At 69.3% G+C, this 57,671-nt stretch carries 45 protein-coding genes and 5 pseudogenes (1 of these 50 running past the window's edge); 28 read left to right on the forward strand and 22 right to left on the reverse strand.

Going from position 1 to position 57,671, the window contains the following annotated elements; translation table 11 throughout:
• Together ACYVLQ_RS29480 and ACYVLQ_RS29485 are read right to left on the reverse strand one after the other, a co-directional pair.
• Positions 1-559: pseudogene (locus ACYVLQ_RS29480) on the reverse strand (PucR family transcriptional regulator); the annotation flags it as partial.
• A gap of 146 nt (positions 560-705) precedes the next feature.
• The gene (locus tag ACYVLQ_RS29485; RefSeq protein WP_460700806.1) at positions 706-2,778 is read right to left on the reverse strand and encodes an AMP-binding protein; all 2,073 of its coding nucleotides are present in this window, start codon (positions 2,776-2,778) and stop codon (positions 706-708) included.
• A gap of 435 nt (positions 2,779-3,213) precedes the next feature.
• Here ACYVLQ_RS29485 and ACYVLQ_RS29490 point away from each other — a divergent pair, with 435 nt between their 5' ends.
• Together ACYVLQ_RS29490 and ACYVLQ_RS29495 are read left to right on the forward strand one after the other, a co-directional pair.
• Positions 3,214-3,552, forward strand: a complete 339-nt coding sequence (locus tag ACYVLQ_RS29490) for a histone-like nucleoid-structuring protein Lsr2 (RefSeq protein ID WP_460700807.1) — start codon at positions 3,214-3,216, stop codon at positions 3,550-3,552.
• Positions 3,553-4,341: 789 nt separating this feature from the next.
• Positions 4,342-5,210 (forward strand): annotated as a pseudogene (locus tag ACYVLQ_RS29495) (alkyl sulfatase dimerization domain-containing protein); the annotation flags it as partial.
• Between the two features lie 159 nt (positions 5,211-5,369).
• Here the strand turns inward: ACYVLQ_RS29495 and ACYVLQ_RS29500 are convergent.
• A complete protein-coding gene (locus tag ACYVLQ_RS29500; RefSeq protein WP_460700808.1) occupies positions 5,370-5,705 on the reverse strand; it encodes a histone-like nucleoid-structuring protein Lsr2 in 336 nt (111 codons plus the stop codon).
• A 726-nt stretch (positions 5,706-6,431) separates the two neighbouring features.
• Between ACYVLQ_RS29500 and ACYVLQ_RS29505 the strand changes: the two genes are divergently transcribed.
• The 3 genes from ACYVLQ_RS29505 (at position 6,432) to ACYVLQ_RS29515 (ending at position 8,358) form a co-directional block, all read left to right on the forward strand.
• Entirely contained in the window at positions 6,432-6,965 is a 534-nt protein-coding gene (locus ACYVLQ_RS29505; RefSeq protein ID WP_460700809.1) for a nuclear transport factor 2 family protein, read from the forward strand.
• On the forward strand, positions 6,889-7,887 hold the full coding sequence (locus ACYVLQ_RS29510; RefSeq protein WP_460700810.1) for a cation diffusion facilitator family transporter: 999 nt from the start codon (positions 6,889-6,891) through the stop codon (positions 7,885-7,887). Before ACYVLQ_RS29505 ends, ACYVLQ_RS29510 begins: the two co-directional genes overlap by 77 nt.
• A gap of 120 nt (positions 7,888-8,007) precedes the next feature.
• On the forward strand, positions 8,008-8,358 hold the full coding sequence (locus ACYVLQ_RS29515) for a hypothetical protein (RefSeq protein WP_460700811.1): 351 nt from the start codon (positions 8,008-8,010) through the stop codon (positions 8,356-8,358).
• 6 nt (positions 8,359-8,364) lie between these two features.
• Here ACYVLQ_RS29515 and lexA read toward each other — a convergent pair whose 3' ends face one another.
• A complete protein-coding gene (lexA, locus tag ACYVLQ_RS29520) occupies positions 8,365-9,075 on the reverse strand; it encodes a transcriptional repressor LexA (protein ID WP_460700853.1) in 711 nt (236 codons plus the stop codon).
• Between the two features lie 412 nt (positions 9,076-9,487).
• Between lexA and ACYVLQ_RS29525 the strand changes: the two genes are divergently transcribed.
• The 3 genes from ACYVLQ_RS29525 (at position 9,488) to nrdR (ending at position 11,983) form a co-directional block, all read left to right on the forward strand.
• Complete coding sequence (locus ACYVLQ_RS29525) at positions 9,488-9,985, forward strand: LysM peptidoglycan-binding domain-containing protein (RefSeq protein WP_460700812.1); 498 nt, start codon at positions 9,488-9,490, stop codon at positions 9,983-9,985.
• Positions 9,986-10,097: 112 nt separating this feature from the next.
• Entirely contained in the window at positions 10,098-11,354 is a 1,257-nt protein-coding gene (locus tag ACYVLQ_RS29530) for a hypothetical protein (protein WP_460700813.1), read from the forward strand.
• 152 nt (positions 11,355-11,506) lie between these two features.
• The gene (gene nrdR, locus ACYVLQ_RS29535; RefSeq protein WP_460700814.1) at positions 11,507-11,983 is read left to right on the forward strand and encodes a transcriptional regulator NrdR; all 477 of its coding nucleotides are present in this window, start codon (positions 11,507-11,509) and stop codon (positions 11,981-11,983) included.
• A 12-nt stretch (positions 11,984-11,995) separates the two neighbouring features.
• On the opposite strand, the gene hrpA is transcribed toward nrdR, so the two are convergent.
• Positions 11,996-16,042 carry an ATP-dependent RNA helicase HrpA gene (gene hrpA, locus ACYVLQ_RS29540; protein ID WP_460700815.1) on the reverse strand — a complete coding sequence of 1,349 codons (4,047 nt, stop codon included), beginning with the start codon at positions 16,040-16,042 and terminating at the stop codon, positions 11,996-11,998.
• A 127-nt stretch (positions 16,043-16,169) separates the two neighbouring features.
• Between hrpA and ACYVLQ_RS29545 the strand changes: the two genes are divergently transcribed.
• From ACYVLQ_RS29545 to ACYVLQ_RS29555, 3 genes and pseudogenes are all read left to right on the forward strand, one after another.
• Positions 16,170-16,358 carry a hypothetical protein gene (locus ACYVLQ_RS29545; RefSeq protein WP_460700816.1) on the forward strand — a complete coding sequence of 63 codons (189 nt, stop codon included), beginning with the start codon at positions 16,170-16,172 and terminating at the stop codon, positions 16,356-16,358.
• A 133-nt stretch (positions 16,359-16,491) separates the two neighbouring features.
• The gene (locus ACYVLQ_RS29550; RefSeq protein ID WP_460700817.1) at positions 16,492-17,172 is read left to right on the forward strand and encodes a Pr6Pr family membrane protein; all 681 of its coding nucleotides are present in this window, start codon (positions 16,492-16,494) and stop codon (positions 17,170-17,172) included.
• Positions 17,173-17,329: 157 nt separating this feature from the next.
• Positions 17,330-18,263: pseudogene (locus ACYVLQ_RS29555) on the forward strand (aminotransferase class III-fold pyridoxal phosphate-dependent enzyme).
• Between the two features lie 138 nt (positions 18,264-18,401).
• On the opposite strand, the pseudogene ACYVLQ_RS29560 reads toward ACYVLQ_RS29555, so the two are convergent.
• Both ACYVLQ_RS29560 and ACYVLQ_RS29565 read right to left on the reverse strand, forming a co-directional pair.
• Positions 18,402-18,545 (reverse strand): annotated as a pseudogene (locus ACYVLQ_RS29560) (DUF6186 family protein); the annotation flags it as partial.
• A gap of 22 nt (positions 18,546-18,567) precedes the next feature.
• Positions 18,568-19,023, reverse strand: coding sequence for a GNAT family N-acetyltransferase (locus ACYVLQ_RS29565; protein ID WP_460700818.1), 456 nt, complete (start codon positions 19,021-19,023; stop codon positions 18,568-18,570).
• A 489-nt stretch (positions 19,024-19,512) separates the two neighbouring features.
• On the opposite strand from ACYVLQ_RS29565, the gene ACYVLQ_RS29570 reads away from it, so the two are divergent.
• The gene (locus ACYVLQ_RS29570) at positions 19,513-20,127 is read left to right on the forward strand and encodes a DUF5134 domain-containing protein (protein WP_460700819.1); all 615 of its coding nucleotides are present in this window, start codon (positions 19,513-19,515) and stop codon (positions 20,125-20,127) included.
• A 34-nt stretch (positions 20,128-20,161) separates the two neighbouring features.
• Here ACYVLQ_RS29570 and ACYVLQ_RS29575 read toward each other — a convergent pair whose 3' ends face one another.
• The 3 genes from ACYVLQ_RS29575 to ACYVLQ_RS29585 all read right to left on the reverse strand — a co-directional run bounded on the left by ACYVLQ_RS29575 (position 20,162) and on the right by ACYVLQ_RS29585 (position 22,118).
• Positions 20,162-20,854 carry a PhzF family phenazine biosynthesis protein gene (locus tag ACYVLQ_RS29575; protein WP_460700820.1) on the reverse strand — a complete coding sequence of 231 codons (693 nt, stop codon included), beginning with the start codon at positions 20,852-20,854 and terminating at the stop codon, positions 20,162-20,164.
• A gap of 125 nt (positions 20,855-20,979) precedes the next feature.
• Complete coding sequence (locus ACYVLQ_RS29580; protein ID WP_460700821.1) at positions 20,980-21,519, reverse strand: carboxymuconolactone decarboxylase family protein; 540 nt, start codon at positions 21,517-21,519, stop codon at positions 20,980-20,982.
• An 11-nt stretch (positions 21,520-21,530) separates the two neighbouring features.
• Positions 21,531-22,118, reverse strand: a complete 588-nt coding sequence (locus ACYVLQ_RS29585; RefSeq protein WP_460700822.1) for a peroxiredoxin — start codon at positions 22,116-22,118, stop codon at positions 21,531-21,533.
• 149 nt (positions 22,119-22,267) lie between these two features.
• Between ACYVLQ_RS29585 and ACYVLQ_RS29590 the strand changes: the two genes are divergently transcribed.
• From ACYVLQ_RS29590 to ACYVLQ_RS29605, 4 genes and pseudogenes are all read left to right on the forward strand, one after another.
• A complete protein-coding gene (locus ACYVLQ_RS29590) occupies positions 22,268-23,176 on the forward strand; it encodes a hydrogen peroxide-inducible genes activator (protein ID WP_460700823.1) in 909 nt (302 codons plus the stop codon).
• A gap of 226 nt (positions 23,177-23,402) precedes the next feature.
• Positions 23,403-24,155 (forward strand): MBL fold metallo-hydrolase, encoded by a 753-nt coding sequence (locus ACYVLQ_RS29595; protein WP_460700824.1) that lies wholly within the window; start codon positions 23,403-23,405, stop codon positions 24,153-24,155.
• Positions 24,156-24,159: 4 nt separating this feature from the next.
• A pseudogene (locus ACYVLQ_RS29600) lies at positions 24,160-24,261 on the forward strand (MBL fold metallo-hydrolase); the annotation flags it as partial.
• 313 nt (positions 24,262-24,574) lie between these two features.
• A complete protein-coding gene (locus ACYVLQ_RS29605; protein ID WP_460700825.1) occupies positions 24,575-25,051 on the forward strand; it encodes a gamma-glutamylcyclotransferase family protein in 477 nt (158 codons plus the stop codon).
• A gap of 249 nt (positions 25,052-25,300) precedes the next feature.
• On the opposite strand, the gene ACYVLQ_RS29610 is transcribed toward ACYVLQ_RS29605, so the two are convergent.
• Positions 25,301-26,260: an AraC family transcriptional regulator gene (locus ACYVLQ_RS29610; RefSeq protein ID WP_460700826.1), complete on the reverse strand. Its 960-nt coding sequence runs from the start codon at positions 26,258-26,260 to the stop codon at positions 25,301-25,303.
• A 114-nt stretch (positions 26,261-26,374) separates the two neighbouring features.
• On the opposite strand from ACYVLQ_RS29610, the gene ACYVLQ_RS29615 reads away from it, so the two are divergent.
• The gene (locus ACYVLQ_RS29615; RefSeq protein ID WP_460700827.1) at positions 26,375-27,052 is read left to right on the forward strand and encodes an NAD(P)H oxidoreductase; all 678 of its coding nucleotides are present in this window, start codon (positions 26,375-26,377) and stop codon (positions 27,050-27,052) included.
• Between the two features lie 19 nt (positions 27,053-27,071).
• Here the strand turns inward: ACYVLQ_RS29615 and ACYVLQ_RS29620 are convergent, their stop codons facing one another.
• A complete protein-coding gene (locus ACYVLQ_RS29620; protein WP_460700828.1) occupies positions 27,072-27,374 on the reverse strand; it encodes a phytanoyl-CoA dioxygenase family protein in 303 nt (100 codons plus the stop codon).
• Between the two features lie 90 nt (positions 27,375-27,464).
• Positions 27,465-28,112 carry a dihydrofolate reductase family protein gene (locus tag ACYVLQ_RS29625; protein WP_460700829.1) on the reverse strand — a complete coding sequence of 216 codons (648 nt, stop codon included), beginning with the start codon at positions 28,110-28,112 and terminating at the stop codon, positions 27,465-27,467.
• Between the two features lie 270 nt (positions 28,113-28,382).
• On the opposite strand from ACYVLQ_RS29625, the gene ACYVLQ_RS29630 reads away from it, so the two are divergent.
• Together ACYVLQ_RS29630 and ACYVLQ_RS29635 are read left to right on the forward strand one after the other, a co-directional pair.
• A complete protein-coding gene (locus tag ACYVLQ_RS29630; RefSeq protein WP_460700830.1) occupies positions 28,383-31,853 on the forward strand; it encodes an indolepyruvate ferredoxin oxidoreductase family protein in 3,471 nt (1,156 codons plus the stop codon).
• Between the two features lie 640 nt (positions 31,854-32,493).
• A complete protein-coding gene (locus tag ACYVLQ_RS29635) occupies positions 32,494-32,688 on the forward strand; it encodes a hypothetical protein (RefSeq protein WP_460700831.1) in 195 nt (64 codons plus the stop codon).
• A gap of 363 nt (positions 32,689-33,051) precedes the next feature.
• Here the strand turns inward: ACYVLQ_RS29635 and speD are convergent, their stop codons facing one another.
• The 4 genes from speD to ACYVLQ_RS29655 form a co-directional block, all read right to left on the reverse strand.
• Positions 33,052-34,269 (reverse strand): adenosylmethionine decarboxylase, encoded by a 1,218-nt coding sequence (speD, locus tag ACYVLQ_RS29640; protein ID WP_460700832.1) that lies wholly within the window; start codon positions 34,267-34,269, stop codon positions 33,052-33,054.
• Between the two features lie 8 nt (positions 34,270-34,277).
• Positions 34,278-35,567 carry a type III PLP-dependent enzyme gene (locus tag ACYVLQ_RS29645; protein ID WP_460700833.1) on the reverse strand — a complete coding sequence of 430 codons (1,290 nt, stop codon included), beginning with the start codon at positions 35,565-35,567 and terminating at the stop codon, positions 34,278-34,280.
• A gap of 39 nt (positions 35,568-35,606) precedes the next feature.
• A complete protein-coding gene (locus ACYVLQ_RS29650; protein WP_460700834.1) occupies positions 35,607-38,114 on the reverse strand; it encodes a DEAD/DEAH box helicase in 2,508 nt (835 codons plus the stop codon).
• A gap of 110 nt (positions 38,115-38,224) precedes the next feature.
• Positions 38,225-39,175, reverse strand: a complete 951-nt coding sequence (locus ACYVLQ_RS29655) for a PAC2 family protein (protein ID WP_460700835.1) — start codon at positions 39,173-39,175, stop codon at positions 38,225-38,227.
• Between the two features lie 288 nt (positions 39,176-39,463).
• On the opposite strand from ACYVLQ_RS29655, the gene ACYVLQ_RS29660 reads away from it, so the two are divergent.
• The 3 genes from ACYVLQ_RS29660 to ACYVLQ_RS29670 all read left to right on the forward strand — a co-directional run bounded on the left by ACYVLQ_RS29660 (position 39,464) and on the right by ACYVLQ_RS29670 (position 42,925).
• Entirely contained in the window at positions 39,464-40,192 is a 729-nt protein-coding gene (locus ACYVLQ_RS29660; RefSeq protein ID WP_460700836.1) for a sensor domain-containing protein, read from the forward strand.
• Between the two features lie 45 nt (positions 40,193-40,237).
• Positions 40,238-41,170 (forward strand): aldo/keto reductase, encoded by a 933-nt coding sequence (locus tag ACYVLQ_RS29665; protein ID WP_460700837.1) that lies wholly within the window; start codon positions 40,238-40,240, stop codon positions 41,168-41,170.
• Positions 41,171-41,812: 642 nt separating this feature from the next.
• Complete coding sequence (locus ACYVLQ_RS29670; RefSeq protein ID WP_460700838.1) at positions 41,813-42,925, forward strand: DUF4192 domain-containing protein; 1,113 nt, start codon at positions 41,813-41,815, stop codon at positions 42,923-42,925.
• A 20-nt stretch (positions 42,926-42,945) separates the two neighbouring features.
• Here the strand turns inward: ACYVLQ_RS29670 and galE are convergent, their stop codons facing one another.
• Together galE and ACYVLQ_RS29680 are read right to left on the reverse strand one after the other, a co-directional pair.
• Positions 42,946-43,926: a UDP-glucose 4-epimerase GalE gene (galE, locus tag ACYVLQ_RS29675; RefSeq protein ID WP_460700839.1), complete on the reverse strand. Its 981-nt coding sequence runs from the start codon at positions 43,924-43,926 to the stop codon at positions 42,946-42,948.
• A gap of 3 nt (positions 43,927-43,929) precedes the next feature.
• Entirely contained in the window at positions 43,930-44,616 is a 687-nt protein-coding gene (locus ACYVLQ_RS29680) for a metal-dependent transcriptional regulator (RefSeq protein WP_460700840.1), read from the reverse strand.
• Between the two features lie 252 nt (positions 44,617-44,868).
• Here ACYVLQ_RS29680 and ACYVLQ_RS29685 point away from each other — a divergent pair, with 252 nt between their 5' ends.
• Positions 44,869-46,101, forward strand: a complete 1,233-nt coding sequence (locus tag ACYVLQ_RS29685; protein ID WP_460700841.1) for an acetoin utilization protein AcuC — start codon at positions 44,869-44,871, stop codon at positions 46,099-46,101.
• On the forward strand, positions 46,094-48,769 hold the full coding sequence (locus ACYVLQ_RS29690) for a bifunctional acetate--CoA ligase family protein/GNAT family N-acetyltransferase (RefSeq protein WP_460700842.1): 2,676 nt from the start codon (positions 46,094-46,096) through the stop codon (positions 48,767-48,769). Before ACYVLQ_RS29685 ends, ACYVLQ_RS29690 begins: the two co-directional genes overlap by 8 nt.
• Positions 48,770-48,808: 39 nt before the next feature.
• Here ACYVLQ_RS29690 and ACYVLQ_RS29695 read toward each other — a convergent pair whose 3' ends face one another.
• A complete protein-coding gene (locus ACYVLQ_RS29695) occupies positions 48,809-49,372 on the reverse strand; it encodes an RBBP9/YdeN family alpha/beta hydrolase (protein WP_460700843.1) in 564 nt (187 codons plus the stop codon).
• Between the two features lie 112 nt (positions 49,373-49,484).
• On the opposite strand from ACYVLQ_RS29695, the gene ppc reads away from it, so the two are divergent.
• Both ppc and ACYVLQ_RS29705 read left to right on the forward strand, forming a co-directional pair.
• Positions 49,485-52,397 (forward strand): phosphoenolpyruvate carboxylase, encoded by a 2,913-nt coding sequence (gene ppc, locus ACYVLQ_RS29700; RefSeq protein ID WP_460700844.1) that lies wholly within the window; start codon positions 49,485-49,487, stop codon positions 52,395-52,397.
• 3 nt (positions 52,398-52,400) lie between these two features.
• Positions 52,401-52,988 carry an ASCH domain-containing protein gene (locus ACYVLQ_RS29705; protein ID WP_460700845.1) on the forward strand — a complete coding sequence of 196 codons (588 nt, stop codon included), beginning with the start codon at positions 52,401-52,403 and terminating at the stop codon, positions 52,986-52,988.
• A gap of 440 nt (positions 52,989-53,428) precedes the next feature.
• Here ACYVLQ_RS29705 and ACYVLQ_RS29710 read toward each other — a convergent pair whose 3' ends face one another.
• Entirely contained in the window at positions 53,429-54,400 is a 972-nt protein-coding gene (locus ACYVLQ_RS29710; protein ID WP_068030927.1) for a sigma-70 family RNA polymerase sigma factor, read from the reverse strand.
• A gap of 210 nt (positions 54,401-54,610) precedes the next feature.
• Positions 54,611-56,125 (reverse strand): DUF7782 domain-containing protein, encoded by a 1,515-nt coding sequence (locus ACYVLQ_RS29715; protein ID WP_460700846.1) that lies wholly within the window; start codon positions 56,123-56,125, stop codon positions 54,611-54,613.
• Positions 56,126-56,304: 179 nt separating this feature from the next.
• Between ACYVLQ_RS29715 and ACYVLQ_RS29720 the strand changes: the two genes are divergently transcribed.
• Positions 56,305-56,643, forward strand: coding sequence for a DUF485 domain-containing protein (locus ACYVLQ_RS29720; RefSeq protein ID WP_460700847.1), 339 nt, complete (start codon positions 56,305-56,307; stop codon positions 56,641-56,643).
• Positions 56,640-57,671 carry the 5' portion of a solute symporter family protein gene (locus tag ACYVLQ_RS29725; RefSeq protein WP_460700848.1) on the forward strand. 582 nt of this gene lie beyond the right edge of the window, so 1,032 of the gene's 1,614 nt are visible here — the first part of the coding sequence; the start codon lies at positions 56,640-56,642; the stop codon falls past the right edge of the window. Before ACYVLQ_RS29720 ends, ACYVLQ_RS29725 begins: the two co-directional genes overlap by 4 nt.

Here is a 57,671-nt window from a genome sequence, read left to right on the forward strand (position 1 = left end):
CGGAGGTGAGGGTGTGGACGGCGGTGTGGTGTTCGGAGACGACGGCTCTGAGTTCGCGGACGTACGCCGTGGAGACGGCGGTGGTCATGGTGTCGAGCATTTCCACCACGAGCTTCGCCCCGCCGATCAACGCCTCGTAATCGGCCAGGCTCAACGTCATCACGGTGTCGTCGTCATCGGAATCGGTGACGCGGTGCTTCGTCGCGGCGCTCGTGACGACGAGATCGAAACCGATCTTGAAGCCTTCGTGGATGGAGTGGTGGATGGTATCGATCGGCACGCCCTCGCGGGCCCATTGCGCCGCAGCCTCTTTCAGCCGTTCGATCTTGTCGGGGATGTTCTTGCCGTCGAGTACCGACACGGCCAGTTCGAGGCAGGTGCGGGTGATGGTGGTGACATCGCCGTAGATGGCGTCGCCGGGGAGCGTGCCGCAGGGCGCGACGTTCTCGACAAAGTGACCGACCATCTGGCGCGACAGTGCCCAGACGTCCTTGAGCGGGGACGACATCGGCCGCCCGGAAACGGTGAGACTCGGTCTATCCGGAGTGGCAACGGACATCGGGAACTCCCTTCCACCCCCGTGAACTGCACTGCGGTAATACCGTAACCGTTTCGAGATCCGCCAGGGCAATTTTCACAATCGATCGTGATACTTCGGGATACCTCTACCGCTGTGCTTGGTGAGTGATCACAGTGCACGCGCGTTCACGACGGCGACTGATTGGCGGGCGTTCCCGTGAGCAGGCGTTTGAGCACCTTGCCGGTTTCCCCGCGCGGCAGCGCGGACAGGAAGGTGACGTCGCGCGGCACCGAGAAGCGGCTGAGCCGGTGCCGGACATAGGTGCGGATCATGTCCTGATCGAGACCCGACCCCTCCCGCTTGACGATGAAAGCCGCCAGCCGCTGCCCGAATTCGCGGTCCGGCACGCCCACAACGGCGACGTCGGTGATCTGCGGCAGGTGCGCCAGGGCCTCCTCCACGGGGCGCGGGAAGACATTCTCGCCGCCGGAGATGATCATCTCGTCGTCGCGGCCATCGATGAACAATCGCCCGGCGGCATCGAGATAGCCGAGATCGCCGGTGTCGAGCATGCCCTCCGCCTCGGCGGGCGGCGCCGCGTTGACGTAGCCGTCGAACAGCATGTGGTTGCCGACGTAGATGCGGCCGGTGGCGCCCACGGGCACCGGGCGGTGATCCTCGCCCAGCACCGCGATCCGGGTGCCCAGGGGCGGTCGCCCGGCCGTCGTGGGGGAGGTGCGCAGATCCTCGGGAGTGGCGATGGTGGCCCAGGAGACCTCGGTGGATCCGTAGATGTTGTAGAGCACGTCGCCGTAGGTATCCATGAAACGCAGCACGGTGGCCCCGGCCAGCGGGGCGCCGCAGCTGGCCACGATGCGCAGGCTGGAGGTGTTGAAACGGGCCCGCACGTGGGTGGGCAGGTCGAGGATCCGCTGCACCATGGTCGGCACGAGAACCAGTGTGGTGACCTCGTTTTCGGCGATCAACCGCAACGTGTCGCGGGCGTCGAAGTGTTCCGGGAGCACCACCGTGGCCCGCAGCGGCGTGCTCAGCTGCAGGGCCGCCATGCCCCAGGTGTGAAACAGCGGGGCGGGGATGAGCATCGTCTCGTGCATCCGGAACGGGATGCGCGACAACAGCGCCGCGACGGTGCCGAACCCCTTCGGGTGGGGGCGGCGGGCGCCCTTGGGGGTGCCGCTGGTGCCCGAGGTCAGCACGATCAAGCGGCCGCCCCGCGCGGGCTTGCGGAAGCTGGTGTGCCCCAGGGCGATCAGATCCTCGATCGTGGCGCCTCCGGCGGGCCCGCGGTCGAGGAACACCCGCTGGATATCGGAATGCAGGTAGTGCACCAGCGATTCCAGCGCGGTGTCGACGAACAGGTGCTCGAGCCGGTGCCGCTGCACGATCTCCTCGATCCGCCGCGCCGACAGCCCGGCGTTGAGCAGCACCACGTCGACACCGAGTTTCCCGGCGGCGACCATGGTTTCGACCATTCCGGCGTGATTGTGGGCCAGCAGGCCGATGGCGTCCCCGACGCCGAGCCCGAGCCCGCTCATCGCGGCGGCCAGCGCGTGGCTGCGGTCATGGATCTCGGCGAACGTGCGGACGCCGTGATCGTCGACGACCGCGGGGCGATGCGGGGAGTGCGCGGCCGCGGCCGCGTAGCCGCCGGCCAGCGTGAATCCCCACTTGGCGAGCCGCCCGAACTGCCGCACCCCGATATCGGGCCGGTAGGTACGCACCACGCCGGTCGACACCATCTGGCGGGCCACGTCGGCGCGCCGCCGCAGCGGGGTGTCCTCGCCGTTCACCGCCACCGAAGTCGGTGCCCCCGTGAGCAATTCGGCCAGGCGCGCCAGACCGGCCTCCGCCCAGGCGATGATCTCGGAGTTCGGCAGCGTCGCGACCACCGGGTGAATCCGCCCGGGCGCGAAGAAGGTGACGGTGACCCGGGTGCCGTCGCCGGACGCGGTCTCGCGCAGGCGGACCGCGGCGAAGCTGCCGGTCGCCCCACATTCCAGTTCGAAGGTCGCGCCGGCGCGCCCGACCATGAAGGTTGCCGAAAATGTGCTGATGCCGGACTCGCCGGTGCCGACCCGGAACTGCCACAGCGGATGTCCGGCGATTGTCTCGAGACGATCGCACGCGCCGATACCGGTGAAAATTCGTGAATAGCTCTGTGGATCCGTGAGTAGTTTCCACACTGATGTGATGGCGACCGGCAATTCTACGGTCGCATCGATGACGTCGGTAGCCAACTTCGTACACTTCTCGCGGGCCGGTCCGAAGGAGCTGGACCGGCGGGAACTCATTTGTAACCGGTAAAGCCGACGCTGGTCAAGAACGGGTTCTTCCGCTGAATTCCGAGGACGTCCAGGGGCGCTGCCACCCCTAGTGTGCGGTGCACTATACGCGTTTCGCGGCGGGCCCGAATTACGTCGTCGAATTGTTGTGACAATTCCCTGGGCGCGGGCTAGGGCGTTGTGACAATGCGCATGCCCGAATGTTGCGGGGGTCGAGCGGGGGCGTGCGGGCGGGGCCGTTCGCCACCGGGGTGCGGAGCTTTGTCCCCGGTCACGATTTCTGCCGGTCATACTGGTGAAGTTTCCCAGTGGTGCCACGAATCATTCCGCGGCTCAGTAAGTTACGACTACGAGGGGAAGTGCAGGGGATGGGGTGCGAAGGAGCACGCAGTGGCACATCGAGTACTGGTTACGCGCGTAGACGACCTCGATGGCGAATCGACGGCCGATGAGACGGTGAGCTTCGGGCTGGACGGGGCGACCTACGAAATCGATCTGTCGGCGGCCAATGCGGCTCGACTGCGGGAGCAGGTGCAACAGTGGGCCGATCGGGCCCGCAAGGTTCGCCGCACCGCGACCGGCGTCCGGCAACCGACGACGATGACCGCGGTCCAGTCGACGGCGGCGCGGCAGTGGGCGCGGGAGAACGGCGTCACGGTCTCCGCGCGCGGCCGTGTGCCCGGCGAGGTGCTGCGGGCCTACCTCGACGCCGGGCGCGCCGCCGACTGAGCCCGCCGGGACGACCTTCGCATACCACCCAGCAACCGATCAGCGCCCATCCACACCGTGCATCGCGTCGAATACCGAACAGTACCTGCAACTCCTTTGTGAATTGCCAGGACTGGAGTATCGGTAACCGCAACTTGAACGGAAGGACCAGGCTGTGATCCCCATTTTCATCGGCCAGCTCATCGGTACGATCTCCGATTTCCTCGGTAAGCTCCTCATTCCCTGAGGTGGTCGTGCCGGGGCGGCCTTACCGCCGCTCCGGCACGAATGTCCCGGCGGTGCGGCCAGGCAGGCACAGGCCCGCCGTCGGCGCGGGCGAGTTCGGGGGCGGACATTCGGGCCAAGTGGTCGCGAACGCGCCTGTCGGTCAGGCGCATTCGATCGTCGGCCCCCGGATTGGTCTGCGATTCCAGCAAACCCATGATCCGGGGCGGCGCTGCAGTGCGTACACCGTCTCGCTCCGACATGCCGCGGCGGCGATGCGCTCATCGAGCGGTGGCCGCGAATCCACCTGGGCGAGCAGGGTTTCCACACGGCTCGACTGCTGGTCGACCGCTGCCTGCAGCAGGTCCTCGCGGGTGGGGGGAGTGTACGAAGATGCTGCGCTCGGACACGCCCACCCCCGGTGGCGATGGTCTTGGTGGGGCGAAGTCGCCGTCCTCGACCGCCTCCGGCAAGGCGTCGGTGGTCGCGCGGCGGGTCTGCTCGGGCATGACGAAGATCGTGACAGTGGCCCACCGCACGAGCACGGCGTCTCTCGCCGCGGCGTCTTCGGATTCGGCGCGGCCGGAGACGAACTTCTCCTTCCCCGACCGGCGCATTCTCTGCACGGCGGAGAACGCCGCCCACACCCTGCACAATCTGCTCACGCTGCGCGGTGTGCTGGTGCGCGATCCGCACGTGTGGTCCGCCTATCCCACCGAATCCATCGAACTTTATGCGCGGCAATCGGATCTGGTGTTTCCTCGCATCGCTGGCCGGTGTGGGATGCCGACCGGATCCGTGGAATATCCGAAAAGTGGTTCACACACGGCTATTACGGCTCGGCGAGTCACAACGTGAAGGCCATCTACCGGCGTTACATGGGGTGGTTCGACGGCAATCCGGCGCACCTGTGGGTACACCCGCCGGTGGAGTCGGCCGAACGTCACGTAGCCGCCATGGGCGGCGCCGATTCGGCCTTACGGCAGGCCCAGAAGGCTTACGACGCAAGCGATTACCGATGGGCCGCACAGGTGCTGAACTACGCCGTGTTCGCCGACCCCGGGAACCGGAAAACGCGGTTGCTGCGGGCGGCAACCTTCGAACAACTCGGATATGGCAGCGAGAACGCCACGTGGCGCAACTTTTCTCTGTCCGGCGCCTATGAACTACGCAACGGATCGTTCGGAACCCCGACCCAGTCGGATCCCAGTTCGATGCACGCCGGGCTATCGATCGATCAAATCTTCGGCGCGGCCTCGCCGCGCACCAATGGGCCCCGGGCCTGGGGCGTTCGAGTGACCACGGACTGGCGGATTCCGGACGATCACGGCCGGGTGCATCGCGTTGAACTCCGCAATGGCGTGCTCATTCACCACGACCGCCGTCGGGACGATGGACTGCCCGTGCCCGATGCCACCGTCACCACGACCCGTGCGGCATTGCTGGGCACCCTGCGGATCCGAACTTCGCGATCGTCACGCCCTGGCCCCCGCGCGGGGGCGGTCCCGCGCCATGGTGCGCCGGGAACGCGGCCGGGCCGGCCCCCGCGCCTGTGACGCGGTGGGCCGGGCCCGGCTCGGAACCCCTTTTACCAGGACAAAGCCCGATCGGAGTTACTTGTTGGCTTTGTGATAGGCGGCAACGATCTCGGAGGAAATTCGCCCCCGAGCCGACACGTTGTAGCCGTGTTTCTTCGCCCATTCTCGGATGGCCACGGTTTGCTCGCGGTCGGCCGCGGACTTCGGCTTGGCCACCGCGCCCGACTTCACCCGGCCCACCTTCCGGGCCTTATCGGCCCAGGGTTCCAGGGAACCCCGGAGCTTACCGGCATTCAACGTGGAGAGATCGATTTCGTAGGCCACACCATCGATCGAGAACTGCACGGTCTCGTCCGCTTTGGACTTCCCGTCGTAATCGTCGATGAGCGTGACGGTGACCTTCTTGGCCATGAGCCAGCCCTTTCGCACGGACACGGATCTACTCGGATTGTGTATACCGTACCGCAGCGGCGACTCGCATAGCGAATCCGGCACTATTCGGCGTTTCCCGCGGGGAATGTCCGAAAGGGTTAAAACAATCGGCGAGCGACGGAATTACCGGTCCTCGAGGGATTCGGGCGGACGGGCCATCCCCGCGTGTCCGGATCCCGTGACCCGCCGCCCAGCCGACGCTGGGCTCGCCGTATCGGGCGTCGGCGCAGTTGTAGAGCACTTCCGGCCAGCGCGTTCAACATCTCGAACATGGCATCGACGGCTGCGTTTTCCCGGGCTCGGCGGACCGGGCGGAAGGGAGTTCACGGCATGCCTTTCGCGAGAGGATGGACGGTGCGCCGTTGATATGCGCCGCCGGGCGCGCAACACCGCTGCCCCGAAATACCGGCCGCTGATCGACATCGACAGCGAGTGCCCACAGAAGACAGACCAATCGGTACGGCGAGGCTGTGATTTCCGAGCGGATTCCAATTGGGGTGTGCAGTGAGGTGAGTGGCTCTCAGCGGCCGCAGCGGACCGAGGTCGGGCAGCGGCGGCGCCCCACATCCCGGCGGCGTCGGATCCTTCGCCATCAACTCGCCTCCCGGCCGCCGCCCGTCGGGGTGTGCGAAGCGCGCTGGCGGGAGGTTCTCTGACTATCATAAGGTATAGTTAGAATGAGTGGTCGAATGTCTTGGAGGAGTTGTGGATTCGATTCGGCGGGCCTATCGCGCGCTGCAGCGGGCGTGGAGTGGGCAGGACTGGGAGGCGTGGGCGGGGACCTGTGCCGAGGGGTACCGGTTCGATACCGGGACCGGGCTGCGGCTGGATGTCGCGGGCACGCTGGCTTGGAGCCGGGCGTGGTTCGCGGCGTTCCCGGACTACGCCGAGGAGATCGGGGCGTTGCATATCGGCGCGGACTCGGCCGTCGCGGAACTGGTCGGCGAGGCGACGTCGACCGCCGACTTCGTGCTGGGCGGCGCGACGCTGCTGCCCGCTACCGGCAGCTGGGCGTGCGGATGCCGACCGATCCCGGCCGCTGAGGGTGCTTTCCGGGTCACCGCTCCAGTGGTCGGCTCGGTGTTCGGTGGGCACCGGCTTGCTTACATAGCGATGTGTGCATATGATCGCGGACGGCCCGAACGAGCGAGAGGGGAACACGATGGGCGCAGGAGACGCACACGACCATGCGCGGTCGGGGAGCGCGCATTCGCACGCGCACGCCTCGCCCGACAGTGATAAGCGCTGGCTGGCCGGGGCGTTGGCGGCGATCGTGTTGTTCATGCTGGGCGAGGTCGTGGTGGGTGTCATGGCCGGATCGCTGGCGCTGCTGTCCGACGCAGCGCATATGCTCACCGACGCCGCCTCGATCGCCTTGGCGCTGTGGGCCATCCGGCTGGCCGCGCGCCCCGCCGCTGGTCGGATGACGTTCGGCTGGAAGCGGGTGGAGATCCTGTCCGCGCAGGCCAACGGGTTGACGCTGTTGCTGCTGGCGGCCTGGCTCACCTACGAGGCGATTCGACGGATGGCGGAGCCGCCGGAGGTCGCGGGCGGTCTGGTCCTGGGCACCGCTCTGGTCGGCATCGTGGTCAATCTGGCCGCGACCTGGATGATCTCGCGGGCGAACCGCAGCAGCCTGAATGTCGAGGGCGCCTTTCAGCACATCCTCACCGACCTGTTCGCCTTCATCGCCACCGCCGTCGCGGGCGTGGTCATCGTGCTGACGGGTTTCGCCCGCGCCGATGTCATCGCCACGCTGGTGGTGGTCGCGCTGATGGTGCGGGCCGGAATCGGTTTGGTGCGCGCGTCGAGCCGCATCTTCCTAGAGGCCGCGCCCGCCGACCTCGATCCGACCGCGATCGGCCAGGACATGGCCGCCCGCGACGGCGTGGTCGAGGTGCACGACCTGCACATCTGGGAAATCACGTCCGGTTCCCCCGCGCTGTCGGCACACGTCCTGGTCGAGCCCGGCCGCGACTGCCACGCCGTGCGAGAGGAGCTGGCCCACCGGCTGGCCCACGACCATCACATCGAGCACGCCACGCTCCAGGTCGACCACGCCCAGCCGGAACTGATCGAACTCGGCGCACAGCCATCCGCGCACTGCGAAGTCGCCCACGGCCCGGCCCACGTGCGGCCCAGCGCCGTCTCGGCCAGGTAACTCGAGAGCACCCTGGGACGGTTCCCGAAGGGTGCGCCGGGACGGCGGGCGCTCGAACGCTGCCGGCGACACCCGGGCAGGTTGACGGGATTCTCATGGGTATGGGTGGACGATGAGGCAATGCAGCGACCTTGCCCGCTCGCCTTCCGCGCGGTGCTGTGCGCGGTCTCGGCCGCCGGATTGGTGACGGCCGGCGCCGACCCCGCGTCCACGGCGCCGACCGTCGACTATCGTGGCGGCGCAACCATTTCCGCCCGGGTCACGAGGGAGCGGCCCGGCTACGCGTGCCAGATCGCGGCTCGCGATATCGACGGACCGTGGCGCACGGTGAATGCCGCGGGCGGCGTCGACCTCGAATCCGGCCCGGTGCCCGCCGGGCGGCACGTGGTGCGGGTCCTGTGCGAGAACCGCGCCGACGGGGACTTCACCACGCATACCGTCGGCCGCGCCACCGCGGTGGTCACCCGCTGACCCGGTTCAGATCTTGCGGATGACCGTGACCACTTTGCCGAGGATCTGGGCGTCGTTCCCCGGAATCGGTTCGAACAGCGGGTTGTGCGGCATCAGCCAGACCTGCTTGCCGGCGCGCTTGAACGTCTTCACCGTCGCCTCGCCCTCGATCATCGCCGCCACGATGTCGCCGTTGTCGGCGACGTTCTGCTGACGCACGACCACCCAGTCGCCGTCGCAGATGGCGGCGTCCACCATCGACTCGCCGACGACCTTCAGCAGGAACAGCGAGCCCTCGCCGACCAGTTCGCGCGGCAGCGGGAACACGTCCTCCACCGCCTGTTCGGCCAGGATCGGCCCACCGGCGGCGATGCGGCCCAGCACCGGAACATAGGTGGGGGCGGGCTGGTCGCCCGGCTCGGTCTCCATCGGGCGCAGGTTGGTCACCGTGCCGACCGCGCGCACCGCGGTCTCGTCCAGGCCGCGGACGTCCACCGCGCGCGGGCGATTCGGATCCCGGCGCAGGAAGCCCTTGCGCTCCAGGGCACGCAGCTGATGGGCGACCGAGGAGGTCGAGGTGAGGCCGACCGCGTCGCCGATCTCGCGGATGCTCGGCGGATAGCCGCGCTCGCTGACCGAGGTGCGGATGACCTCGAGCACCTTGCGCTGGCGGACGGTGAGATCCGCCGCGGTGCCGGATGATTCGGCGCTGTCGGCCTCGGTGGCAGGGTCGTCCACGTCGTGGTGACCCTCCGTGCGTTCGCTCACGACTGCACCTCGCTGACGCTCGGCCCCGTCGTGCGCGAGGCGCGCTGGGTCGTCGGTTCGCTCGCAAGCTCGCTCACGGTCGCCGTCCTCCGTTCATGGATGTACTTGGTCCTCCGCGCCCCGTGAACCGGCCTGTGGGCGCTCGTCTTGGGTCTCACCGGATTTCGTGAGTTCGAATGTAGTCCGCTCGCCACCAGGTTTCAAACATCTGTTCGACGCATGTCGCGAAAAGTGGTGACTTTGTCGGTGCCCCGTGGTAAGAATCGAACATCAGTTCTTCGAACACATGATCGAAAACAGGGTCTCCCCGACCGACCGAACCGAATACCGAGTCTCCTCACGCACAGGGTTCCCGTCCCGCACCCACCTGGAGGTCTGTCCGATGCGCACCGCCGTCAGCGAATTCGATACCGCCGAAACCGATCTGGGCTTCGACACAGTGCCGCGCCCGCAGCGGCTGCCCGCGCGTTCGGGTACCGGGCTCGTACGCGATACCCGTCGTCCGCGCGGTACTCGGCCCGGGTCGGCGCTGGTGCGCTACGAGCGGCCGCGGGTGGAGCTGTCGCACGGCCCGCACGCGGCCGACCGGGTGGAGCGGGCGCAGATGGGCTTCGCGACACTGGCGGTCGCCGCGCTGGTGAGTGCCGCGGTGGTATGCGGCCTACTGGGCCTGGCCCACCTGCGTGCGGGCGCTCCGGCCGCGGCGTCGACAGCGGTGGTGCGGGTTCAGGAGGGGGAGTCGCTGTCGGAGCTGGCCGCGCGCGTGGCGCCCGCGGATCCGGTGCGCGATACCGTGCGAAAGATCGTGGAACTCAACGGGTTGCCCAGTGCCGAGGTGGCGTCGGGGCGGACGTTGATCGTCCCGGCCGACCGGGAGTGAGCGCGGAGACGTGTGGCCGAATTTGTTGATCGACTACTGAAACTGGTTGCTACTGTGCTCGAAATGTGACCTGGGCGACACTCGCTGACGATCGATTTCGAGGGCATGCACGATGACGCGACCCACCTCCCTCACCCGCGGGCTGCGCCCGCTCGCCCGGACGGCCGCACTGCTCGTGTGCCTGCTGTTCGGATTGGTGACTGCTCCCGCCGTGACGGCCGAGCCCGGTTATGCGGCGTATCTGGACCTACCGTCGATCAACGGTGACGGTGCGGGTGGCGGCGGGCTCAATCCCGCACTGCCGCTGGACGTTCCCACGCTCCGCGCGGCCGTGGAGCAGGCGCGGGAGGCGGGTGTGGCCCCGCGCCGCTACGCCACGCTCCTGCATCAGTACTGGTTGGTGACCGCGGCCACGAACGCCGATATCGACCTGGCGGGCTGGGAACCCGCCCGGGGCGTAGCGGCCAACTCCCGCACCTTCACCCAGGTGTACGTGAACTATCTGCGGCTGACGAATCAGCATCCGGAGTTCTACTGGGCGGGGCTGGCCGGGTTGGCGGGCGGATCGTTCGCCTCCGGATTCTTCGATATGAGCGATGTCGGCGGCGTCGTCAGTGTGCCGGGCATCCACGAGTTGGGCAGGGTGGTCGCCGATCTGCTGCGGCACACCCCGCCCGAGTTGGTGCGCCTGGCCCCCGCGGATCTGCGCCTGCTGGCCACCGAGGGTTCGCGGCTGACCGCCGCCGACCTGGTCTGGTACCAGGGCCGCCTGATGGTGATGCAGAAGCACATCTTCATCGACCAGGTGCCCATGCACGAGGCCTATGTGGCCGAGGGCCTGCCCGCCGTCGAGGAGTTGTACCAGGCCGGGGTGCTCGACGAGAACGCCGTCGCCGCATGGCGTTCCATCGACTCGGGCACCGCGGCCGGATACGACGACGCGCTGCTGCGCATGACCGACCGGGAGCAGAACCAGATCATCGCCGACCAGTGGGACGCCACCTCGCAGGGCCGCGGCGAGATGGGCCGCGTCCTGACCTACGTCAGCACGGTGGCCGGAAAGGCGGCGGTTCCGGGCGTGCGGGCCCCGGGCGTCTACGCGCCGACCACGCTGAGCGCCGATGTCGGCGGCCGCCGGATGTCGCTGCGCACGCCGATGCCCGATTTCAACTGGGCCGATCGCGATACCCGGTGGGCCTATATCGTCGCCGATCTGGTGCCGCGCTATGCGGAGATGCAGGCCGCTCCCGCCCTTGCCCGGCCCGTGCTGGCCGAGCCGTTCCCGGAGAAACTGGCTGCCGGTCGGCTGCTGCGGCGCCTGCCCGACCTGATCGCCGACCTCACCAGTCAGTGGCAGGTTACGGTCTGAGCGGGGGTTATCCGGGGGTGCACCCCGCCTTGTTCCAGGTCCTGGGAGTATCCTCGGTGTTGCTGTATATGAAACAGCATTGCGCTGGACCCATTCGGCGACGAGCGACCGCGTCGCTGTAGACCGATGCAGGCATCGACGAAGGATCTCGGATGCATTGCCCGTACTGCCGACACCCGGATTCCCGGGTCGTCGACTCGCGCGAAGCCGAGGAAGGCTCCGCCATCAGGCGCCGTCGTGCCTGCCCGCAATGCGGGCGGCGGTTCACCACCGTCGAGACCGCGCTCCTATCGGTGGTGAAGCGCAGCGGGGTCACCGAGCCGTTCAGCCGCGAGAAGGTGATTCGCGGGGTGCGCCGCGCCTGCCAAGGCCGCGAAGTCGACGACGATGCCCTGAACCTGCTGGCACAGCAGGTGGAGGACGCGGTCCGGGCCACGGGATCTCCGGAGGTGCCCAGCCACCAGGTCGGCCTGGCCATCCTGGGCCCGCTGCGCGATCTGGACGAGGTGGCCTATCTGCGTTTCGCGTCGGTCTACCGATCCTTCAGCTCCGCCGAGGATTTCGAGCGCGAGATCGCCGATCTGCGCCGCCACCGCACCGAGCACGCGGTCGCCGCCGGCGCGGAGTGAGCGCCGGTCCGGTCAGCGCCGCGGCGGCTGCCGGACGGGAGTCGCGCGCACCGCGGCGATCGCCTTCTCGATCCGCTTGGCCGACACCGGATACGGCGTACCGAGTTGCTGGGCGAACAGGCTGACCCGCAATTCCTCTGTCATCCACCAGATTTCGGTGACATCGGGCGCGGTGCGGCGGGCCTCCGGCAGCGCGTCGAGCAATCGCTGATAGGCGGCGTGCACGCGGTCCAGTTCGGCCATGCCGCGGCGGTCGCGATCGGCGGAGGCGGGCAGCGCCTCCAGACGCAGCGTCGCCGCCTGCAGATAGCGGGGTAGTTCGCGCAGCCGGGTGCTGCCGAACTCGCGGACGAACCCGGGAAAGACGAGTTCGTCGAGCTGGTGGGCGACATCGTCGCCGATCTCGCGGTCCGCGATGCCCGACAGCGCGGCTCGCACCCGGTGCGCCTCGGCGAGCACGGGCACCACCAGTCGCACGATCCGCGCGACGGCATTCGAGAACTGCGGACGCACGGCGTCCACCAGCGCCCGGAACCGGTCGGGACTGCGGACCGGCCCGCCGTGCGCGGCGATCAGTTCGTCGGCGGCACACGCGCGGCAGTCCTCGACCAGCGCGTCCAGCGAGCCGTACGGATTCTGGCTGAGCGCGAGCCGGTCGGTGGGGGACAGTCCGGCGGTGACCGCCCGCGTGGAGGACGGCAGCTCGCGCAGCACGAGGGCGCGGGTTCCGGCACGCATGGCCGCGGCCTGCTGGGCGGGCGAGGACAGCACTCGCACCGCGACCCCCTCGCCCTCGGGCACCAGCGCCGGATAGCCGATGACGGTCTGCCCGCCCGCCTCGCGGCGCACCGTGGGCTCGAGGGTGCCCAGCGATTCCGAGGTCCAGACCGTGGCCGGTGCGCGCTCGGCGGCCGCCGTGGCACGCGCCACAGATTTCGAAACCTGTTCGGCGAGTGTGTTTTTCAGCGAGGCCAGGCTCTTGCTGCGGTCGACGACCGTGCCGTCGGCGGCGGTGGCGGCGAAGGTCATGCGCAGGTGGTCGGGCAGGGCCGCGGGGTCCAGGTCGGCGGGGCCGATCGTCACCGAGCCCAGTTGCGACAGCTCCCGGGCCAGGCCGCTCCGCAGCGGTTCCGCGCGCGGAGTGAGTCGCGCGAGCGCCGCCCTGGCGAAGTCCGGGGCCGGAACAACGCTGCGCCGCAGGTGTTTCGGCAGCGTCTTGATCAACGCGGCCACCAGCTCCTCGCGCATGCCGGGCACCAGCCAGTCGAATCCGACCGCGCGCACGTGCGCCAACTGCGCGACCGGAATGTGCACGGTGACACCGTCATCGGCCTGGCCGGGCTCGAATTGATAAGTGAGCCCGAGGGTCAGCTCGCCCTGGCGCCAGCTGTCGGGGAACGCGGCCGGATCCAGCCGCGCCGCGTCCTCGTTCACCACCGTCGACTTCGAGAAATCGAGGAGATCCGGATTCTCGTGCCGGGCCTTGCGCCACCAGCTGTCGAAATGCCGCACCGACACCACGTCGGCCGGGATACGCCGGTCGTAGAAGTCGAACAGCACCTGGTCGTCGACGAGAATGTCGCGCCGCCGCGCCCGGTTCTCCAGATCGGCGACGTCGTCCAGCAATTCGCGGTTGCGGTGGAAGAACTCGTGCCGGGTCTGCCACTCGCCCTGCACCAGGGCGTGGCGGATGAACAGCTCCCGCGACAGCTGCGGATCGATGCGGCCGAAGTCGACGCGGCGCTGGGCAGCCAGCGGGATGCCGTACAGGGTGACCCGTTCGTATGCCATCGCCGCACCGCGCCTGGAGGACCAATGCGGTTCGGAATAGCTGCGTTTCGCCAGATCCCCGGCCAGCCGCTCGGCCCACTCCGGCTCGATGCGACCGGCCATCCGGCCCCACAGCCGCGACGTCTCGACCAGTTCGGCGGCCATCACCCAGCGCGGCGGCTTCTTGGCCAGCGCGGATCCGGGAAAGATCATGAACTTGGCGTTGCGCGCGCCCAGGAATTCGCGGGTCTCCGCCTCGCGGACGCCGATGTGGGAGAGCATGCCCGCCAGCAGCGACTGGTGGATCGCGGTGGAATCCCAGGGCAGGCCGTCGGCCTCGGGGTCCATCGGGGCGATCGCGCCGTCGCTGTTCCAGCCCAGGCCCTTGGTGATGGTGCGGAGCTGGCCGTGCAGGTCCTGCCACTCCCGCATCCGCAGGTAGTGCAGGAACTCCTCGCGGCACATCCGCCGGAACTGGTTGGACGACAACGACTTCCGCCGCTCGCGCAGATAGTCCCACAGGCGCAGGTAGGCCAGGAAGTCCGAACCCGCCACGGTGAACCGCGCGTGCTTGGCGTCGGCGGCCTGCTGGAACTCCGCGGGCCGCTCGCGCACATCCTGAATCGACAGGGCCGCCACGATCACCAGCACCTCGGCCAGGCACCCGTTCCGGTTGGCCTGCACCAGCATTCGGCCCATGCGCGGGTCGACCGGAATTTGCGCCATCTCCCGGCCGACCGGCGTGAGCATCAGGTCACCGACCATGACCTCCTGGCGACGGCGACTGCGCCTGCCCGATCGTGGGGAGACATCTTCGTCGTGCCCGGCCTCGGGCTTGCGCGCCAGCGCGCCCAGTTCCTCCAGCAGTGCGATGCCGTCGCGGATCGCGCGGCGGTCGGGCGGCTCGACGAACGGGAAGCTCTCGATATCGCCGAGGCCGAGCGCGGCCATCTGCAGAATGACCGCCGCCAGGTTGGTGCGAAGGATCTCCGGCTCGGTGAACTGCGGTCGGGAGTCGAAGTCCTCCTCGGAGTACAGCCGGATGCAGATGCCGTCGGCGACCCGGCCGCAGCGGCCGGAGCGCTGGCGCGCCGAGGCCTGCGAGATCGGTTCGATCGGCAGCCGCTGCACCTTGGTGCGCATCGAATATCGGGAGATGCGCGCGGTTCCCGGGTCGACGACGTAGCGGATGCCGGGGACGGTCAGCGAGGTCTCGGCCACGTTGGTGGCGAGCACCACGCGACGTCCGGTGTGCGACTGGAACACTCGGTGCTGCTCGGCCGCCGACAGTCGCGCGTACAGCGGCAGGATCTCGGTGCGGGGAAGCTTCAGGTCGCGCAGCGCGTCTGCGGTATCGCGGATTTCGCGCTCACCGGACAGGAAGACCAGAACGTCCCCGTCGCCCTCGGCGAGCAATTCGGTGACCGCATCGCCGATGGCGTCCACCGGATCTCGATCGACGATGCGCGGATCGTCGTCCTCGTCGTCCTCCGAGGGCGCCGAAACCTCCAGTGCCAGTGGGCGATAGCGGAGCTCCACCGGATACGACCGACCCGACACCTCGACGATCGGCGCGGGCTCGCCCGGCTCCCCGAAGTGCCGCGCGAACAATTCCGGATCGATGGTCGCCGAGGTGATGATCACCTTGAGGTCCGGCCGCTTGGGCAGCAACTGCTTCAGGTACCCGAGCAGGAAGTCGATATTGAGACTGCGCTCGTGCGCCTCGTCGATGATGATCGTGTCGTAGCGGCGCAGCATCCGGTCGCGCTGGATCTCCGCGAGCAGGATGCCGTCGGTCATCAACTTGACCAAGGTGCGCTCGGAGGCCTGGTCGGTGAAGCGCACGGTGTAGCCGACCACGTCGCCCAGTTCGGTGCCGAGCTCCTCGGCGATGCGCTCGGCGACCGTGCGCGCGGCCAGCCGGCGCGGCTGGGTGTGTCCGATGGTGCCGCGGATGCCGCGCCCCAGCTCCAGGCAGATCTTCGGGATCTGCGTGGTCTTGCCCGAGCCGGTCTCCCCGGCGACCACCACGACCTGATTCTCGGCGATCGCCTTCGCGATGTCCTCGCGCCGGGCGGAGACCGGCAGTTGCTCGGGATAGGCGATGTGGGGGACGGCGGCACGCCGGGCCGCGACGCGCTGTTCGGCGGCCGTGATTTCGGCCTCGACGCGGCCGAGGTCGTCGCCGCGGGCCTTGTCGAGGCGGCGACGCAGCCGGTGTTCGTCGCGGATCGAGAGATCGGACAGGCGGGTGCGGAGCTCGCGGGGAAGGGCGGCGGTCCTGGTCATTGCGGTAACCAGCGTAGCGAAGTCGGGGCCGTGACCTGCAGTCCCGGTCGCCGCGGGAAGGTTACCGATTGATTGCTATCGCCCGTCGCCGCTGGTTGAAGACCGATCGGTATGCGACCATCGGGTCATGGTCGCCGGTTCGGGAACGCCGATGTGGGTCCGTGCCCTGCGCCTCGTCTCGCTGCTGCTGGGGACCGCGGCGTTCCTCCGGGCGCGGGTGCGCGCCTTCAGCGCCGCTACCGTCGCTGCGCTGCGCCGACCGGCCGATCGAGGGCGGAGTGGCGGGCGACGGGAGCCGCTCGCGGGCCCGTCCTGATCCCGAACGGTAGGGCTGATCTGCGCGCTGCCCGCGTGCTCCGGAAGCTGTCGCGATTCGCGCTGGTGTCGGGTGTTGCCGCGAGTCTGCCGAGATTCCGCGATGGCGCGAATCGCCGTGCGAAGATCGGATCATGATCACCGGGGCAAGGACGCCGCCGTGGGTGCGGGGGCTGCGCATCGCGTTCGGCGTGCTGGGAGTTGTCGCGCTGGTCTGGATCCCCGTGCGCAATATCGGCGTAGCGGACTTCTCGCTGGGCAACTACCTCAGCTATTTCACCGTCGAGTCCAACATTCTGGGCGCGGTGGTGCTGCTGATCGGCGGCCTGCGGGATCCGGGCGGTCGGCGCTGGCAACGGGTGCGCGGCGCGAGCGCGTTGTATCTGCTGATCACCGGCGTCGTGTACGCGGTGCTGTTGGCGAATATCGACGTGATGCTGTCGGACCAGTGGATCAACGACGTCATGCATCGGGTGCTGCCGATCGTGCTGGTAACCGATTGGCTGCTGGTGCCCGCGCGGCTGGGCGTCACCGGGCGGCTGATCGGCGGCTGGCTGATCTATCCGGCGGTGTACGGGGTGTACAGCCTCATCCGCGGCGCGATCGTCGACTGGTATCCGTACCCGTTCCTCGATCCGCGGGGTCAGGGATATATCTCGCTGCTGATCGGGCTGGTGGTGCTCGCGGTGGTCTTCGCCCTGCTGGCGACCGCGGTCGCCGGTTTGGGGGTGTTGTTCGCGCGCAAGGAGCCGCCTGCCGCGGCCGCGCCGGGAGCGGCGGCCTCCGAGCGCGATGGGGGTCGTCGGCGCAGGTAGGCTGGCGGGCGCGGTGCCGGCGGAGCCTCGGTCGTCTGGCCACGGATCGGCTCGCGATTTCGTCGGCGGCTTGGGGATACGCCTCCACCCAGACGGGTATCGCGATCGGGCACGGACAACCACACCGTGGCCGGACTGTGTGAGAGAGGAGCCCGAGATGGGTGCGCTGTGGCATGGGTTCGCCGATATGGGGGCCGTCGAGCGCGACGGTGCGTTCGTGGTCGCCCGCGGTGAGGGCGCCTACGTCTGGGACCGGGCCGGGGCCCGCTATCTCGACGCGACCGCCGGGCTCTGGTTCACCAATGTCGGCCACGGACGCCGCGAGATCGCCGAGGCGGTGGCCGCCCAGCTGTCCGATCTCGCCCACTACTCGAACTTCGGCGACCTCACCGCGCCGGTGACCCAAGAGCTCGCGGAGCGACTGGCGGAGCTGGCACCGGTGCCGGGCAGCAAGATCATGTTCACGTCGGGCGGGTCCGACTCCGTCGATACCGCCGCCAAGCTGGCCCGCCGCTATTGGCACGAACGGGGCCGACCGGAGAAGACGCTGATCGTCGGCAGGCGCCTGGCCTATCACGGCATGATCCTGGTTCGCCTCCTCGCGATTCGGCCTGGAGCCGGACATGATGACCACCGCGAAGGGACTCACCTCCGGCTATCTGCCGATGGGCGCGGTATTCGTGGCGCCGCGGGTGGCCGGGCCGTTCTATTCCGGCGGCGTATGGTTCCGGCACGGCTACACCTACGGCGGGCACGCGGGGGCGGCCGCCGCGGCGATGGCGAACCTCGACATCATCGAGCGCGAGAATCTGCTGGACGCCAGCAAGAACCTGGAATCGCTGCTGCACGAGCACTTGTCGCCGCTGGCCGCCCATCCGCGCGTCGCCGAGGTGCGCAGCGGTCTCGGCGCGGTGGCCGCGGTGCAGCTGGCCGACCCGTCCGAGGGTCCGGCCATGGTGAAGGCCCTGCGCGCGCAAGGCGTTTCGGGCCGCGCGGCCGGGCAGGGCGCGCTGCAGATCTCGCCGTCGTTCGTGATCACCGAGTCCCAGGTCGCCGAGCTGGCGGCGGCGTTCGCCCGCGCTCTGGGCTGACGCCGACCGCGAAACCCGCATCGCCCGACCGTGATCCGCGCACCGTTCCGGAGCCCGACCTCCCGACGGAGGCTTTTGGTTGCTCGTGGCACGCCCGGACCACCGGCAACCCGTCCGGACAAGGCGCTGGCGGGCCAGGAAATGCCAACCGAGCCATGCCCAGAGCGCGACTACGGCGAGTCGGGTCAGGCGGGTCCGGAGGAAGGGCGGATCGTCGTAGCCATGGTCGCGGGATACGACTATCGGGGCGGATGAGGTCGGCTCGCGCGATTCCGGGTCCATCGGATGCGGAACATCCCCCGGGTCAGAGTTCCCGGGTCATGAAGATGCTGTTGGGGTCTTCGAGGTATTCGGCGAACGGGCCGCAGCGGCGGAATCCGTGCCGCTCGTAGAGCCGGCGGGCGGGTGAGAAGAATTGCTGCGCACCGGTTTCCAGGCTCAGGCGTCGATAGTTCCGCGCGCGGGCGGTATCGACGAGGTGCCGCAGCAACAGCGAACCGACGCCTCGGCCCCGGTGGTCGGCGGCGGTGCGCATCGACTTGATCTCGCCGTGCGTCGGATCGAGTTCCTTCAGCGCCCCGCATCCGGCCAGCCGGTCACCGTCCCACACCGACCAGAAGGTGACCTCCGGTTTGCGCAGCTCGTCCAGATCCAGCGCATGCATGCTCTCCTCGGGCGAGTGCGCCAGCATCTCGCCGAGGTGCTCGGAGAGCAGCGCGATCACCGCCGCCGAGGTCAGGTCGTCCGGCACGATTCGCATACCGGCACGGTAGCGGGCGGCCCGTGTCGGTGGTGCGCGTTCTGCTGCGGTGCGCAATGCGCCGAAATAGGCCGCAGCATCCCGAAGACGTGCGGGCGGTGTGCGCGAGGTCGGTCCGCACCGATGGATGCGTTGCCGACACCGGCTGCCGAGTTCGGTAGTTCGATCGATCGGTTGGCGGCGCGGCCATCGTCCGAACGCCGTGGTCGCCGACCAAGGTGTGGGCTGATCCGATGTTCGGCTTGCAATACCGCGATCCGGTCGCACATCGGAGTCGTCCGGTGCGGTTCGCGCCGATCGCCGCCGGGGGATTGTCGCCGATGTCGGGTGATGAGTTTCGCGGGTTGGGGCGGTCTCTATTGGCAACGGCGCGAACAGGCAGCGCTGAGGCAGGTTCGGGGCGGTGGTGGCCGCGGTGAAACGGTGGCTACCCCGCGACGGCGGGTGCGAGCATGGACAGACCGGCTCGTCGGTGAGAGGTGGTGGGGTGTGGGCGGTTTCGTGATGGAGTACGACGCACTGCGCTGGGGCGTGGTGGCGGCGTTCGTGGTGGCCGCCGTGATCGTGGCGGCGAGGTTGCTGGCCGCGGGTGCGGAGTGCGTGGATGACGCTGGGGGAGTGAACGTTTCGGACGGCGTCCTGGACCGCGAGTCGGACGCGGCGCACCTGCTGATGTGCCTGGTCATGCTGGCCATGCTGGTATTCCCCGCGGGGGCGACGCCCGCGGCGGTCCAGGGCGTGCTGACCGCGTTGGTGGTCGTCTACGCGGGCCTGCTGGCGGGCCGGATCCTGCGGCGCCGGACCGACACTCGAACAGCGGCGACCGAACACGTCTTACCGCTCGTCTACCACGTGATCGCCGCCGCGGCCATGCTGTGGGCGATGTCGGGTCACCAGCACGGCAGCCACCACGCCGCACCACCGGTCCCGATGCTCCTCCTAGCCGCCCTGTTCACCCTCGACGCCGTCCTGATGCTGACCCCCGGCCCGAAAAACCCACTGCGCCACGCCCTCCCGCACGCCCCGGGCCGCACCGCCCTCATCCCCCACATCGTCATGGACCTCGGCACCACCTACATGCTCATCGCCGCAGCGGCAGGCTGAACCCCAACGCCGCTGAGCCGCCCGACACGCTGATCTAGCGGATGACCGGGTGGTCGGCGATGGTGCGGCCGCCGAGGCGGACCCAGCCGTCGGAATCCCATTCGGTGAAGAGTTGGGAGCCTTCGCCCTGGGTGATGATCAGGCTGCGGCGCAGTTGGGCGGTGAGGGCGATGGCGGCGGCGCCGGTTGCCTCGTCCTCGGCGATGCCCATGGCCGGGGCGAACATTCGCGTTCTGACGGCGCCGCGGTCCTTGGCGGTCCAGGCCCATACGTAGTGTTTGCCTTCGGGGAAGTCGGCCGGGTCCAGGGTCGCGAGCACCTCGGCGTCGTCGAATTCGTGAAAGGTGAACGCGGGCGCCCATTCGGCGCGGGCCTGTACCCAGGTCATGCCTTCGACCGGGGTGACGGACACCGGCCCGGCCGGGACCTCCAGCACCTTCACCGGCGTGCCCTGCTCGGACAGCCACCACGCGGTGCCGACCGTCGGATGCCCGGCGAACGGCAGTTCGACCGTCGGGGTGTAGATGCGCATCCGCGCGGAGTCCTCGATGGGTTGTTCGACGACCACTGTCTCGCTGTACCCGGCGCGGGCGGCCAGCGCCTGGTGGTCGATGTCGACGACATCGGCGGCGCGGACGATGCCCAGCGGGTTCCCGAATCGCCCCGCGGCATCGGTGAAGACCCTAACCACCTCGACCTGCGTGCTGTCGCTTTCGAGTGTGCCCATGGTTCGTCAGCCTACCCGCGGCGAACCCGCGGTCCGGGCGCAAGGCGCCCGGACTGCGGTAGTGAGCGGAAGAGTGCGTGCCCTGCCCCAGTTGTGGTGGGGCAGGGCACTTTTCGTGTGCGTTGTCAGATTGTGGCGGTGGCCAGGATTTCCGTGGTCTGGACGGCCTGGCCTACGCCCGCGACTATCGAGGCGGCGCGGAGGGCCTCGAAGATCACCTCGCGCGAGACGCCTGCCTCGCGCAGGGTGTGCTCGTGCGCCTCCAGGCAGTGCTGGCAGCCGTTGATCGACGACACCGCGAACGACCACAGCTCGAAATCCGCCTTGTCGACGCCGGGGGTGCCGATGATCTGCATGCGCAGCCCGGCTCGCAGGTCGTCGTAGCGGCCCTCCAGGAAGGCCTTGCCTCGGTAGAACACGTTGTTCATGCCCATGATCGAGGCGGCGCCGAGGGCGGCGTTGTAGGCCTCCGCCGACAGCGTGTCGGCGGCCTCTTCGGCGATCTCCCGCAGCGTGCTCGCCGAACGGGTGGCGGCGGCGGTGGCCAGCAGGGTGCCCCACAGCTGCTGCTCGCTCAGTACGGTCGAGCGCGCGATGGACGACAGATTGAGCTTGAGGTCCTTGGCGTACTCGGGTAGTGAATTCTTCAGATTCTCAACGGACACTGCGAAACTCCTCAGACCCCGGCCGACATGAGCTCGCCGGCGTTGATGGTCGGGTCGCCCTTCTTCCAGTTGCACGCGCACAGCTCGTCGGACTGCAGCGCATCCAGCACGCGCAGCACCTCGTCGACGTTGCGGCCCACGGAACCGGCGGTGACCGACACGAACTGGACCTCGTTGTTCGGGTCGATGATGAAGGTGGCACGGTCGGCGACGCCGTCGGCGTTCAGCACGCCGGTGGCCTCGGCCAGCTCGCGCTTGAGATCCGAGAGCATCGGGAACGGCAGGGTCTTCAGATCCTCGTGCTGGGCGCGCCACTGGAAGTGCACGAACTCGTTGTCGACCGACGCGCCGAGCACCTGTGCGTCACGGTCGGCGAACTCCTCGTTCAGCTTGCCGAACGCGGCGATCTCGGTCGGGCACACGAAGGTGAAATCCTTCGGCCAGAAGAACACGATCCGCCACTTGCCCGCGTGGTCGTCGCTCGAGATCCGCGTGAAGTAGTCGTCGGGCTGCTGAGCATTCACCTTGGACAGATCGCCACCGATCACCGCGGTGAGGTTGTAGGCGGGGAACTGGTCGCCGATGGTCAGCAGGGCCATGCTTTCTCCTTCTTCGTTTGTCTTCGATTGCCGTGCGAGGGGTGGTAGGGCGGCGAAGCCGCCGGGGTGGGTCGTACTGGTGTTCGCGGTCGATCTTGCCCGGAGGGTGATAAAAGGTAAAGGTGATCAGTCGCACTAGACTGATAGGCGTGACTGATCAGACTTATCAGCCCACCCTGTCACAGCTGCGTGCGTTCGTGGCGATCGCGGAGTATCGCCATTTCGGCACGGCGGCCGCCCGGCTATCTGTGAGCCAACCCACGTTATCGCAGGCGCTGGCATCATTGGAAAACGGGCTGGGACTACAACTCATCGAGCGCAGCACGCGCCGGGTGCTCGTCACCGCGGCGGGCAAAAGGCTACTGCCGCAAGCGATGGCGACACTGGAGGCCGCGGACCGATTCGTCGCCTCCGCGAACGGCGACGGCCTGGGCGGCACGCTGCGGCTCGGCCTCATCCCCACGGTCGCTCCGTACGTGCTGCCCACTTTGCTGCCGGAGCTGCGGCGGCAACTGCCCGCGCTGGTGCCGCACGTGATCGAGGATCAGACCGCGCGGCTGCTGGACGGCCTCCGCACCGGCGTGCTGGACGTGGCGCTGGTCGCGGTGCCGAGCGAGGCGGCCGGACTGGTCGAGATACCGCTCTACACAGAGGAATTCGTGCTGGTCACGCCGCGCGGGCACGAACTGGCCGGGCGCGCCGACGTCTCCCCGGCGGCCCTGGAGAGCCTGCCGCTGCTGCTGCTCGACGAGGGGCACTGCCTGCGCGATCAGACGCTGGACCTGTGCCGGTCCGAGGAGGTGCGGCCGGGTTCGGTCGGCGATACCCGGGCGGCCTCGCTGGCTACCGTGGTGCAGTGTGTCGCGGGCGGACTGGGCGTCACGCTCATTCCCGAGATGGCGGTGGCGGCCGAGACCGCCCGGGGCACACTGGATATCGCGCGTTTCGCTCAACCCGCACCCGGACGCACGTTGGGGTTGGTGTTTCGCGGGTCGACCGCGCGCACCGAGGACTATGAACAGCTCGCGGAGATCGTCCGGGGGCAGCGACCGGTGTAGACGGCTCGTCACTGCGGTGGGTGGCGCGTGGGCCGTGGCGTGCGTTCGAACGTGGCGTGCCGTGGCACCGCTACGGTCTCGGCGTACGGAGGCCCGGTGTGAGGATGCACAGTCGCGGCGGGGGCCGCGCGGACGTGCTGCCAGTGCGATTGACCAGCGGCTGAGCGTCTGGGACGCTCTCGACGTGCGGATACATCATCTCAATTGCGGCAGTATGGGAATGGGCATGGTCGATCACTGCCTGCTCATCGAGACCAGGGCCGGTCTGGTGCTGGTGGACACCGGATTCGGGCTCGACTGTGTGCGCACGCCCGGGCGCCTGGTGGGACCGAGCCGCTTCCTGCTGGGGATGCAGTTCGCCGAACACGAGACCGCGATCCGGCAGATTCAGGGGCTCGGCTACAACCCGGCCGATGTGCGCCACATCGTGCTCACCCACCTCGACCTGGACCACGCGGGCGGGCTGGCCGACTTTCCCGAGGCCACGGTGCACGTGCACGGACCGGAGTTCCGCGCGGCCACGGCCGGTCGCACCCTGTCGGAGCGCATGCGATACCGCGCCCTGCAGTGGTCGCACGGACCGCGGTGGATGGTCAACGAATTGGACGGCGGCGACGAGTGGTTCGGCTTCCGCGCGGTGCGCGACCTGCCCGGCCTGCCGCCGGAGATCCTGGTGATCCCGCTGCCCGGGCACACTCGCGGGCACGTGGGAGTCGCGGTCGATACCGGCCGGGGTTGGCTGCTGCACGCGGGGGACGCCTTCTTCCTGGACAGCGAGATCGATCCGGCGGGGCCGCGCACGCCTCTGATGTGGCAGCTGTACGAACTGGGTTCGATCGTCCAGGGGGCCTATCGCGAAAACCGGCGCAGGCTGGTCGAACTCAACCGCGCGCACGGGCACGAGATCACCATCTTCTGCGCGCACGACCCCGCCGCGTACGCGCGGCTGGCCGGTTCCACCGTCCGCCCGGCGGGGTAGCCGGATGCGTATCCACCATTTCAACTGCGGCACAGCCGATATCGAACTGGTCGCGCACTGCCTGCTGGTGGAGACCGGGGACGGCTTGGTGCTGGTCGACACCGGGTGTTGGAGGTGGCTGGTGATGCGCGCAGGGAGACTGGTGGTGCGGGGATGGCGGAGGGGCAGCAATCTGTCAGCGCTTGTGTCGATTTCTGGGCTCTGGAGTGCGATTCGGTGGGTATCGGCGCTTTGCCCGCTCTGTCGCGGTTGCGGATTCGGGCTCGTTGGGATGCGGTTATTGGGGGATAAACATAAAAGTGAGGGAGGTCACGTCGTCCTGCGGCCCGATGGCGGGCACGGATTCGGCAGAGTGAGTACATGGGATGTACGGGTGTGGCGAGGAGAGTGGCAACTAGGCAGCGAATATTCTGTCCCGCGTGGAGCATGCGGTGAGTGGCGGGCGGACCGGCGTGGCGGCCGAGCGGTACCCCCGGCTGGAGAGGGTCGGCAAACGGTTGTTCGTCTACGGCACTCTGCAATTCGGCCCCGTGCTGGAGGAATTGATCGGTCGCACGCCGGACCAAGACTTCGCCGTGGCCCGCGACTGGCGGGTGGCGGCGCTGCCCGGCCGGATGTATCCGGGACTGGTGGCGCAGCCGGGCCGGATGGCCGGTGGGCTGATCCTCGACGGGCTGACCCGCGCCGAATGGGAGGTGGTCGACGATTTCGAGGACGACGAGTATCAGCTGCAACCGATCTCGCTGATCGGGCACGATAAGCCCGTGCCGACGTATGTCTGGACCGCCGACGTCATCCGAAACGACTGGCAGCCCGAGATCTTCGCCGCCGACCACCTCGATCGCTACCTGGGCTGGTGCGCGCGGTGGCGCGAGGGACGGGAGGCGAGCCGATGAGCCGTACCGCGCAGGGCTCCGTGTCCGTCACCTTCGGCGGACCGACCAGGCTGGCGCGCTTGCGGTACGAAATCCTCTACGGCCCAAGCCGTATCCCGACGCGGTGCACCAGCAGCTGACCAACCCCGACGACCGGAAGGTGTCGCGCCAGACCGGAACGTTCACGCTGCGCGAGAACACGGTGGCCGATCCGACGCGGGCTCACCTGGGAGGGCGCGCGGTCGCTGGGCTAGATTGCCCCGGCGCCGCTCATCCGGGGACCAGTTCGCCGTGCTGCTCGGCGGTGGCAATGAGGCGAAATGCGCTGGGGCTCATGCCCCGATGGCGCTTGAAGGCGGCGCTGAAGCCGAACGCGTCGGCATATCCGACCGTCTCGGCTATCCGGGCGACGGAGAGTTCGGTGTCGGTCAGGAGCGTCTCCGCCTCGTCCATGCGGCATTCGGTGAGGTAGGTGAGCGGCGGACGCCCCATCACCTCGGTGAACCGTTTCGCGAAAAGCGCTCGGGAGACTCCTGATTCGGCAGCAAGTGAGGCCACGGTCCAGCTTCCGGACTGTCGGCCGTGAAACGCCCGCAGGGCGGGCGCCAGAACCGGATCGGCCAGGCCGCGATACCAGCCGGGGGCGTCGGCGCCCGCCTGTTCGAACCAGGTGCGCAGCGTGCACACCAGGGCCCAGTCCAGTAGCCGGTCCATCAGCGCCTGCGAGCCCGCGGACCGCAGCGCGGCGTCGGCGGCGGCCGACTCCAGCCAGTCGCACACCGCGGTGTCCTCGTTGATCACCAGCACCGGCGGCAGCGCGCGCAGCAGGCGCTCGTGGCGGTGCCCCGAGGCGCGGTAGGCGCCGACGATCAGAGCGGTCGCTCCCTCCGGGTCGTTCCCCCATCGAATGCCGCCCAGATCCTGGGCGGTGCACTCGATATCCGCTGTGAAGCAGGCGATTTCGTACTCGGTGTGCGGGGCGCCGATCGTGGCCGCGTGGTCGGCCAGCAGGAAGGGCTCCGGTCCGCGCACCACGGCGGTGTCCCCGGCGCCGACCGGTCGCTCGGTGCCGTCGGGCAGCAGGAGGGTGCCGCCGCCGCGCAGCACGGTGACCATGGTCAGCGGAGCATCGTCGGCGAAGCGGATGGTCCACGGCGCCTCCAGCACCGCGTAACTGACGACCGAGCCCTCGGCCCGGATGCCGCTGAGGAGAGAACTCAAGGGATCCACGCCCACCATCTTAGACGATCTCCTATATATCGAAGCGTTTCTCCCATGGATCATCTATCCGATCATGGATTTACTGGTGTCATCACATCGACCGACAGCAGTCAGGAGAACGCCATGCCGCACAGTGAGACCCGCCGGACCGCCCTCGTGGTCGTCGCCCACCACCGGTCCGACTCGCTCACCGCGCACACCGCCCGCCGGACCGCCGCGCAGCTCGAGACCGAGGGATACCGCGTCGACGTGCTCGATCTGCACGCCGAGGGCTTCGACCCGCGCATGTCGGTGGCGGACCAGCCGGACTGGGGCAATCGGGAGAAGGCGTATTCCGCCGAGGCACAGGCTCATATGGACCGCATCCTCGCCGCCGACGTGATCGTCGCGGTCTTCCCGGTGTACTGGCAGACCGTGCCCGCCATTCTCAAGGGCTGGATCGATCGGGTGTGGAACTACGGATTCGCCTACGGCCGCAGCACGCCCCGGCTGGCGGGCAAGCGCATCCTGTGGCTGGGTCTGGCCGGTGCGGCGGGCGACGACGAGATCATCGACGGAATGCGAGCGATCCTGGACATCAACCTGAACCAGGGCATCGCCTACTACTGCGGCTTCGCCCACTCCACCGTCGGCCTGCTGCCCGACGCCGAGGAGCGCAGGCAGCGCGTCGACGCCGCGGGCAACCTGCTTCTCGACGACGCCGTCACCGGCGCGGAGCGCGAGGCGCGATACGCCGACTTCGACCGCCGCGCAACGGAATTGGTCGCGCAGTTCCTCGCGGCGGAACTGGTCGAGGCCTGAATTCCGACGGGTGCGCGGGTCAGCGGTAGATGGCCTCGGCGTCCATGTAGACCGTGGCCAGCGAGATCCGGACATTCTCGGTCGCGTTGGCCCCGGACATGTGCACCGGCGCGGAGTGATGGAACGTGCGGTTCCCGGCGCGCAGCGGCACCGTGACCGGGGGCCGCCACCGTGGCTCCGGGCGGGCCTCGAACGGTTCGGTGAAGTCGCGCGGGATGCCGCCCGGCAAGCGCTGCGAGCCGGGGATGAAACTCATGCACCCCCGCTCCACCGACACGTCCACCAAAGTTCGGCGGATCTCCACTGGACGGAGATCGATCATCCGCACCGTAGCAGCGGATTCCGGTATGCGATCGGGGTTTTCCGCTGCGACGGGAAACGGCGGCGGGCGACACAGCCCACGGCGCTGTGGTCAGCGGCGCCACAGGAAGTGGTGGACGATTCCGCTGTTGGGGCTCGGGATCTGCTCGAGGTGGAAGCGGTCGAGAAGTTCGTCGGGGGACTTCCACAGGCGTTCGCCGCGGCCGAGTTCGACGGGAGCGACGGCGATGTGCAGGGTGTCGATGAGGTCGGCCTCGAGGAATTCGAGGACCGTTGCGACGCCGCCGCCGATTCGCACATCCCGCCCGTCGGCGGCCTCCTTCGCGCGAGTGAGGGCTTCCTGCGGTGACGCGTTCAGGAAGTGGAATGTGGTGTCGCTCAGCGTGAACGAGGGACGCTCGTGGTGGGTGAGGACGAACACCGGGGTGTGGAAGGGCGGCTCGTCACCCCACCAGCCCTGCCATTCGTGGTTCTCCCACGGACCGCGCCGGGGGCCGAACTTGTTGCGGCCCATGATCTCCGCGCCGATATTGCGGCTGAATTCGCGGGTGCAGTAGTCATCGAGGCCGCGGGTGCCGCCGGGCTCGGTGCGGTTGGGCCAGCTGGCGGTCGCGCCCGCCCAGGACATGAGCTGTGCCGGATCGGCATGCCCGAAGGGCCGGTCGGCGCTCTGCCCTTCTCCTGCGCCGTATCCGTCGCGCGAGACGGTGAAATTGTGAACGCGAGCGAGCTGAGCCATCGAAGCACCTTTCTGATTGCAATCTGCAAGCAGATGGGAACCTACCCAGGCTGCTGCCAAATCGCAACCAGTCGACCGGTGAGTGTCCCGGGTCACATTCCACCCCGCACCCTGCATAGCTGTTGCTCATTTCGAACGAGAGAAATTACGCACATTGCTCAACGTTTCATCCTCCTATTGTTCATTCAGCGCTCTGGAGACAGGATGACGGCGACGAATGCTCAACAAGGGAGGCGCCCGACCGGCGCCGAAACGGAACGGGTGGAATCGATGACCGAGCTCGCCGACCGCGAACTGTTCGCAGCACCGTACGACCTCGCCGACCGCTACCGCGTCGGCGCCGGGACCGTCGTGCTGACCGGCGTGCAGGCGATCGCGCGGCAGCTGGTCGAGCAGCATGTGCGCGACCTGCGTTCCGGCCGCCGTGTGGGCACCTTCGTCTCCGGGTATCAGGGTTCGCCGCTGGGCGGCGTGGACCGGATGCTGGACGCGATGCCGGATGTGCTGGCGGAGCACGACATCCGGTTCGTGCCGGGGCTGAACGAGGAACTGGCCGCGACCTCGGTGTGGGGGAGCCAAGCCGAACTCCCGCAGGCCGCGGCCACCCACGACGGCGTGGTAGGGGTCTGGTACGGCAAGGGGCCGGGCCTGGACCGCTCCACCGATGTGCTGCGCCACGCGAATATGTACGGCGGCAACCCGAACGGCGGCGTGCTGCTGCTCGTCGGCGACGATCCGGCCTCGAAATCGTCGACCGTGCCCGCGGTGTCGGAGCGGTCGCTGGCGGCGCTGAACATACCGGTGTTGTTCCCGCGCAACGCCTCCGAGATCATCACCATGGGCCTGCACGGGGTGGCGCTGTCGCGGGCATCGGGATGCCTGGTGGCACTGAAGATCGTCGCCGACGTGGCCGACGGCGCCTGGACCGTGGACGGCCGCGTCGGCGACATCGAGACCCTGATTCCGGAGATCGACTGGGAGGGCGGGCCGTTCACCTACCGGCAGCGGCCGATGGCGGCGCCTACGGACAGCGTGCTCGCCGAGGCCGACCTGTACGGACCGCGCTGGGAGATCGTCAAGGCATACAGCGCGCTGAACCGGCTCGATGTCGTGGAGGTGAATCCGGCCCGCGCGACCGTCGGGATCGCCGCCACCGGAACCACATTCGACGCGGTCCGGCAGGCGCTGCTCGACCTCGGGGTGGACGACGACGAACTGCACCGTGCCGGAATCCGGCTGCTGCGTATCGGAATGCCGTATCCCATTGCCCCCGAACCGGTCCGGGCCTTCGCCGAGGGGCTGTCCCGGCTGATCGTGGTGGAGGACAAGACCGCGTTCATCGAGACCCAGCTGCGCGACATCCTGTACGGCGCCGCGGACGCGCCGCGGATCATCGGCAAGCGCGACGACGCGAACCGGCCGCTGTTCGACCAGGACGGCGAGCTCACCGCCGGGCGGATAGCCAAGCCGCTGCGCCGCGCGCTGAACGGGCATATCGAGATGAGACGTCCGCTGCCGCAACCGCTGTCGCTGTCGGTGCTACCCGCGAAACGGGCCGCGTACTTCTGCAGCGGCTGCCCGCACAACCGGTCCACCGGGGTCCCGGAGGGCTCCCTGGCGGGCGGCGGCATCGGCTGCCACACATTGGTGACGATGTCGGGACGCGAGGACAGCAAGGTCACCGGCCTGACCCAGATGGGCGGCGAGGGCGCGCAGTGGATCGGCCAGGCGCCGTTCACCGAGGTGCCGCATCTGTTCCAGAACATCGGCGACGGAACGTATTTCCACTCCGGGCAGCTGGCGGTGCAGGCGTGCATCGCGGCGGGGGTGAACATCACCTTCAAGCTGCTCTACAACGACGTGGTCGCGATGACCGGCGCCCAGGACGCCGAGGGCGCGCTGGCGGTGCCCCGGCTCACGCACAAGCTGACGACCGAGGGCGTCCGGCAGATCATCATCTGCGCCGACGAACCGAAGAAGTACCGCAAGCGGGACCTGGCGCCGGGAACCCGGCTGTGGCACCGGGATCGACTCGACGAGGCGCAGCGCACGCTACGCGAGATTCCGGGCGTCACCGTGCTGATCTACGACCAGCACTGCGCCGCCGACGCCCGGCGGCAGCGCAAGCGCGGCACCCTGCCGGTGCGGCGCACCCGGGTCGTGATCAACGAGGCGGTGTGCGAGGGCTGCGGTGACTGTGGGACCAAGAGCAATTGCCTGTCGGTGCAGCCGGTCGACACCGAATTCGGCCGCAAGACACGCATCGACCAGACCTCCTGCAACACCGACTACAGCTGCCTGGACGGCGATTGCCCGTCGTTCGTGACCGTGGAGCTGCCGGAGCCGGGTAAGGCGAAGCGGCGCAAGAAGAGTCGACCCCGGCCGCCGGAGCTGGAGGACATCGGGTTCGCCGCGCCGACCGGCACCCAGAACGTCTTCCTGGCCGGAATCGGCGGCACCGGGATCGTCACCGTGAACCAGGTGCTGGCGACGGCGGCGATGCGGGCCGGATACGAGGTCGCGAGCCTGGATCAGATCGGGCTGAGCCAGAAGGCCGGGCCGGTGGTGTCGCATCTGCGGTTCGCGCCGGGTGCGCTGGAGCCGTCCAACCGGCTCACGCCGGGCTCGGCCGACTGCATCGTCGCCTTCGACCTGCTGGCGGCGGCCGACACCAAGAACCTGGCCTACGGGTCCGCCGAGACCACGCTGTCGGTCGCGTCGACCAGCAAGACGCCGACCGGAGACATGGTGTACGACAAGGCGATCGAGTATCCGGAGACCGCCTCGCTGCTGGCGCGGCTGCGGCGGGTCTCGCGCACGGTGCGGTCTTTCGACGCGCTGGCCGCGGCCGAAACGTTGTTCGGCACCACGGCCGCCGCCAATTTCCTGCTGGTCGGCGCCGCCTACCAACTCGGTGGGCTGCGGTTGCCCGCGGCGTCGATCGAGGAGGCCATCGAGATCAACGGCGTGGCGGTGGAGGCCAATATCGCGGCGTTCCGCTGGGGGCGGGCAGCCGTCGCGCGGCCGGAGGACTTCGCCGCGGCCACCGCGCCGCGCGGGCGTGCGCACACCGAAATTCGGGTTCCGGCAGACCTTTTCGACGGATTGTCGGCGGCGGGGGAGACGCGGCGGTTGATCGAGGTGCGCGCCACGGAGTTGATCGGATTTCAGGGTGTTCGGGTGGCCCGGGACTACGTGCGGACGATGGAACTCCTCTGGCAGGCGCAGCGGCGGGTCACCGAGCGCACCGAGTTCACCGAGCAGGCGGCGCGCGGGCTCTACAAGTTCACCGCCTACAAGGACGAGTACGAGGTGGCGCGCCGCCTGGTCGACCCGGCCTTCCTCGACGAGGTGGCGGCGCAGGTGCCCGACGGCGCCAACCTCACCTATCGCCTGCACCCGCCGGTGCTGCGCGCTCTGGGACGGGACAAGAAGATCGGTCTGGGCCCCCGCAGCCACCTCGCCCTGAAGGTCCTCGCCAAGGGAAAGCGACTGCGCGGCACCAAGTTCGACCCCTTCGGCTACATGCACGTGCGCAAGGTCGAGCGGACCCTGCTCGCCCACTACTCCGAGATGGTCTTGGCCTTGGCGGACACGCTCGATGCCGAGTACGACCGCGCTGTCGAGGCAGCGGGACTGCACGACGTGGTGCGCGGCTACGAAGACATCAAACTCGCCAACGTAGAAGTGTACCGAAACCGTCTGCAGGAGTTGGGAATAGAGCCACCATCCCTCCCATGACCGACCACCTCCGTCATTTCCGGCACGCTGTTGGCCGGAATCCACACGGCCTCGGTGGATCCCGGCCAAAGCGGGCCGGAAATGAGGTGACGCTGTCGCTGGGAACGAGTGGCGCTGTTCGCCGAGCAGGTGGTGGCGCCGCCTCCGGGAGGTCGTGGTGCTGTCGCTGGGAGGTGGTGGCGCTGTCGCTGGGAGGTGGTGGTGCTGTCGTCGGGGGGTGGTGGCGCTGTCGCTGGGAGGTGGTGGTGCTGTCGTCGGGGGGTGGTGGTGCTGTCGCCGGAGAGGAGGTGGTCCTGTTGCCGGGAGACCGGGTTGTTCTGGGGTGGTGCGGCGTGATGAGGGGCCGCACCACCCGCTCTGGTGAGGGTGGCTGAATTCCCGCACTCCGGACATGTTCTCGCACCTCTGACTGACGCCACAGCGGATGCGGGAACTTGTACGGAGTGCAGGAACGGGAGGCGAAGTTTCAGCCTGCGAACGTGGGAAACGGCCGCGCCACCAGGGGTTCTCGGTGCATACTTGGCGATGACGGCGAGGCGCCGCCCGGTCGGCGCACCGCGTCCGAGGGCCCGCCGACGTGCCCGCGATATCTCTCCACTCGCTCGAGCCGAACGGCCGCGCGTCCGCTCAGGAGGTCGATATGGCACAAGCCGCGCTGGGCTACCACACCGGCTACCGCGCGGGGTACCGCGACGGTGTCGTCGCCGCCCGCCACCTCGCGGGCGAGGCCGCCACGCCGCCGGTGGTGCGGCCGGGCGATTACGGACAGGGTTACCTCGCCGGATACGTCGACGGCTACCGATGGTCCTGGACCGAACCGGCCCGCTCCGAATAGCACGGACGGCAAACGTCGACCAGCACGAACAGCGCAACCTCGACCAGCACGAACAACGCAACCTCGAGCGGCACGAACAGCGCGAAGTCGAATAGCACGAACAGCGAAACGCCCGCACGGACAAGGTGTCCGGGCGGGCGTACGCAATTGCCGGGCAATAGTGGCGCAATTGCCAGGCGGCCGTGGCGCGGTAACCGGGCGCCGGTCAAGTAGTCGCCATGGCGGCCGTAGCGCAATAACCGGGCGGCGGTGAAGCAATCGCTACGGCGGCCGTGGCGCACTTGCCGGGCGGCGGTGGCGCAGTCGCCGGAGGCGTGGCGCGGGTGTCCGGCGGCGGTGACGTCGGTGCCCGTGCCGGTCGGCTCAGGCGACGGCGGCGCCGACGCGCAAGGCGTGCGGTTCGATGGCACCGCGGACCAGGGCCCGCTCATCGATCGTCTCGGCGTGGTAAGGCAGCTTCGCCAGCTTGCCGGTCATCACCTCGACCGGATCGGTGACCGGCTGCGCTACGCCGAACAGGAACGTCCACTCGTGCTCGTCGGAGCCGTAGGGGACGACCGTGTCGAACAGGTCGCGGAACCGCTGCCACGACCGCTTCAGGGTTTCGTTGCGCCACATGGTCGCGCAGCCCGCCTGCGCCGCCAGCACGCCGCCGTCGGACAGCAGCGCCTTACATCGGGTGAGGAACTCCTCCTCGTACAGGCGGTTGTGCTGGGCGTCCTCGACCCGCTCGTCGGGCAGGTCGATGACGATGACGTCGTAGCGCACGCCCTCGGCCTCGGCCTCGCCCAGGAAGTCCCAGCCGTCGGCGTAGTGCATCCGGATGGGCCCGGCGCCCGCGACCGCCTCGGCCAGATCGGCCTCGGTGTAGCCGTAGGGGAGGTGCTTCGCGCACAGCTCCACCTCGAGCTGGTCGATGTCGACGTGATCGACCCGAGATGCCCCGGCCGCCACCGACATCTGGCTGGCGACGCCCTCGCCGGAGCCGACGATCAGCACGTTGTCGAGCTTCGCGGCCAGCGCGTACGCCGGGACCAGCATCGCCTCGTGATAGGTCAGCTGGGAGTACTCGGTGGACTGGCGATCGTCGTCGGAGAACAGCGAGATCCCCTGTTCGGTCCGCGCGATCACCATGTGCTGGAACGGAGTTCGGGTGTCGATCAGCACCTCGGAAAGATCCCAGACGCGGGTCAGCCCGGCGCCCACCGGCTCGTGGATGCGCCGCGCCGCGTGCCCGCGCTGGATGACCTCGGTGTGCACGGTCCCGGGGGACAGCTCGGCGGCGAGCAGATCGACCGCCTTGGTGGCACCGGCGCCGATGCTGCCGCAGGTGAACACGTCGACGAAGATGTCACCGGATTCCGGGTAGGTGTGGATGGAGGCATGCGATTCCGACAGCAGCGCCAGCACCGTGACGCCCATCGGCTCGAATTTCTTGTGCACCACATCGCAGATCGTCACGCCCGCGGCGAGCAACGATTTTCGAAGTGCTGCTTCGAGTCGTTCGAGGTCGTCGCAGAGAGCCGCGTCGACACCACCGAACTCGGCCAGCACGTGCCAGCCGGTGAATTCTGCCGTCATGGGCAAACTCACTCTCGCTCAGCGCCGATGACATGCACAGTCAAAGGCGGAAAACCGTTGAAGGACACCGACGAATAGCTCGCCGTATAAGCGCCGGTATCGAGGATCCGAACGGGATCACCGGCTCGCAGCGTGGTCGGCAACAGGACCCGCGTGCGTTGATACAGTACATCGTCTCCGTCGCAGGTCGGTCCGGCAATCACCGCCTCGTCGCGGGGGTCACCGTCTCGTAAGGTTTCGATGCGATAAGCGATGTACTCGTTCTCGGTTTCGGCCATGCCGTTGTAGCGACCGATGTCGAGGTATACCCAGCGCCGCCCGTCCGGCGCGATGCGCACGTTCACGACCTCCGCGTGAATCACACCGGCGTTGCCCACCAGGGCCCGGCCGGGCTCCACCACGAGTTCACTGTGCTCCGGGAGGTACCGCGCCGCCGCCGCGGCGATCACCGCGCCCAGGTCGGACAGCTCCGGCGCCGGATCGACGTACGAAATCGGCAGTCCGCCACCGATATTCACCGCTCGCACCGGAATGTCCTTGACCGCCAACGCTTCCGCGATGGCGCCCGCCTGTTCGAGGCCGATTTGCCACGCGACCGGATCCAGTTGCTGGGAGCCCACGTGGAAGTAGGGCCCCACCGGCCGCAGGCCGAGGTCGCGGGCGCGCACCAGCAGCCGCACCGCCTCGCCCGGAGCACAGCCGAATTTGGCGCCGAACGGGGTCTGCGACTGCGGCGCCGAGGCCAGGAAACGGCATTCCACCTCCGACCCCGGGGCGTGCTCGGCGATGCGGTCCAGGTCGTCCTCGGTGTCGAAGGCGTAGCGGCGCACGCCGGCGGCGTAGGCGGCCGCGATGTGGCTCGATTTCTTCAGGGGATTGCCGTAGCAGAGCACGGCCGGATCGACACCCAGACGCACACACTGCTCGATCTCGCCGATACTTGCGACGTCGAATTCCGCGCCCGCAGCGGCGAGCAGCCGGATGACCTCCGGCATCGGAGAAGCCTTGACCGCGAACCGAATTCGCGCCCCAGGCAGGGTGGACCGCAGTGCGCGGTAGTTGTCGCGCACCCGGGCGAGATCGATGACGAGACAGGGCGACTCGGGCGCGTGTGTATCCAACAATCTAAGGGGACTCTCTTTCTTCCGGGCAGCCTCCCCGCTGCGGGCAGCGAGCGCGAGAGTATCAGCGGGGTGGCCGGAAAAACGAACCGGATCAACGTCGTCTTGATCACTGACGGACGGCGGAAACCGTCCTCCCGGCGAAGGCCGGGATCGAGACGGGTCTTCGGTGCGCATGGGTCCCGGCGTTCGCCGGGAGGACAGGGGAGAAGGTGTTCATCCCGCCGTCACCGCCACGTCGTCGAACACCACCTCACCGGCGGCGTCGGATTCGGCCAGATCGACGACCGCGTCGACCGACCAGCCGTGGTCACCGGCCGGATCGTCGAGCACCTGGCGCACATGCCAGAAACCGGGGCGCTGCTCGAGCTGGAACAATCGCGGGCCGCGCGCGTTCGGCCCCGTGCCGATCTCGCCGTATTCCGCGAAGTACGGCGCGAGGTCGTGCTCCCAGTCGGGGCCGTCGCCGAGATCCTCGAGGGCCTGCCAGCGGCGCAGCGCGGCCATCTCGACGCGGCGGAACACGGCGTTGCGCACCATCACCTTGAACGCGCGCTCGTTGGCCGAGATCGGGCGCACCGTCTCCGCTCCGAAGGCCAGCTGCTCGGAGTCGTTCTCCGCGCCCGGGTTGGTCAGCTGCTCCCACTCGTCGAGCAGGCTCGAGTCCACCTGCCGGACCAGCTCGCCCAGCCACTCGGTGACGTCGTCCAGTTCCTCGGTGCGCGCGGCCTCGGGGACGGTGCGCCGCAGTGCGCGATAGGCGTCGGCGAGGTAGCGCAGCACCATGCCCTCGGACCGAGCCAGTTCGTACTCGTTGATCAGCTCCGTGAAAGTCATTGCGCGCTCGATCATTTCGCGCACAACGGCCTTGGGGGCCGGACTGAACTCCGACACCCACGGGTGGCCTGCGCGATAGGTCTCGAAGGCCGGTTCGATCAGCTCGGAGAGCGGCTTGGGCCAGGTGATGTCCTCGATGAGCTCCATGCGCTCGTCGTAGTCGATGCCGTCGGCCTTCATCTCCCCGATGGCGGCGCCGCGCGCCTTGTGCTGCTGGGCGAGCAGCAGCTGACGCGGGTTCTCCAGCGTGGATTCGATGATCGACACCACATCCAGTGTGTAAGTGGGGGCATCGCTGTCAAGTAGTTCCAGGGCGGCGAGGGCGAACGGCGACAGCGGCTGGTCGAGGGCGAAGTCGCGCTGCAGGTCGACGGTCAGCCGGGCGCGGCGGCCGGTCTCGTCGGGCTCGTCGAGTTGTTGCACCACCCCGGCGTCTCGCAGTGCGCGATACAGCCGGATCGCCTTGAGGATATGTTTACGCTGCGCCGGGCGCGGCTCGTGATTGTCCTCGAGCAGATGACGCATCGCGTCGAAGCAGTTGCCCGGGCGGGCGATGACATTGAGCAGCAGCGAATTGGTGACCCGGAAGCGCGACACCATCGGCTCCGGATCGGCGGCGACGAGGCGGTCGAAGGTGTCCTCGGACCAGGACACGAAGCCCTCCGGCGGCTTGCGGCGCTGCACCTTGCGCTGCTTCTTCGGGTCGTCACCGGCCTTGGCGAGCAGCCGGGCGTTCTCGATCTCGTGCTCGGGCGCCTGCACTACGACGGTGCCCGTGGTGTCGTACCCGGCGCGGCCCGCCCGCCCGGAGATCTGATGGAATTCGCGCGCCTTGAGGCGGCGGGTGCGGACCCCGTCGAATTTGGTGAGGCCGGTGAGCAGCACGGTGCGGATCGGCACGTTGATCCCGACGCCCAGGGTGTCGGTGCCGCACACCACCTTGAGCAGGCCCTCCTGGGCCAGCCGCTCCACCAGGCGGCGGTACTTGGGCAGCATCCCGGCGTGATGCACGCCGATGCCGTGCCGGATCAGCCGCGACAGCGTCTTGCCGAACCCGCTGGAGAAGCGGAAGCCGCCGATCGCCTCGGCGATGGCCTCCTTCTCCGCCTTGGACGCGAAGTTGACGCTGGTGAGCGCCTGCGCCCGCTCCAGCGCCGCAGCCTGGGTGAAATGCACGACGTAGACGGGGGACTGGTGGGTGGTGACCAGTTCCTCCAGCGTCTCGGTGATGGGGGTGCGGCGATACGAGAACGTCAGGGGCACAGGGCGTTCCGACCCGCTCACCAGCGCAGTGGGGCGACCGGTGCGGCGTTCGAGATCGCGTGCGAAGAAATCGACCTCGCCGAGCGTGGCCGACATCAGCAGGAACTGCGCCCTCGGCAGTTCCAGCAGCGGCACCTGCCAGGCCCAGCCGCGGTCCGGGTCGGCGTAGAAGTGGAACTCGTCCATCACCACCTGGCCCACCTCAGCGGCCGCGCCCTCGCGCAGCGCCAGATTGGCCAGGATCTCCGCGGTCGCGCAGATGATCGGCGCGGTCGGATTCACCGCCGCGTCCCCGGTCACCATGCCGACCCGGTCGGCGCCGAACACCTCGCACAGCGCGAAGAACTTCTCGCTGACCAGAGCCTTGATCGGGGCGGTGTAGCAGCTGCGCTCACCACGATTGAGGGCCGCGAAATGCGCGCCCACCGCGACCATCGATTTTCCCGAGCCGGTGGGCGTCGACAGGATGACGTTGGCCCCGGTCATGAGCTCGAGCAGGGCATCCTCCTGCGCCGGGTACAGCGTCAGGCCCTGATCGATCGTCCATTCGGCGAAGGTCTCGTACAGCCAGTCCGCGTCGACGTCGGGCACGACACGGTCGGGGATCAACTCGGAAAGCTGCACGTGCTTCTACGTTACCGGGAGGGGGCGGCCACTCCGCAAACCGATCGGCTACTCCGGCAGACCGGCCTACATTTCCGGCCACAAGCATGCCGGAAATATGGCGTGGTGGATTACCTCAGCTCGCCGCCGTCGGCCCCGCCGTCGCCGAACTCGCCCTGCTCGGCGAGGAAGCGCTCGAACTCCGCGCCCAGCTCGTCGCCGGTCGGCAGGTCCGCCTCGCGGGCCAGCAGACTGGACTGGCGCTCCTGCGCGGTCACGAAGCTGTCGTACTGCCGCTCCAGGGCGTTGACCACCGTCTCCACCTCGGTGTTTCCGGCGATGTGCTCGTTGACCTGCTCGCGGACCTTCGCCGCCGACTCGCTGAGCGCCGCCAGCGGGAACTCCAGTCCGGCGTTCTCGGAGACGTTCTCGAGCAGCGTCTGCGCGGCCTCGGGGTAGGCGGTCTGGGCCAGGTAGTGCGGCACGTGCACGGAGAAGCCGATCGACTCCTGGCCGTGCTGGGCCATCCGGTACTCCAGCAGCGACGAGGCGCTGCCGGGCACCTGCAGCTCACCCGGCCAGCGCTGATGCTCGCCGATCAGGTCGCGGTCGCTGGCGTGCGCGGTGACGCCGAGCGGGCGGGTGTGCGGGATCGCCATCGGGATGGCGGACAGGCCTATGGTCCGGCGCACGCCGAGCTGCTCGGCCAGCAGGCGGGTGGCGGTGACGAACTTCTCCCAGCGCAGGTCCGGTTCCAGACCGGCCAGCAGCAGGAAGGGGGTGCCCGCGGTGTCGCGCAGCGCCCACAGGTTGAGCTCCGGATCGGCGTAGTCGGAGAAGTGGTCGGTCTTGAACGTCATCAGGGGGCGCCGCGACCGGTAGTCGAGCAGCTCGTCCACGTCGAACGAGGCGACCAGCTCCGATTCCAGGCTCTCGCGCAGATGCGTGGTGGCCAGGCGGACGGCGTGGCCGGCATCGGTGAAGCCCTCCAGCCCGTGTACCAGCACGGGACCAGCGCCGTCGGCGGAGGACAGCTGCGGAGCGGGGAACTCCAGCTCGTACATTCGCGACTCGTAGTCCATCGCGTACTCCTTCCTGCGTGGTGCGCCCGCATCCGTCACGTCGGGTAGCCGGTCCCGAAGCCGTGCCCGGCGGAAATGCGTCCAAACCGGTCATCGTCCGGGGCCCGCCGTCACAACCGACGGCGGATGTGATGTGGCGAACCACCTTCATTGTCTCTCATACGCTTCGGAGACCGCGCCGGGTGGGTGCACCGCACGTTCGAACAACGGACGAGGTGCGATTCGCATTCCCGGCGCCCCCGGCGTGGCAGTTCCGGCGAACAGCGGGCGTTCGGCATAGTGAAATGTGTGATCGTGCCGGATTCGCCGGGTCCGCGGCCGCGCAGGAAGGGCAGCGCGGCGGCGCGCGTGCTGGGCGGTATGGCCCTGATCGGCCTGCTCGCGGCGTGCGGCCAGACGGTGCCGGGCAGTCCGCAGGCCCGGCAGCAAACCGCGGTCACCCACCACATCGGCACGCCCCTGGCGCGGCTGTTGCCCGCCCAGGACCGGTTCCCCGCCCGCTACGCGACCGCGGTGCTGCCGGTCGAGCAGGCCCGCCGCGCGGTCGCCGACCTGGCGGGCGTTCCGGCCGGGGCGTCCGCCGATCCCGAGGACTGCGCGCCGCCGCAGCCGCGGTTCGACACCGACCGGCTCGCCGTTGTCGTAGGCACCGACGACGCCACCCGCGCCACCATCACCGTCGAGCTGAGCCGCACCGATCAACCGATGGCCCGGCTGCGAGATCAGTTGGGGCACTGCGAAGCCGTGCGCGTGCAGCGCGGACCGCTCGCCAATGCCGTTGTGACGCAAGCCGAGCCGCCGCCGCCCGTCTCCGCCGACGACGCACTCGCGCTGCGGCGCACGGTTTCCGGGCCGGTGGACGGCCCGGGGCTCACCCAATCCATGCGCCTGCTGGTGGCGCAGATCGGTGACGTGCGGATCAGCGCCACCTATATGAGCTTCGACGGGGGCGCGCCGGATATGCGGGCGCTGGGTGACGTGTTCGATGCCACAGTCGCGAATGTCCGAAGGGGCTGAAAATCTCGCGGGACCGGCGCCGAATCGCGGAGTACGTTCGAACTCATGGCGAAACTTGGTACAACCGATGTGGACGTGTTTCCCCTGTGTCTGGGTGGGAACGTCTTCGGATGGACCGCCGACCAGGCCGTATCCTTCGCGGTACTGGATGCCTACGCGGCTGCCGGTGGGAATTTCGTCGACACCGCCGACGTGTATTCGGCCTGGGTTCCCGGTAACAGCGGCGGCGAGTCCGAGACGGTGCTCGGACAGTGGCTGGCCGCGCGCGGCAACCGCGACAGCGTGGTGATCGCCACCAAGGGCAGTCGGCTCGCGCCGTTCGAGGGCTTGTCCGCCAAGGCGATTCGCGGTGCGGCCGACGCGTCGCTGCGGCGGCTCGGCACCGACTACATCGACCTGTACTACGCGCACTACGACGATCCGGACACCCCGGTGGAGGAGACGCTCGCCGCGTACGACGAGCTGGTGCGCGCCGGGAAGGTGCGGTACGTTGCCGCCTCCAATATGTCCACCGACCGCGTCCGCGAATCGCTGGCCGTCGCCGATCGAGAGGGGCTGGCCAGGTACGTCGCGATCCAGCCGCAGTACAACCTCGTGGAGCGGGCCGAGTTCGAGCGCGATGTGCTTCCGCTGGCGAGTGTGGAGGGCCTGGCGACGGTGCCGTACTACGCGCTGGCCAAAGGCTTTCTGACCGGCAAGTACCGGCCGGGGGTCGAGGTGGACAGCCCGCGGGCCCAGGGCGCGGCGGCCTATCTCGATGCGCGGGGCGAGCGCGTGCTGGCCGCGCTGGATCGCGTCGCCGCCGCCCACGGCGTCCCGGTCGCCGCGGTCTCGCTGGCCTGGCTCGCCGCGCAACCCACGGTGGCCGCGCCGATCGCGAGCGCTCGCACTCCGCAACAGCTGGCCGACCTGCTGCCGGTGGGCGAGCTGCGGCTGTCCGACGCGGAGCTGGCGGCGCTCATCGCCGCCTCCGACTGAGGTTCACCGCACCACCTCGATGCGCGGCATGTCGTGCGTGCCGCGCTGGAATCGGTACGGCACGCCGCACGGGGCCACTCGGTGTCCGGCCGCTTGCCGACCAGTTGCGGGAGGAAGGGCGGTCCCGCAACCGCGTGCAGGCGCTCGCCGCAGCGACCGTATCAGATAGCGGCGACACGGAACCGCGGTCCGCGCCGCTCTGTACACACCCCTTGCCCGCCGTCCCCAGACTTCTCCTTTCCCCAGGTCGGCGTCCCGGCCTCGGCGATCGAGCGGAGCAAGCTGTGCCGCATGACGACTCCCGCCGAACCCGCCTCCGCAGACAACGATTCCGCCGCCACCCCCGGTGGCGACCAGCGCCGGGGCGCGGCCCCACCGAGCGCGCCGCCATGCGCGCACCATCGACACGCGCAGCCGAACCACCGCAGTCCTTCCTGCGGCGGCGTGCCGGACGACAGTGCGCTCGACAGCTGTGCGCTAGACGGCGCCCAGGACAGCGCCGCGCGGTCTCACGGGGTCGGGGCTCACGATGAGCCGGATTGTGGTGTGCGGGACGGTCGGCCGTCGGATGGCGGGGTGGCTAGGGATGCTACTGGCGGTGGCACAGGGGAGCGGTCCGGTGGTCCGGGTGCCGGGGGATCTGTGTGGGCGGATCCCGGGCTGCGGGTGGAGGAGCCCGGGGAGTTCATCGCGGGGGTGCCCGCGCTGCTGGGTTTCGTGCCGGAGCGGTCGCTGGTGGTGTGCATGTTGCGGGAGGCGCCGGAGCGGCCGGGGTCCGTCTTTCTCGGGACGGTGGCCCGGCACGATCTGGACGTGCCCGGGTGCGGCGCCTGGCTACGGGTGGCCGGGCAGTTGGCCACGATCTGCGGGCAGGAGGACGCGGTCGGCGTGCTGGTGCTCATCGTGGACGATCGAGCCGGGGCCCCGCGTGCCGATCGCCCGGGTGCGCGCGCCGGACGCCATCGCGACCTGCTCCGCATCCTCGACGGCGCGCTCCGCGACGCCGGGGTGGAGATGGTCGAGGCCTGCGCCGTGCGCGAGGTCGCGGGCGGCGCGCCGTGGTGGAGCCTGCTCGAACCCGGTTCCACCGGTCTGCAATCCGATCCGGCGGCATCACCGATCACGCTGGCGCAGGTGCTCGACGGCCGCCCGATCCGATCGTGCCGCGCGGAGCTGACCGAGATCGTCGGCGTCGATCCGGAGTCCCGCGCGGCGGTCGGCGACGAGCTCGAGCGGGCCACCGCGGCGGCGCGGCGTCGGCATCGGCAGGCCGCATGCCGCGGCGAGCCCAGTTTCTACAGCCGCTTCGGGCTGGAACTGGTACTGCGGCGGGTGTCCGCCATCGGTAACCCCGACGCGATCGTGCTGGCTCCCGATATCGCCGAAGTGGCTGTGGCGCTTCGGGATTCGAGGGTGCGCGACGCGTCGTTCGCGCTGGCGGTGGGGGAGCAGGCCGCGGCGGCGGAGGTGCTGTGGTCGCTGCTGTGCCGCGCGCTCACCGGATCCGACCGCGCCGAGGCGGCCACCCTGCTCGCCTACAGCGCCTATGCCAACGGTGACGGTCCACTGGCCGGAGTGGCTCTGGACGCCGCGCTGGAGGCGGACCCGCAGCACACCATCGCCCGCCTGCTCGACGCCGCGCTGCGCACCGGGATGCCACCGCGCGAGGTGCGCAAGCTCGCGCTGAGCGGGCACGCCACCGCCGCGGGGCTGGGCGTGCGGATCGTCATCGACCCGGCCCGGTGCGAATCGTGAAAACCGGTGTGGCGCAGGACCTACCGTGCGCTGTGGGCGCGCTCGCCCAGCGCCTGCAGGAACTGCCACGCAGCGGACACGATCTCGTCCAGGTCGTTGTGGCGCGGACTCCAGCCCAGTTCGGCGACGGCGCGCTCACTGGATGCGATCAGCACCGCGGGATCTCCGGCGCGGCGGGGCGAGTCCACGGCCGGGATGGGGCGGCCCGTCACCCGCTCGCACGACGAAATCACCTGGCGCACAGAAAAACCCGTGCCGCTGCCCAGATTGAAGATGCGGTGCGTGCCCGCCTGCGACCCGGCCAGCGCCAACAGGTGCGCCTGGGCCAGGTCGAGGATGTGGATGTAGTCGCGGATGGCGGTGCCGTCGGGGGTCGGGTAGTCGGTGCCGAACACCGAGATCGATTCCCGGTGCCCCAGCGCGGTCTGCAGCACCAAGGGGATCAGATGCGTTTCCACCACGCGGTTCTCGCCGAGCCCGCCGTAGGCGCCGGCCACGTTGAAATAGCGCAGGCTGGTCGCCGCCAGTCCGTGCGCCGCGGCGTAGGAGGTGATGGCGTGGTCGATGGCCAGCTTCGAGGCGCCGTACGGATTGGTCGGCCGGGTGGGCGCGTCCTCGGTGATCGGCACTTGCTCCGGTTCGCCGTACACCGCCGCGGTGGACGAGAACACCAGCCGCGGCGTTCCGGCGCGGCGCATCGCCTCCAGCAGCGCCAGCGTCTTCACCACGTTGTCGTGCCAGTACTTCTCCGGTTGCTGCACCGACTCGCCGACCAGCGACTGCGCCGCGAAGTGCAGCACGCCGTCGAAGGATTCGGACTCGATCAGCTCCACGCCCACCGTCGCGATGTCGCCGTCCACGAACTTCGCGCCGCTGGGGACCCCTTCGGCATTCCCGGTGGACAGGTCGTCGACCACGATCACCTCGTGGCCGTCCTCGATCAGCACCTGGGCGCACACCCCGCCGACGTACCCGGCGCCGCCCGTCACCAGAAGTTTCATCGATCAGACCAGCTTCACCTGGACGGCGTGCGCCATCTCGTCGGACAGTTCGAAACCGTCGTGCCCGGGCACCGAGATGATCACCGCACCCGGCTTGGTCTCCACCGTGACGCGCGCGTCGGGGACGACGCCCGCCTCGCGCAGCTGGCCGATGATGTCGGGGTCGGTCTGGATGTGCTCGGACAGCCGCCGCACCACCACGGCCGACACCTGGCCGGACGGCAGGTCCGACAGCCGGATCAGCTTCTCCTCCTCGGAGGACGTCGAGACCACACCCAACTCGTCGAGGCCGGGGATCGGATTGCCGTAGGGCGAGGTGGTGGGGTTGTTGAGCACCTCGACCAGGCGGCGTTCGACATCCTCGCTCATCACGTGCTCCCAGCGGCAGGCCTCGGCGTGCACGTTCTGCCAGTCCAGCCCGATCACGTCGACCAGCAGCCGCTCGGCCAGGCGGTGCTTGCGCATGACGGCGATCGCCATGGCGCGGCCCTTGTCAGTGAGTTCGAGATGACGGTCGCCGGCGACACTCAGCAAACCGTCGCGCTCCATCCGAGCGACCGTCTGGCTCACCGTCGGCCCGCTCTGCTCGAGGCGTTCGGCGATGCGCGCGCGCAGCGGCGTGACCCCCTCCTCCTCGAGGTCGTAGATGGTACGGAGATACATCTCCGTTGTGTCGACCAGATCCTTCACCTGTTACCCCTTCGTCGGCACGAATTCTACCCACGCACGGCTGCGATGCCGCGCGTCAGCATATTTCGCTCGTCCTGCGGAGACCCGGAGGACACCGGGCGCGCCCTCGATGTACGCTCGCGGCTCGGCGCGCCCGCACTGTCTTGCATTTCTACTGCATCCCAACGACAAATAGGGCGCGCTGCTTCCCCGTGTTCACTTCTCGTTCGCAGCCGGACCTGGCCGGGGCGGCTGTGCATTAGCGTGGCGGATATGGCAAGCGATGCCACTGTGGTGTGGACCGATCGGTTCCTGGACTACACCTGGACGCCGGAACACCCGATGAAGCCCGCGCGCCTGCGCTTCACCATGGCCCTCGCGCGCGGCCTGGGTCTGCTGGAAGAGGTCGAGACGCTGTCCCCCGGCCCGGCCGCGGACGCCGACCTGCTGCGCATCCATACCCCGGCGTATCTCGACGCCGTCCGGCGCGCCGAACCGCCCCCGCCCGGCTCGGGTCCGCCCGCGGCGCCGCCGTTCGGGCTGGGATCCGCGGACAACCCGATATTCCCGCATATGCACGAGGCGGCCTCGGTGATCGTGGGCGGCACCCTGGCCGCCGCGGGCGAGATCGCCGCCGGGCGCACCCGGCGAGCGGTGAGCATCGGCGGCGGCATGCATCACGCGATGCCCGGCGCGGCGGCCGGATTCTGTGTCTACAACGATGTGGCCGTTGCCATCTCTTGGCTGCTGGACCACGGGTTCGACCGCATCGCCTACATCGACGTCGATGTCCATCACGGCGACGGCGTGCAGCGCGCCTTCTACGGCGACCCGCGGGTGCTGACCGTCTCGATCCACCAGCACCCCGCCACGCTGTGGCCGAACACCGGCTGGCCGGAGGAGGTCGGTGCCGGGGCGGCCGAGGGCACCGCGCTCAACCTCGCGATGCTGCCCGGTACCCGGGACGCCCAGTGGCTGCGGGGATTTCACGCGGTGGTGCCGGGCGCGCTGGCCGCGTTCCGCCCGCAGATCCTGATCAGCCAGTGCGGCGTGGATACCCACCACGAGGATCCGCTGGCCGATCTGAGCCTGACCGTGGACGGCCAGCGGGCGGCGTTCGCCGCGATGCGCGAGCTGGCCGACCGGTACGCCGAGGGCCGCTGGCTGGCCGTCGGCGGCGGCGGGTACGGCCTGGTCCGGGTGGTGCCGCGGGCGTGGACGCACCTGCTGGCCGCCACGCTGGACCGCAGTGTCGATCCGGCGACGGAGACCCCGGCCGAATGGCGTGAGCAGGTGCGCGCCTATGCCCCGGCGGTGCGGCCGCCGGGCACGATGAGCGATGGGGGCGACATCACCTTCGAGCGCTGGGACGGGCCGGGCGGCACCCGCGAGACTGGTGACGAGCGGGTCGACCGCGCGCAGCGCGCGGTCGACACGGCCGTATTGGCCACGCGCCGAGCAACTTTCGGACTGCTCGGCCTGGACCCGGAGGATCCTCGTGACTGACACCCCGGAGGATCCGCCGCCGCCACCGCAGCACTGGTTCGCCGATGTGCTCGCCTCCGACGGCGGCGTGGTCCGCCTGCGCCCGATCACCCCCGACGACGCCGAGACCCTGCAGCAGTTCCACGCCGGGCTCTCCGATCGCACCCGCTACCTGCGGTATTTCGGTCCGTATCCGCGGATGACGCCGAAGGACCTGTACCGCACCACCCATGTCGACTACCGCGACCGCGTCGGGCTGGTCATCGAACTGGGCGAGGCGATTATCGCGGTCGGCCGCTACGAACTGCTGCCCGACCGGGCGGGCCCGCGCGCCGCGGAGGTGGCGTTCGTGGTCGCCGACGGACACCAGGGCCGCGGGCTGGGGTCGATCCTGCTGGAACATCTGGCCGGTGCGGCCGCTGAGAACGCGATCGAGACCTTCGTCGCGGAGGTGCTGGCCGAGAACAACGCGATGGTGACGGTGTTCCGCGACGCCGGGTACCAGGTGCAGCGCAGCCGCGACGGGTCGGTGCTGCACCTGGAGTTCGCCATCGACCCCACCGAGGCGCTGCTGTCGGTGCGGGATTCGCGCGAGCGCGCTTCCGAGGCCCGCAGCGTCGGGAATCTGCTCAGCCCGGGATCGGTGGCGGTCATCGGCGCCACCCCGTCGGCGGGGCGGGTCGGCGGCGCGGTGCTGGCCAACCTGTTGTCGGGGGTCTTCCAGGGGCCGGTGTATCCGGTCAATCCGAACCGCAGCTCGGTGCGCGGGGTGCGCGCGTACCCGACCGTGCGCGATATTCCCGACGAGGTGGACCTGGCGGTGGTGGCAGTGCCCGCCACCGAGATCGGCTCGGTGCTCGACGACTGCATGGCCAAGGGCGTCAAGGGACTGGTGGTGCTCACGGCCGGATTCTCCGAGACCGGCCCGGCGGGCTACGCCGCCGAGCGCGATCTGGTCGACGCGGTGCGCGGGCACGGCATGCGGGTAGTGGGCCCGAGCGCGCTCGGCATCGCCAATACCGATCCGGCGGTGTCGCTGAACGCCACGCTGGCCACGGTGCTGCCCGGGCGCGGCCGGGTCGGGTTCTTCTGCCAGTCGGGGCCGCTGGGCGCCGCGATTCTCGGCGAGGCGGCCGCGCGCAAGCTGGGCCTGTCGACATTCGTCTCCGCGGGTAATCGTGCCGATGTTTCCGGCAACGACCTACTGCAGTACTGGGACACCGATCCGGCGACCGATGTGGTGCTGCTGTATCTGGAGACCTTCGGCAATCCGCGCAAGTTCTCCCGGATCGCGCGCCGGGTGGCGCGCACCAAGCCGATCGTGGTGGTCAGCAGCGGCCGCAACGCCACCCGCACCATTCCGGTGAGCGCGCTGGAACGCTCGGTGGAGCGGGATCTGTTCGCCCAGGCGGGCATCGTGCAGGTCGACACCATCTCCGAACTGTTCGACTGCGCGATGCTGCTGGCCTACCAGCCGCTGCCCGCCGGGCGGCGGCTGGCGGTGATCGGCAACAGTCCCGCGCTGGGCTGGCTGGCGGTCGACGCGGCCCGCGGCGAGGGACTGGAGATCGGCGCACCGGCCGATCTGGGCCCGCAGGCCGATCCGGCCGACTTCCTGGCGGCGGTCGCGGCGGCCATGACCTCCCCCGAGGTCGACGCCGTGATCGTGATCTTCGCGCCGCCGGTGCCGACGACGGTGGCGGCGTTCGCCGAGGCGATCCGGTCCGGCGCGCAGGGCGGGGCGAAACCTGTGCTCACCACCTTCGTCGCCGACCACGGCATGCCCAACCTGCTGACGGTGCGGGGCTCCGGCGGCACGGTCGAGCGCGGCTCGATCCCGTCCTACCCGGATCCGGAGCGGGCGGCGCGGGCGCTGGCGCGGGTGCGCCGCTACGCCGACTGGCGTACGCGGCCTGCCTCGGCCATCGTGCGGCCAGCCGATGTCGACCGCGAGCGTGCCCGAGATCTGGTGGGGGAGTGGATGTCTCGCGACCCTGAAGGGCATTGGCTCGGCGATCTCGAGGCGGCCGACCTGCTGTCCTGCTACGGGATCCGCGTCGTGGAGTTCCGCGAGGTGCGTGACGAGGACGCCGCCGAGCGGGCAGCCGAGGAACTGGGGTACCCGGTCGCGGCGAAGGCGACGGGCGAACTCTGGCGCAATCGCCCGGATCTGACCGGGGTGCGGCTCGACCTGTGGCGGCCCTCGGCGGTGCGGCGGGCGTACACCGACCTGGCCGAGGTGTCCGGCAACGAGGTGGTGCACATCCAGAAGATGGCGACCAAGGGCGTGGGCTGCGTACTGCGCGTGCAGGATGACCCGTCGTTCGGATCGGTGATCAGCTGCGGCCTGTCCGGCACCATCATCGACCTGCTCGGCGACCGGGTCTACCGCGCGCTGCCGCTGACCGAGGCCGAATCGACCGCGCTGATCGACGCGCCCCGGGCTGCGCCGCTGCTGGACGGCGAGACGGGAGTCCCCGGCAAGACGATCGGCGAACCAGTGGACAAACGCGCGCTGTCCGAACTGGCGCAACGCGTTTCGGCGCTCTGCGACGACCTGCCCGAGGTGCGCGAACTGTCGGTCGAGCCGGTCCTCGCCGCACCCCGCGGCGCCGCGATCCTCTACGCCCGCGTCCGCGTCGGCCCGGAACCGAGCCGCTTCGACATCGGCCCCCGCCGCCTCGCATGAGCGCCGATGACCCGATGACGAGTCGCGCCGGGACGCGGGCTAGGTGCGCCCGTGCGCGATCTGCTGCACCGCCGCCAGGGCCTGCGGCAGCTCGGTGAATCCCTCGTCGGCGAGGAAATGACCGCCGCCGGGGATTTCGATGTGCTCGGCGGCGAGGAGGGTGGCCAGCGCTCGGGAGGCGGCCGGGGGGACGACCTCGTCGTTATCGGAATAGATCATCGTGCGGATATCGATGTGCGGGACCACCGACGCCACATCCGGGCTGTCGGCGAGATAGTTGTCGATCTCCGGAACGACCGACAGCCTACCGAGGAATCCGGCGACACCCACGAAACCGCCGAGCCGCCAACCGGATTCGAGCCCGGACAGATACCGCAGCGCGGTGATGACGCCCAGGCTGTGGGTGACGAGCACGGTATCGGCGTCCACGGCGCCGACCGCGGCGGCCAGCCGGGCGTCCCACTCCTGCCGCACCGGTGCCTCGGGGGTGGGCAGTTCCACGATCGATACCTGATGCCCCCGCGCATCCAGCTGCTCGGCCAGCCACGGGAACCAGTGGGCACCGACGTCGGCGGAGAACCCGTGAACGATGAAGATTCGCACGCGCTACGGAACCGCCGGTCCGGGGACCGGTATTCCGGGTGGGATCGATCTCACCCCGGCCGCAGGTGGGGCGGGACGCCGCCACGCTGCCGCGATGGTCGATACTGGCCGTATGCGCGAAGATCAGATCGAGGCTGCCACCGCGCCACTGCGGGACGACATCCGATTTCTGGGTGCGATCCTGGGCGAGACGATCCGCGACCACGAGGGCCCGGAGGTCTTCGACCTCATCGAGCGGGTGCGCGTCGAGGCGTTCCGGGTGCGTCGCTCCGAGGTGGAGCGCAGCGCGGTCGCGGATATGTTGCGCGACATCGACATTCATGTGGCGATCCCGCTGATCCGGGCGTTCAGCCACTTCCTGCTGCTGGCCAACCTGGCCGAGGACCTGCAGCGCGACCGGCGGCGCGCGGTGCACGTCGCGGCCGGGGAGCCGCCACAGGATTCCAGCCTCGCCGCCACCTACCGCAAGCTCGACGCCGTCCGGTTCGGCGGCCCGGACGGCGCCGCGATCGCGGATCTGCTGAGCGACGCGCTGGTCTCCCCGGTGATCACCGCGCACCCGACCGAGACCCGCCGCCGCACCGTCTTCGACGTGCAGTCCCGCATCACCGAGCTGATGCGCAGGCGGCAACGCTACACCGAGTCCGAACCGGAGTACGCCGATATCGACACGCAGCTGCGCAGGCAGGTGCTCACGCTGTGGCGTACGGCGCTGATCCGCTTGGCGCGCTTGCGAATTCAGGACGAGATCGAGGTCGGCCTGCGCTATTACGATATGACCCTGCTCGAGGTCATCCCGCGCATCAACGCCGAGGTCCGCGCAGCGCTGCGGGAGCGTTGGCCCGGTCACGAGCTGCTGCGGCGGCCGATCTTGCGACCCGGCTCGTGGATCGGCGGCGACCGCGACGGCAATCCGAACGTCACCGGCGCGGTGGTGCACCGGGCCACCCATCGCGCGGGCGCCGTCGCCCTCGGCCACTACCTGAAAGAGCTTGTCGGACTGGAGAAGTCGCTGTCGCAGTCGGCCCGCCTGGTGCCGGTGACGCCGGAGCTGGCGGAGCTGGCCGACGCCGGTTTCGACGATTCGCCACAGCGCGCCGACGAGCCGTATCGCCGCGCTATCCGCGGCATCCGGGCTCGGCTGACGGCCACGGCGCGCCGCTCACTGGGCGAGGTCCCGGGCGAAGGCGTCGGCGCCGCCGCCGACCGCCCGATGTCGGCGTTCTCGTCCGGCCGACCCGCGGGCGACCTCGGCGCCGCCGCCGAACACCGGACGACGGCCCCGCCGTCCGGCCGAGAAGCGGGCGAACCCGGCGACCGCACGCGCACGGACGGCCCGGTCGCCGAACCCTATCGCTCCCCGCGGGAGCTGCTGCACGATCTGAACATCGTCGACGCCTCGATGCGCGCCTCCGGCGACGGCTTGCTCGCCGACGACCGGCTGGCCGCCCTGCGCGGCGCAGTCGAGACCTTCGGCTTCCACCTGCAGGGCCTGGACATGCGCCAGAACTCCGAGGTGCACGAACAGTTGGTCGCCGAGCTGTTCGCCTGGGCCGGAGTGCATTCCGACTACGCGAGCCTGCCCGAGCCGCGGCGCGTCGAGCTGCTGTCCACCGAGCTGAACACCCGCCGCCCCCTGCTCGGGCCGACCGCGCGGCTGAGCGAGCTGGCGGTCAAGGAACTCGGGGTGCTGCGCGCCGCCAAGGCCGCCCTCGACGACTTGGGCCCCGACACCGTGCCCAACTACATCATCAGCATGTGCACCTCCGTCAGCGATGTGCTGGAGGCCGCGCTGTTGCTGAAGGAGGCGGGCATTCTCGACCCAGGTGACGCCGACACCGCGCCGAGCAGCCCGGCGGGCGTGGTGCCGCTGTTCGAGACCATCGACGACCTGCGGCAGGGCGCCGAGACCCTGGTCGCCGCGCTGGAGGTGCCCGCCTATCACCGGCTGGTCGCCGCGCGCGGCATGCGGCAGGAGGTCATGCTCGGCTATTCCGACTCCAACAAGGACGGCGGCTACCTGGCCGCCAACTGGGCGCTGTACCGGACGGAACTGGATCTGGTGGAGGCGGCCCGCAAGACCGGAATCCGGTTGCGGCTCTTCCACGGTCGCGGCGGAACAGTGGGCCGCGGCGGCGGGCGCAGCTACGACGCCATCCTGGCCCAGCCCGCGGGCGCGGTGCGCGGCTCACTGCGCCTGACCGAGCAGGGCGAGGTGATCTCCACCAAGTACGCCGACCGCGGCACCGCCCACCGCAATATGGAGGCGCTGGTGGCCGGAACCTTGGAATCGACGCTGCTGGACGTGGAGGGCCTGGGCGCCGACGCCGAACCCGCCTACGACCTCTTCGACGACCTGGCCGAAGCGGCGCGCCAGGCATACGCGCGGCTGGTGCACGAAACACCCGGCTTCGTCGAGTATTTCCGGGCCTCCACGCCGATCGCGGAGGTCGCCGACCTCAATCTGGGCAGCCGCCCGGCATCGCGCAAACCCACCAACTCGGTCGGCGACCTGCGCGCGATTCCCTGGGTGATGGCCTGGAGCCAGGCGCGGGTGATGCTGCCCGGGTGGTACGGCACCGGCACCGCGCTCGAGCAGTGGGTGGGCGAGGATCGCCGGCGCCTGGCGACCCTGACGGACCTGTATCGGCGCTGGCCGTTCTTCCGCACCGTGATGTCGAACCTGGCGCAGGTGATGGCGAAGGCCGATATGGATATCGCGGCGCGCTACGCCGAGCTGGTCGAGAATGCGACGTTGCGCGACACCATCTTCGGCATGATCCGCGAGGAATTCGACCGCACCGCCCGCATGCACGCCGCCGTCACCGGCAGTGACCAGCTCCTCGCCGACAACCCGGCCCTGGCCGAATCCATCCGCAACCGCTTCCCCTACCTGGAACCCCTCAACCAGATGCAGGTCGACCTGCTGCGCCGCCGCCGCGCCGGGGACGACTCCGAACTGGTGGAACGCGGCATCCTGCTCACCATGAACGGCCTGGCGACGGCCCTGCGCAACTCGGGATAGACCGTGATCTTCACCAACCGCGTCGCCGCCCTGATCGCGGACGGATCCGTGCGCGCGGTATACCGGCGCTGGGCCACCGCGCGGGTGCGGCCCGGCACCCTGATCCACACCTCGGCGGGAATCGTCCGGATCGACGCTGTGGACCGGCTGGACACCGCCGATCTCACCGACACCGATGCGCGCGCTGCCGGAGAGACCTCGCTGGCCTCGCTGCTCGCGACATTCCGTGGCACCGACTCCGACCCGGTCTTCCGCATCGGCGTCGCCTACCACGGCGCCGACCCGCGCGGCCCGCTCGGCGAGCGAACGGACCTGTCCGACACCGAGATCGACGACCTCCGCTCCCGCCTGCACGGATTCGACCGTCGCGCGGACCACCCCTGGACCCTCGCGACCCTGCGCGGCATCGGAGTCAACCCGGGGATGCGCGCCGTGGATCTCGCCGATCTGCTCGGCGAGCCGGACAAGGACCGATTGAAATTGCGCATTCGCCGGCTGAAGAACTTGGGTCTGACCCGCAGCCACCCCACCGGATACGCGCTCTCGCCGCGCGGCCGCACCTACCTCGAGCACGAGCAACCAACCGGCTAGGTCCTTGTCGGCTCGACATCGGTCACCGCTGTGCTGTGGCTCTGGTCCAACTCGGGCGGCCCGGCGGATTGGGGTGCGGGGTAGAACCACGGGTTCGGCGGCGATGGATCACCCAGAGCAGGGTGGCGGTGGTCAGGAAGGGGACCACGACGAATGCGAGCCCCAGCAGTGCGTAGTCGGGATCATCGACGTGATGCCACCGGAACGGCTCAGGATCAGCGGGAACGACGCCGAACAGGCACTCGCCTGAGGGAACTTCAGCAACCAGTACAGCGCCGACCGGTTCGCGCTGTGCCCGGAGGGGACGGGCCGCGCGGGCGCCGGTCGGCGCTCGTGGTGATCACCAACCCACATGATCACCGCGGGGGTGCTGGGCCGGATTCCGGACGGCCCAGCGTCTGTGGAGGCCCGATCGGCCTCGGTCTTTCGGCTGACCCTCGTCAGCCCGCGTAGGCGCGCAGCCGGTCGGCCCGCTCGCCCTTGCGCAGCTTGGACATGACCTCGCGCTCTATCTGGCGCACCCGCTCGCGAGACAGGCCGAACAGCTTGCCGATCTGGTCCAGCGTACGCGGCTGGCCGTCGTCGAGGCCGAAGCGCAGCCGGATGACCTGCTGCTCGCGCTCGTCCAGCGTGGCGAGCACCTGGCGCACGTCGCGGTGCATCAGCCCGGCGATGACCGCGCTCTCGGCCGACGTGGCCTCGGAATCCTCGATGAAATCGCCGAGCGGAGCTTCTTCGTCGTTGCCGACCGGCATGTCCAGGCTCACTGGATCGCGGCTGTGGTCGAGCAGATCGGAGATCTTCTCCTCCGGAATGCCGGATTCGGCGGCCAGTTCCGCGTCGGTGGCCTCGCGCCCGAGCTGCTGGTGCAGTTCCCGCTTGATCCGGGCGAGCTTGTTAACCTGCTCGACCAGGTGCACGGGGAGCCGGATGGTGCGGCTCTGATCGGCCATGCCGCGGGTGATCGCCTGGCGGATCCACCAGGTCGCGTAGGTGGAGAACTTGAAACCCTTGGAGTAGTCGAACTTCTCCATCGCCCGGATCAGGCCCAGGTTGCCCTCCTGGATCAGGTCGAGCAGCGGCATCCCGCGGCCGGTGTAGCGCTTGGCCAGCGAGACGACCAAGCGCAGGTTGGCCTCGAGCAGATGCTGCCGCGCGGACTGGCCGTCGCGCACCAGAATGGCCAGATCCCGTTTTCGGGTGGCGGACAATCGCTTGCCGGTCTCCAACAGGTGTTGGGCATAGAGGCCCGCCTCGATGCGCTTGGCCAGCTCGACCTCATCGGCCGCCGTCAGCAGCGCCGTCTTGCCGATTCCGTTCAGGTACACGCGTACCAGGTCGGCGGCGGGGCTCTGGGCGTCGAGGTCCCCCTGATCGCTGGCGCGCACTCCAGTGGTGGCGGGGCTTGTCATGACTTGCCTCCTGTCGGTGGTGTCTCACTCCGATCAACGGACCCGACACTGGGAAAGTTCCCCGACACTGTCCCGATAAACCATAGCTGAGCTGCGGGTTTCACCCCTTCCATCTGAGAAGTTCCTAAGAAGCGGGCGAGTTGGGAACGCCGTGCGACCGCCGTTGCCGGACGGCAACCAGGAATGCATCCCACCGTGATGCCCGCGGATCTACGCGGGGTGGATCAATCCGTGGCGCACCAGTCCGGTGGTGACGGCCAGCGCCGAGGCGCGGAATTCCGGTGTGGCGGTCGTGCCGGTGTGGCCGATTGCCAGCAATTCGACCAACTCCTGCAACGGCAGCCCGTCCGCGCGCATTCCCGCCAGCAGCGCGGCGGCGGTGTCGTCGACCTCGTGCTGCCAGCGCGGGCCGTCGCCGCGATGCAGCCGGGCCACCCGCTGTTCCCAGCCGTCGTCTCCGGGCAGGGCGACCCGTTCCAGAGCGGTGGCCGGATCGACCTCGAACCGTGATGTCCAGGCGAGGTGCTCGTCCGCGCCGACCGCGCGCAGCCAGGCCGACCGCCGAAAGTACGCGGTGGCCTCGGGCCCGAGCGGATCGTCGAAGCCGTGGGTCAGATCCTCGGCGAGGACCTCGGTCGGCCCGTCGATGGAACGCAGATACACGAACCCGAACCCGACACCCTCGACATCCGCGGACGTGAACGCGTCCAGCCAGCGTTCTGCCTGCTCCTGAGCCTGCGGATCGCGCGGGTCCAGTCCGGCGTCGCGCAGCCAGGTACCGACGTACAGGGCCGGATCGGCGACGTCGCGCTGCACGATCCAGGCGTCGACGCCGTGGTCGGGCAGCCACGACGACACTCGGGTGCGCCAATCCTCGCCGTCGACGTGCACCCACGCCGCCAGCATGGCCGCCGTGCCGCCGGGATTCAGCAGCGCGGGCGCCTGGGAGACCACCAGTTCGCTGGCGCCGTCGAGGGCCAGCCCGGAGTCGCGATAGGTGTGCTCGACGCGGGCCGGGCCGACGACGAACGGGGGATTGGCGACCACCTGGTCGAAGCGGCGCCCGGCGACCGGCTCGAACCAGGAGCCCTCCAGCAGTTCGATGTCGAGCTCGTTGAGCGCGGCGGTGGCCGCGGCCAGCCACAGTGCCCGGCGGTTCACATCGGTGCCGGTGACGGTCCCCGCGTAACCGGCCGCGTGCACGGCCTGCACGCCGCAGCCGGTGCCCAGGTCCAGCACGGTGCCGACCGGGGCGATCGGCGTGGCGCGCAGCAGCGACAGCGACGCCTGGCCGACGCCGAGCACGTGATCGGCGGTCAGGGTGCGCCGCCGCATGGCGTCGTCGAGATCCGACAGCACCCAGCGGGCGCCGTGACCCAGGTCCAGCGGCCGCAGATCCAGGGTGGCGCGCACCCGATCGGCGTCGCGATCCAGCAGACCGGCGGCAACCGCATGATCCAGGTCGACCGGGGCCAGCGCCGCTGCCACCTCCCGCTCGGGCAGCTCGTCGCCGAGCAGCAGCAGCCGGATCAGCGCGCCCAGCTCTCCGGCGTCGCGAGCCGCGCGGCGTGCGGGCACCGGCTCGGAGCGGCCGAGGGCGGTGTGCGCGGGCTCGCCGAGCACTCGCAGCAGGGTGTCGGTGTCGTACTGGACGCGGATCAGCGCGGCGCGCAGTTGCGGCGCCAGCGCGGCGAGCAAGGAGACCGTGGTCTGATTCGTCGGCACAGCTGGATAACTCTGCCAGGGCAACCGCCGGGCACCCGGTAGCGACCCCGCGGCGGCGGTCGCGGGGACCTCGAATCCGCGTGAATTTTCCGCTCCGCGGGCTGCCCACCTGCTGACATACGGCCGGTCAAACGTCCGATTTCTATTATTGTGACCTGGCTCACGAGGAGGTGTGGCAGGTGACGACCGAAGAGCAGAGCGGGGAGCCCTCCGGCGACTGGGCCCGGGTCCACGACAGTCCGGAATTCCAGCGCTTGCGCCGCAGATTCCGCGTCTTCGTCTTCCCGATGACCGCCCTGTTTCTCGCCTGGTACGCCCTGTACGTGCTGCTGGCGGACTACGCCCACGACTTCATGTCCACGAAGGTTGTCGGCAATATCAACGTCGGGCTGATCCTGGGTCTGCTGCAGTTCGTCTCGACCTTCGTCATCACCGGCCTGTATGTGCGCTACGCCGATCGCCGACTGGATCCCATCGCCGACGAGCTGCGCGCCGACATGGAGGAACCGACCCGATGAGTGCCACTCTCGCCGCCGCTGTCGAGGGCAGCAGGCCGGGCCTCAACATCACCATCTTCGCGGTCTTCGTGGCGATCACGCTCGTGATCGTGTTCCGCGCCAGCCGCGACACCCGAACGGCCGCAGACTATTACGCGGCGGGCCGGGCGTTCTCCGGTCCCCAGAACGGGATCGCCATCTCCGGCGACTACCTCTCCGCCGCAAGCTTTCTCGGCATCGCCGGGGCCATCGCGCTCTACGGGTACGACGGGTTCCTGTACTCGATCGGGTTCCTGGTGGCGTGGCTGGTGGCGCTGCTGCTGGTGGCCGAATTGCTACGCAACACAGGCAAATTCACCCTCGGCGACGTGCTGGCGTTCCGAATGAAGCAGCGTCCGGTGCGTGCCGCCGCGGCGACTTCCACGCTCGCGGTGAGCCTGTTCTACCTGCTGGCGCAGATGGCCGGCGCCGGAGTGCTGGTGTCGTTGCTGCTGGGGGTCTCCGGCAGCGTGGGGCAGAATCTGGTGATCGCCGTGGTCGGCGCGCTGATGATCGTCTACGTGCTCGTCGGCGGGATGAAGGGCACCACCTGGGTGCAGATCGTGAAGGCGGTACTGCTGATCGGGGCGGCCGCGGCGATGACGGTGTGGGTGCTTGCCGAGTACGGGCTGAACCTGTCGACGCTGCTGCAACAGGCCGTCGACAACAGCGGCAAGTCCGGCGCGAAACTGCTCGATCCCGGCTTCCGCTACGGCAAGAACGAGACCACCAAGCTCGATTTCCTCTCTCTCGCATTGGCTTTGGTGCTGGGCACGGCCGGGCTACCGCATGTGCTGATGCGCTTCTACACGGTCCCGACGGCCAAGGACGCACGCCGGTCGGTGGTGTGGGCGATCGCGTTGATCGGCTTGTTCTACCTGTTCACGCTGGTCCTCGGGTACGGTGCCGCGGCGCTGGTGGGACCGGAGAAGATCAACGCCGCACCCGGTAAGGAGAATTCCGCCGCGCCGCTGCTGGCGCTGGAGCTCGGCGGGCCGCTGCTGCTGGGA

The sequence above is a fragment of the Nocardia thraciensis genome (genome assembly GCF_054782435.1).

Excerpts from the sequence above, each read along its gene's own strand:
- ppc (WP_460700844.1), top strand. The coding sequence starts at position 49,485 with ATGCGCGAAGATCAGATCGAGGCTGCCACCGCGCCACTGCGGGACGAC.
- ACYVLQ_RS29550 (WP_460700817.1), top strand. The coding sequence starts at position 16,492 with ATGATCACCGGGGCAAGGACGCCGCCGTGGGTGCGGGGGCTGCGCATC.
- ACYVLQ_RS29585 (WP_460700822.1), bottom strand. The coding sequence starts at position 22,118 with ATGGCCCTGCTGACCATCGGCGACCAGTTCCCCGCCTACAACCTCACC.
- ACYVLQ_RS29625 (WP_460700829.1), bottom strand. The coding sequence starts at position 28,112 with ATGGCTCAGCTCGCTCGCGTTCACAATTTCACCGTCTCGCGCGACGGA.
- ACYVLQ_RS29710 (WP_068030927.1), bottom strand. The coding sequence starts at position 54,400 with ATGACAAGCCCCGCCACCACTGGAGTGCGCGCCAGCGATCAGGGGGAC.
- ACYVLQ_RS29630 (WP_460700830.1), top strand. The coding sequence starts at position 28,383 with ATGACCGAGCTCGCCGACCGCGAACTGTTCGCAGCACCGTACGACCTC.
- ACYVLQ_RS29510 (WP_460700810.1), top strand. The coding sequence starts at position 6,889 with ATGGGCGCAGGAGACGCACACGACCATGCGCGGTCGGGGAGCGCGCAT.
- ACYVLQ_RS29515 (WP_460700811.1), top strand. The coding sequence starts at position 8,008 with ATGCAGCGACCTTGCCCGCTCGCCTTCCGCGCGGTGCTGTGCGCGGTC.
- ACYVLQ_RS29500 (WP_460700808.1), bottom strand. The coding sequence starts at position 5,705 with ATGGCCAAGAAGGTCACCGTCACGCTCATCGACGATTACGACGGGAAG.
- ACYVLQ_RS29635 (WP_460700831.1), top strand. The coding sequence starts at position 32,494 with ATGGCACAAGCCGCGCTGGGCTACCACACCGGCTACCGCGCGGGGTAC.
- ACYVLQ_RS29545 (WP_460700816.1), top strand. The coding sequence starts at position 16,170 with ATGGTCGCCGGTTCGGGAACGCCGATGTGGGTCCGTGCCCTGCGCCTC.
- hrpA (WP_460700815.1), bottom strand. The coding sequence starts at position 16,042 with ATGACCAGGACCGCCGCCCTTCCCCGCGAGCTCCGCACCCGCCTGTCC.
- ACYVLQ_RS29595 (WP_460700824.1), top strand. The coding sequence starts at position 23,403 with ATGGTCGATCACTGCCTGCTCATCGAGACCAGGGCCGGTCTGGTGCTG.
- galE (WP_460700839.1), bottom strand. The coding sequence starts at position 43,926 with ATGAAACTTCTGGTGACGGGCGGCGCCGGGTACGTCGGCGGGGTGTGC.
- nrdR (WP_460700814.1), top strand. The coding sequence starts at position 11,507 with ATGCATTGCCCGTACTGCCGACACCCGGATTCCCGGGTCGTCGACTCG.
- ACYVLQ_RS29525 (WP_460700812.1), top strand. The coding sequence starts at position 9,488 with ATGCGCACCGCCGTCAGCGAATTCGATACCGCCGAAACCGATCTGGGC.
- ACYVLQ_RS29685 (WP_460700841.1), top strand. The coding sequence starts at position 44,869 with ATGGCAAGCGATGCCACTGTGGTGTGGACCGATCGGTTCCTGGACTAC.
- ACYVLQ_RS29620 (WP_460700828.1), bottom strand. The coding sequence starts at position 27,374 with ATGATCGATCTCCGTCCAGTGGAGATCCGCCGAACTTTGGTGGACGTG.
- ACYVLQ_RS29655 (WP_460700835.1), bottom strand. The coding sequence starts at position 39,175 with ATGGACTACGAGTCGCGAATGTACGAGCTGGAGTTCCCCGCTCCGCAG.
- ACYVLQ_RS29565 (WP_460700818.1), bottom strand. The coding sequence starts at position 19,023 with ATGCGAATCGTGCCGGACGACCTGACCTCGGCGGCGGTGATCGCGCTG.
- ACYVLQ_RS29615 (WP_460700827.1), top strand. The coding sequence starts at position 26,375 with ATGCCGCACAGTGAGACCCGCCGGACCGCCCTCGTGGTCGTCGCCCAC.
- ACYVLQ_RS29575 (WP_460700820.1), bottom strand. The coding sequence starts at position 20,854 with ATGGGCACACTCGAAAGCGACAGCACGCAGGTCGAGGTGGTTAGGGTC.
- speD (WP_460700832.1), bottom strand. The coding sequence starts at position 34,269 with ATGACGGCAGAATTCACCGGCTGGCACGTGCTGGCCGAGTTCGGTGGT.
- ACYVLQ_RS29530 (WP_460700813.1), top strand. The coding sequence starts at position 10,098 with ATGACGCGACCCACCTCCCTCACCCGCGGGCTGCGCCCGCTCGCCCGG.
- ACYVLQ_RS29665 (WP_460700837.1), top strand. The coding sequence starts at position 40,238 with ATGGCGAAACTTGGTACAACCGATGTGGACGTGTTTCCCCTGTGTCTG.
- ACYVLQ_RS29645 (WP_460700833.1), bottom strand. The coding sequence starts at position 35,567 with ATGCGCACCGAAGACCCGTCTCGATCCCGGCCTTCGCCGGGAGGACGG.